Origin of the sequence: Rhizobium sp. 11_C7_N12_5, from assembly GCF_051811145.1 — a bacterium.
In the GTDB taxonomy this organism is placed as follows: domain Bacteria; phylum Pseudomonadota; class Alphaproteobacteria; order Rhizobiales; family Rhizobiaceae; genus Rhizobium; species Rhizobium lusitanum.
Map to the genome: position 1 here is coordinate 3000532 of NZ_JBPWPY010000001.1, position 57671 is coordinate 3058202.

52 protein-coding genes (2 of these 52 only partly in view) are annotated in these 57671 nt (G+C 61.4%); 12 read left to right on the top strand and 40 right to left on the bottom strand.

What is annotated here, in order from left to right; genetic code table 11:
• Positions 1-2625, top strand: the 3' portion of a protein-coding gene (locus tag AB8B29_RS14785; protein WP_113118699.1) for a translocation/assembly module TamB domain-containing protein. The gene continues 1566 nt to the left of window position 1, outside the view; only the last 2625 of its 4191 coding nucleotides appear in the window; its start codon lies off the left edge, out of view; the stop codon is at positions 2623-2625.
• A gap of 3 nt (positions 2626-2628) precedes the next feature.
• On the opposite strand, the gene AB8B29_RS14790 is transcribed toward AB8B29_RS14785, so the two are convergent.
• Positions 2629-3057 carry an Lrp/AsnC family transcriptional regulator gene (locus AB8B29_RS14790; protein ID WP_037196925.1) on the bottom strand — a complete coding sequence of 143 codons (429 nt, stop codon included), beginning with the start codon at positions 3055-3057 and terminating at the stop codon, positions 2629-2631.
• Positions 3058-3295: 238 nt separating this feature from the next.
• Between AB8B29_RS14790 and rocF the strand changes: the two genes are divergently transcribed.
• From rocF to AB8B29_RS14805, 3 genes are all read left to right on the top strand, one after another.
• On the top strand, positions 3296-4231 hold the full coding sequence (gene rocF, locus AB8B29_RS14795) for an arginase (protein WP_037196750.1): 936 nt from the start codon (positions 3296-3298) through the stop codon (positions 4229-4231).
• 183 nt (positions 4232-4414) lie between these two features.
• On the top strand, positions 4415-4891 hold the full coding sequence (locus AB8B29_RS14800; RefSeq protein WP_034481767.1) for a chemotaxis protein CheW: 477 nt from the start codon (positions 4415-4417) through the stop codon (positions 4889-4891).
• Between the two features lie 201 nt (positions 4892-5092).
• The gene (locus AB8B29_RS14805; protein WP_439006600.1) at positions 5093-5974 is read left to right on the top strand and encodes an alanine--tRNA ligase-related protein; all 882 of its coding nucleotides are present in this window, start codon (positions 5093-5095) and stop codon (positions 5972-5974) included.
• A 293-nt stretch (positions 5975-6267) separates the two neighbouring features.
• On the opposite strand, the gene AB8B29_RS14810 is transcribed toward AB8B29_RS14805, so the two are convergent.
• The 7 genes from AB8B29_RS14810 to AB8B29_RS14840 form a co-directional block, all read right to left on the bottom strand.
• Positions 6268-6534: a formate dehydrogenase subunit delta gene (locus AB8B29_RS14810; RefSeq protein ID WP_439006601.1), complete on the bottom strand. Its 267-nt coding sequence runs from the start codon at positions 6532-6534 to the stop codon at positions 6268-6270.
• Positions 6524-7351 carry a formate dehydrogenase accessory sulfurtransferase FdhD gene (gene fdhD / locus AB8B29_RS14815; RefSeq protein ID WP_037196756.1) on the bottom strand — a complete coding sequence of 276 codons (828 nt, stop codon included), beginning with the start codon at positions 7349-7351 and terminating at the stop codon, positions 6524-6526. Before fdhD ends, AB8B29_RS14810 begins: the two co-directional genes overlap by 11 nt.
• Before the next feature lie 178 nt (positions 7352-7529).
• A complete protein-coding gene (fdhF, locus tag AB8B29_RS14820) occupies positions 7530-10409 on the bottom strand; it encodes a formate dehydrogenase subunit alpha (RefSeq protein WP_113118701.1) in 2880 nt (959 codons plus the stop codon).
• Positions 10410-10414: 5 nt separating this feature from the next.
• On the bottom strand, positions 10415-11971 hold the full coding sequence (locus AB8B29_RS14825; RefSeq protein WP_037196758.1) for a formate dehydrogenase beta subunit: 1557 nt from the start codon (positions 11969-11971) through the stop codon (positions 10415-10417).
• Complete coding sequence (locus AB8B29_RS14830; protein ID WP_037196759.1) at positions 11968-12447, bottom strand: formate dehydrogenase subunit gamma; 480 nt, start codon at positions 12445-12447, stop codon at positions 11968-11970. The genes AB8B29_RS14825 and AB8B29_RS14830 overlap by 4 nt, the downstream gene beginning before the upstream one ends.
• A gap of 160 nt (positions 12448-12607) precedes the next feature.
• Positions 12608-13504, bottom strand: a complete 897-nt coding sequence (locus AB8B29_RS14835; protein WP_037196760.1) for a LysR family transcriptional regulator — start codon at positions 13502-13504, stop codon at positions 12608-12610.
• Between the two features lie 99 nt (positions 13505-13603).
• Entirely contained in the window at positions 13604-14569 is a 966-nt protein-coding gene (locus tag AB8B29_RS14840) for a quinone oxidoreductase family protein (protein WP_113118702.1), read from the bottom strand.
• 63 nt (positions 14570-14632) lie between these two features.
• On the opposite strand from AB8B29_RS14840, the gene AB8B29_RS14845 reads away from it, so the two are divergent.
• Entirely contained in the window at positions 14633-15118 is a 486-nt protein-coding gene (locus AB8B29_RS14845) for a MarR family winged helix-turn-helix transcriptional regulator (RefSeq protein WP_037196762.1), read from the top strand.
• A gap of 119 nt (positions 15119-15237) precedes the next feature.
• Here AB8B29_RS14845 and AB8B29_RS14850 read toward each other — a convergent pair whose 3' ends face one another.
• The 3 genes from AB8B29_RS14850 to AB8B29_RS14860 all read right to left on the bottom strand — a co-directional run bounded on the left by AB8B29_RS14850 (position 15238) and on the right by AB8B29_RS14860 (position 16880).
• On the bottom strand, positions 15238-15438 hold the full coding sequence (locus AB8B29_RS14850; protein ID WP_037196763.1) for a hypothetical protein: 201 nt from the start codon (positions 15436-15438) through the stop codon (positions 15238-15240).
• A 230-nt stretch (positions 15439-15668) separates the two neighbouring features.
• Positions 15669-16007: a metalloregulator ArsR/SmtB family transcription factor gene (locus AB8B29_RS14855; protein WP_113118703.1), complete on the bottom strand. Its 339-nt coding sequence runs from the start codon at positions 16005-16007 to the stop codon at positions 15669-15671.
• A 102-nt stretch (positions 16008-16109) separates the two neighbouring features.
• Complete coding sequence (locus AB8B29_RS14860; RefSeq protein ID WP_047637959.1) at positions 16110-16880, bottom strand: SDR family oxidoreductase; 771 nt, start codon at positions 16878-16880, stop codon at positions 16110-16112.
• 97 nt (positions 16881-16977) lie between these two features.
• Here AB8B29_RS14860 and AB8B29_RS14865 point away from each other — a divergent pair, with 97 nt between their 5' ends.
• Complete coding sequence (locus AB8B29_RS14865; protein ID WP_034511659.1) at positions 16978-17751, top strand: DeoR/GlpR family DNA-binding transcription regulator; 774 nt, start codon at positions 16978-16980, stop codon at positions 17749-17751.
• A 116-nt stretch (positions 17752-17867) separates the two neighbouring features.
• Entirely contained in the window at positions 17868-19379 is a 1512-nt protein-coding gene (glpD, locus tag AB8B29_RS14870; protein WP_047637958.1) for a glycerol-3-phosphate dehydrogenase, read from the top strand.
• Between the two features lie 10 nt (positions 19380-19389).
• Here glpD and soxR read toward each other — a convergent pair whose 3' ends face one another.
• On the bottom strand, positions 19390-19854 hold the full coding sequence (gene soxR / locus AB8B29_RS14875) for a redox-sensitive transcriptional activator SoxR (protein ID WP_113118704.1): 465 nt from the start codon (positions 19852-19854) through the stop codon (positions 19390-19392).
• Between the two features lie 74 nt (positions 19855-19928).
• Here soxR and AB8B29_RS14880 point away from each other — a divergent pair, with 74 nt between their 5' ends.
• Together AB8B29_RS14880 and AB8B29_RS14885 are read left to right on the top strand one after the other, a co-directional pair.
• Entirely contained in the window at positions 19929-20504 is a 576-nt protein-coding gene (locus tag AB8B29_RS14880) for an NADPH-dependent FMN reductase (protein ID WP_037196772.1), read from the top strand.
• 204 nt (positions 20505-20708) lie between these two features.
• The gene (locus AB8B29_RS14885) at positions 20709-21920 is read left to right on the top strand and encodes an acyltransferase family protein (RefSeq protein ID WP_047637831.1); all 1212 of its coding nucleotides are present in this window, start codon (positions 20709-20711) and stop codon (positions 21918-21920) included.
• Between the two features lie 37 nt (positions 21921-21957).
• Here AB8B29_RS14885 and AB8B29_RS14890 read toward each other — a convergent pair whose 3' ends face one another.
• The 3 genes from AB8B29_RS14890 to AB8B29_RS14900 all read right to left on the bottom strand — a co-directional run bounded on the left by AB8B29_RS14890 (position 21958) and on the right by AB8B29_RS14900 (position 25800).
• Positions 21958-23079, bottom strand: coding sequence for a mandelate racemase/muconate lactonizing enzyme family protein (locus AB8B29_RS14890; protein WP_113118705.1), 1122 nt, complete (start codon positions 23077-23079; stop codon positions 21958-21960).
• 74 nt (positions 23080-23153) lie between these two features.
• The gene (locus tag AB8B29_RS14895) at positions 23154-24653 is read right to left on the bottom strand and encodes an aldehyde dehydrogenase (protein ID WP_113118706.1); all 1500 of its coding nucleotides are present in this window, start codon (positions 24651-24653) and stop codon (positions 23154-23156) included.
• A gap of 1 nt (position 24654) precedes the next feature.
• Positions 24655-25800 (bottom strand): iron-containing alcohol dehydrogenase, encoded by a 1146-nt coding sequence (locus AB8B29_RS14900; RefSeq protein WP_047637957.1) that lies wholly within the window; start codon positions 25798-25800, stop codon positions 24655-24657.
• 116 nt (positions 25801-25916) lie between these two features.
• Between AB8B29_RS14900 and AB8B29_RS14905 the strand changes: the two genes are divergently transcribed.
• On the top strand, positions 25917-26822 hold the full coding sequence (locus AB8B29_RS14905) for a LysR substrate-binding domain-containing protein (protein WP_047637827.1): 906 nt from the start codon (positions 25917-25919) through the stop codon (positions 26820-26822).
• 339 nt (positions 26823-27161) lie between these two features.
• Here the strand turns inward: AB8B29_RS14905 and AB8B29_RS14910 are convergent, their stop codons facing one another.
• The 9 genes from AB8B29_RS14910 to AB8B29_RS14950 all read right to left on the bottom strand — a co-directional run bounded on the left by AB8B29_RS14910 (position 27162) and on the right by AB8B29_RS14950 (position 37262).
• Positions 27162-27569 (bottom strand): F0F1 ATP synthase subunit epsilon, encoded by a 408-nt coding sequence (locus AB8B29_RS14910; protein ID WP_034511671.1) that lies wholly within the window; start codon positions 27567-27569, stop codon positions 27162-27164.
• A 74-nt stretch (positions 27570-27643) separates the two neighbouring features.
• Positions 27644-29074 (bottom strand): F0F1 ATP synthase subunit beta, encoded by a 1431-nt coding sequence (atpD, locus tag AB8B29_RS14915; RefSeq protein ID WP_037196782.1) that lies wholly within the window; start codon positions 29072-29074, stop codon positions 27644-27646.
• 23 nt (positions 29075-29097) lie between these two features.
• Positions 29098-29982: a F0F1 ATP synthase subunit gamma gene (locus AB8B29_RS14920; RefSeq protein WP_037196784.1), complete on the bottom strand. Its 885-nt coding sequence runs from the start codon at positions 29980-29982 to the stop codon at positions 29098-29100.
• 29 nt (positions 29983-30011) lie between these two features.
• Positions 30012-31541: a F0F1 ATP synthase subunit alpha gene (gene atpA / locus AB8B29_RS14925; protein WP_037196785.1), complete on the bottom strand. Its 1530-nt coding sequence runs from the start codon at positions 31539-31541 to the stop codon at positions 30012-30014.
• Complete coding sequence (locus AB8B29_RS14930) at positions 31541-32107, bottom strand: F0F1 ATP synthase subunit delta (RefSeq protein WP_037196786.1); 567 nt, start codon at positions 32105-32107, stop codon at positions 31541-31543. Before AB8B29_RS14930 ends, atpA begins: the two co-directional genes overlap by 1 nt.
• A 261-nt stretch (positions 32108-32368) precedes the next feature.
• Positions 32369-32752: an AGROH133_08824 family phage infection protein gene (locus AB8B29_RS14935; protein ID WP_037196787.1), complete on the bottom strand. Its 384-nt coding sequence runs from the start codon at positions 32750-32752 to the stop codon at positions 32369-32371.
• A 112-nt stretch (positions 32753-32864) separates the two neighbouring features.
• Positions 32865-35096: a primosomal protein N' gene (locus AB8B29_RS14940; protein WP_037196788.1), complete on the bottom strand. Its 2232-nt coding sequence runs from the start codon at positions 35094-35096 to the stop codon at positions 32865-32867.
• Positions 35097-35153: 57 nt separating this feature from the next.
• Positions 35154-36290 (bottom strand): AAA family ATPase, encoded by a 1137-nt coding sequence (locus AB8B29_RS14945; RefSeq protein WP_037196789.1) that lies wholly within the window; start codon positions 36288-36290, stop codon positions 35154-35156.
• A gap of 24 nt (positions 36291-36314) precedes the next feature.
• Positions 36315-37262: a GNAT family N-acetyltransferase gene (locus tag AB8B29_RS14950; protein ID WP_037196790.1), complete on the bottom strand. Its 948-nt coding sequence runs from the start codon at positions 37260-37262 to the stop codon at positions 36315-36317.
• Between the two features lie 244 nt (positions 37263-37506).
• On the opposite strand from AB8B29_RS14950, the gene AB8B29_RS14955 reads away from it, so the two are divergent.
• Both AB8B29_RS14955 and AB8B29_RS14960 read left to right on the top strand, forming a co-directional pair.
• Complete coding sequence (locus AB8B29_RS14955) at positions 37507-38442, top strand: tyrosine recombinase XerC (RefSeq protein WP_037196791.1); 936 nt, start codon at positions 37507-37509, stop codon at positions 38440-38442.
• 130 nt (positions 38443-38572) lie between these two features.
• Positions 38573-39664, top strand: a complete 1092-nt coding sequence (locus AB8B29_RS14960) for a TraB/GumN family protein (protein ID WP_037196792.1) — start codon at positions 38573-38575, stop codon at positions 39662-39664.
• Here AB8B29_RS14960 and AB8B29_RS14965 read toward each other — a convergent pair.
• The 16 genes from AB8B29_RS14965 to AB8B29_RS15040 all read right to left on the bottom strand — a co-directional run.
• Positions 39642-40121 (bottom strand): DUF2867 domain-containing protein, encoded by a 480-nt coding sequence (locus tag AB8B29_RS14965; RefSeq protein WP_244655190.1) that lies wholly within the window; start codon positions 40119-40121, stop codon positions 39642-39644. The genes AB8B29_RS14960 and AB8B29_RS14965 overlap by 23 nt on opposite strands.
• Positions 40122-40254: 133 nt before the next feature.
• Positions 40255-43113, bottom strand: a complete 2859-nt coding sequence (locus AB8B29_RS14970; RefSeq protein ID WP_439006602.1) for a M16 family metallopeptidase — start codon at positions 43111-43113, stop codon at positions 40255-40257.
• 114 nt (positions 43114-43227) lie between these two features.
• Positions 43228-44634 carry a dihydrolipoyl dehydrogenase gene (gene lpdA / locus AB8B29_RS14975; RefSeq protein WP_037196795.1) on the bottom strand — a complete coding sequence of 469 codons (1407 nt, stop codon included), beginning with the start codon at positions 44632-44634 and terminating at the stop codon, positions 43228-43230.
• A gap of 28 nt (positions 44635-44662) precedes the next feature.
• A complete protein-coding gene (locus tag AB8B29_RS14980; RefSeq protein ID WP_037196796.1) occupies positions 44663-45301 on the bottom strand; it encodes a LysE family translocator in 639 nt (212 codons plus the stop codon).
• Positions 45302-45318: 17 nt separating this feature from the next.
• The gene (locus tag AB8B29_RS14985; protein ID WP_037196798.1) at positions 45319-46074 is read right to left on the bottom strand and encodes an SDR family oxidoreductase; all 756 of its coding nucleotides are present in this window, start codon (positions 46072-46074) and stop codon (positions 45319-45321) included.
• Positions 46071-46574, bottom strand: coding sequence for a hypothetical protein (locus AB8B29_RS14990; RefSeq protein WP_037196928.1), 504 nt, complete (start codon positions 46572-46574; stop codon positions 46071-46073). The genes AB8B29_RS14985 and AB8B29_RS14990 overlap by 4 nt, the downstream gene beginning before the upstream one ends.
• A gap of 20 nt (positions 46575-46594) precedes the next feature.
• Positions 46595-47344 (bottom strand): DUF4241 domain-containing protein, encoded by a 750-nt coding sequence (locus AB8B29_RS14995; protein WP_037196799.1) that lies wholly within the window; start codon positions 47342-47344, stop codon positions 46595-46597.
• Positions 47345-47358: 14 nt separating this feature from the next.
• Positions 47359-48588, bottom strand: a complete 1230-nt coding sequence (gene odhB / locus AB8B29_RS15000; protein ID WP_037196801.1) for a 2-oxoglutarate dehydrogenase complex dihydrolipoyllysine-residue succinyltransferase — start codon at positions 48586-48588, stop codon at positions 47359-47361.
• Between the two features lie 31 nt (positions 48589-48619).
• The gene (locus AB8B29_RS15005; protein WP_037196803.1) at positions 48620-48940 is read right to left on the bottom strand and encodes a YciI family protein; all 321 of its coding nucleotides are present in this window, start codon (positions 48938-48940) and stop codon (positions 48620-48622) included.
• 72 nt (positions 48941-49012) lie between these two features.
• Positions 49013-51997: a 2-oxoglutarate dehydrogenase E1 component gene (locus tag AB8B29_RS15010; protein WP_037196805.1), complete on the bottom strand. Its 2985-nt coding sequence runs from the start codon at positions 51995-51997 to the stop codon at positions 49013-49015.
• 176 nt (positions 51998-52173) lie between these two features.
• Positions 52174-53076 (bottom strand): succinate--CoA ligase subunit alpha, encoded by a 903-nt coding sequence (gene sucD / locus AB8B29_RS15015; protein ID WP_037196807.1) that lies wholly within the window; start codon positions 53074-53076, stop codon positions 52174-52176.
• Positions 53077-53088: 12 nt separating this feature from the next.
• The gene (locus AB8B29_RS15020) at positions 53089-53580 is read right to left on the bottom strand and encodes a DUF1579 family protein (protein WP_037196809.1); all 492 of its coding nucleotides are present in this window, start codon (positions 53578-53580) and stop codon (positions 53089-53091) included.
• A gap of 5 nt (positions 53581-53585) precedes the next feature.
• Positions 53586-54779 (bottom strand): ADP-forming succinate--CoA ligase subunit beta, encoded by a 1194-nt coding sequence (gene sucC / locus AB8B29_RS15025; protein WP_037196810.1) that lies wholly within the window; start codon positions 54777-54779, stop codon positions 53586-53588.
• A gap of 27 nt (positions 54780-54806) precedes the next feature.
• Positions 54807-55769 carry a malate dehydrogenase gene (gene mdh, locus AB8B29_RS15030; RefSeq protein ID WP_037196811.1) on the bottom strand — a complete coding sequence of 321 codons (963 nt, stop codon included), beginning with the start codon at positions 55767-55769 and terminating at the stop codon, positions 54807-54809.
• A 180-nt stretch (positions 55770-55949) separates the two neighbouring features.
• The gene (gene zapE / locus AB8B29_RS15035; RefSeq protein ID WP_037196812.1) at positions 55950-57113 is read right to left on the bottom strand and encodes a cell division protein ZapE; all 1164 of its coding nucleotides are present in this window, start codon (positions 57111-57113) and stop codon (positions 55950-55952) included.
• A 60-nt stretch (positions 57114-57173) separates the two neighbouring features.
• Positions 57174-57671, bottom strand: the 3' portion of a protein-coding gene (locus AB8B29_RS15040) for a protease inhibitor Inh/omp19 family protein (RefSeq protein ID WP_047554363.1). 24 nt of this gene lie beyond the right edge of the window; only the last 498 of its 522 coding nucleotides appear in the window; its start codon lies beyond the right edge, outside the window — the gene reads right to left on this strand; the stop codon is at positions 57174-57176.

A 57671-nucleotide genomic window follows, 5' to 3' on the forward strand; every position in this document is an offset into this window, starting at 1 on the left:
GGCACGGTGCCGACCAAGATGACACTCTCCAATCTGGCGGTGAAATCCAACGTTGCCGAGATCAGCGGCAATATCGCGCTCAACGACCAGTCGCTGACGTCGGATCTTTCCGGCAAGCTGCTTGATCTTTCCAAGCTCATCCCGAATGCCGAAGGTCAGGCCGACATCGGCCTCAAGGCCAAGGGGCCGCTCACCGCGCTCGGCATCGATGCGACGGTAAAGGCCGTCAACGTCAAGCTGGCCGGACGGCTTCTCGATACGCTCGATATCGACGTGACCGGGACCGCCGACCCCAAGGCTCCGCAGGCAAACATCCAGGCCAGCGGCGCAATCGACGGGAAGCCGATCCGCATCACCGCCGACGCCGTTTCCAAGGACGGCCGCACCAGCATTCCCTCGCTATCAGCTGAAATCGGCGCGAACAAACTGCAGGGCAAGCTGGATCTGTCGCCGAGTTTCGAACCATCAGGCGCGCTGACATTCGATCTGCCCGATCTCGGCCTGCTCGCGGCGCTCGCCGGGCAGAAGGCCGAGGGCGACCTCAAGGGCTCGCTCGATATAGCGAGCGCCAACGGCAAGATCGGACTGAAGGTGAACGCCAACGGCAACGGCATCCGCCGCGACGATCTCGTCATCAGCAAGCCGGCCGTGGCGCTCAGCGTCGACGACCTCAAGGCATTCTCCGCCAATGGCAGCATTCGTGCCGCTGCTGTTGCCTCCGGCTCCAACCGCATCGCCGACCTCGGGCTGACCTTCACCCAGCAAGGCAGCCGCACGGATTTCGATCTGAAGTCGACCTATGACAACGCGCCTCTGACCGCGAGCGGCAATGTCGAAACCGCCGGTGGCCAGACCACAATAAGCCTGGACACTTTCGCCGGCGCGCCGCGCACGATACCGGTAAAGCTCGCCTCGCCGACCAAGATCGTCGTCAAGGACGGTGCGGCCGCGCTGAACGGGCTGACGATCCAGACAGGCGGCGGCTCGGTCACCGTCGACGGCACAGCCGGTCAGGCCCTGAACATCAACGCCAAGATCGCCAACCTGCCGGCGAGCCTCGCCAATGTCTTCGCGCCGACGCTCTCAGCCGAAGGCGTCATATCCGGCACGGTGACGGTTACCGGCAAGGCCACATCGCCTGTCGTCGCCTTCCAGACCAATTGGTCGGGCGCGGCAACCAGCCAGACGAAATCCGCCGGCCTTGCGCCGCTCGGCATCAAGGCTGACGGTAAATTCGCCGACAATGTCGTCACGATCAACACCAACCTGACCGGCCAGAATGGCCTGGCACTCAATGGCGGCGGCACCATCGCCATCGCCGGCAGCAAGGCAATGGCGCTGAAATTTTCCGGCAATCTGCCGTTCGATGCCCTTGCCGGCCAGCTTGCCGCCCAAGGCATGGTCATGACCGGTACGGCAAGGATCGACATGCAGGTGGCAGGCACGACGGCAGCTCCCGCCGTCACCGGCACGATTTCCACCGACGGGGCCAAGCTCGTCGATGTCCGCCGAAACCTGACCCTCAACGGCCTCGCCGTGACCGTGACGCTCGACGGCAAGCAGGCCGTCATCTCGCGGCTGAGCGGCAATCTCGCCAGCGGCGGCAGCATATCGGGCACTGGTACGGTCGGCATCACCCCGGACGGCGGCTTCCCGGCCGACATTCAGGTGAAGTTCAACAACGCGACCTATGTCGACGGAACCCTGGTGGCAGCAACCATCAACGGCACGCTCGGCATCAAAGGTCCGATGCTGACAGCCCCTATGCTGACGGGCAATCTCAGGATCAACAAGGCGTCGATCACCATTCCAGAAAAGCTGCCCGCCTCGCTGTCCGAGATCAACATCAAGCACAAGAATGCTTCGGCTGCGGTCAATGCCCAGTTCAAGGACCAGAAGCCGGAAGCGCCGAGGAGCAAATCGACGACCCTCGGCATCGACCTGCAGCTGGAAGCGCCATCGCAGATTTTCGTGCGCGGCCGCGGCATCGATGCCGAACTCGGCGGCAACATCTCAGTCCGCGGCACCGCGTCAGAACCGGTCGTATCCGGCGGCTTCACCATGCGGCGCGGGCGCCTGACCATCCTCAGCCGCCGGCTGGATTTCACCGACACCAGCAAGATCACTTTCGGGGGAGACCTGATCCCGGCGCTCAACATGGAGGCCACGTCGTCGGTGAGCTCCACCACCATCACCGTCGATGTCACGGGTCTCGCCACCGATCCTCAGATCGGCTTCTCCTCCTCGCCTGCCCTGCCGCAGGACGAGGTGTTGGCGCAGCTGATCTTCGGCCAGTCCATGTCGAAACTATCGGCCATGCAGATCGCCCAGCTCGCCGATGCCGCAAGCCAGCTGGCCGGCGGTCGCTCCACGTCGCTGTTCGAAGGCCTGCGCAGCCATCTCGGCGTCGACGATCTGGACATCTCGACGGATGCGAACGGCCAGGCGCAGGTCGGAGCCGGCAAATATCTGAACAAGCGTACCTATATCGAGCTGCAGCAGGGCGCCGCCAACAAAACCAAGGCGATCATCAATCTCGATGTCGGGCGCGGTGTGAAGCTGCGCGGCGCCGCGGGCTCGGACGGCGCCGGCGAAGCCGGCATCGTCTACGAGCATGAGTATTAGGATCTAGAATCCGAGCTTGCTGGTCTTCAGCAAGATATTGGATTCCGTTGTGTTTATGCCATTGATCAGCCGTATCCGGCGCAGCGTCTCATCGAAGGAAGCGAGGTCGCGATCCTCGAGTTCGGCTATGAAATCCCATTTGCCGTTGGTGCTGTGCAGCGCCCTCACCTGCGGCAGGCCGCGAAGTTGGTCGGCGACCTTGTCCGCCAACTTGCCGAGCACCTCGATGAGCACGATGGCCCTGACGCCGGCGGCGCGGGTTTCGTGGCCGGTTCGGATGGTGAAGGCGGCGATGGTGCCGTTTTCCACCAGCCGCTCTATCCGCGCGGCGACAGTGGCGCGCGAAGCGCCGGTTGCCGCTGCCAGGGACGAAACGGAGATGCGCGCGTTGTTGCGCAGAGCACTGAGGAGGTCGCGGTCAAGGTCATCCATATGCTTATCATTCTGGTAAATCGCATTGATCAATCTGTCGAAAGCTAATCTATTTTCGACAATTTTCCATCTTTTTGCTGTCACGCAGACAATCGATAATGCGGCCCGACAGCCTCTTGAGCGGTTCAGCTCTTCACCGAATCTCTGAACCACTTTATCTCATTGTCTTCACGTAATTCCGGACGGAGGCCGCTACGCGCCTCTCCTGGAATTGCTCTAACCCCTCGGAGCGACGCCGATGAATACGCAATCCACACCCATTACATTGATCGGCGTTCCCCTTGAGGAAGGCTCCGGCCGCCGCGGCGCCGGCATGGGCCCGACGGCGCTCCGTATCGCCGGCATCGAAACGACGCTGATCGAACTCGGCCACCGCGTCACCGACAGCGGCGACCTGCGTCCCGCTCCCGCCGCCGACCTGCCGGAGCATCCGCATGCCCATAACCTGAAGATCGTCGGCGCCTTCACGCGCGCGCTCGAGGCCAAGGTCTATGATGTCGCATCGTCCGGAAGCTTCCCGCTGATCCTCGGCGGCGACCACAGCCTCTCCATGGGCAGCGTTTCCGGCATGGCGCGCCATGCGGCGGAGGTCGGTCGTCCCCTCTTCGTCCTCTGGCTGGACGCACATTCCGATTTCAATTCGCCCGCCACATCGCCATCGGGCAATATTCACGGCATGCCCGTCGCCTTCTTCTGCGGCGAGGCCGAAATAGCAGGCGTTCTGCCGGCAGGCAGGCCGCTGGTCGATCCGACGAAGGTTTTCCAGGTCGGCATCCGCTCCGTCGATCCGCACGAGCGCGAGGAAATCCGCGAGCATGGTGTCAACGTCTTCGACATGCGGTCGCTCGACGAACAGGGCGTGGCCGCCATCATACGCAAGGTGCTCGATACGGTCAGCGCCGCCAACGGCCTGTTGCATGTCAGCTTCGACGTCGATTTCATTGATCCTGAGATAGCGCCTGGCGTCGGAACGACCGTGCCGGGTGGCGCGACCTATCGCGAGGCCCATCTCATCATGGAAATGCTCTCCGACAGCAGCCTGGTTTCGTCGCTCGATCTGGTCGAACTCAATCCCTTTCTCGACGACCGTGGCAAGAGCGCCCGCGTCCTCGTGGAAATGGCGGCAAGCCTCTTCGGCCGGCGCATCTTCGATCGTCCGACAAGAGCGGCGTAGCCGCGCATTTTTCATGATCCCGAACCAACATAGTCGGGATCATGCCCGTTTCGGCGGACAGGCGCGTTTCATCCTCTTACTGTCGAAACCGCTTGTATAGGTTTAGGTTTAAGCAATGTTCTTGCTCTATCGTCACGCTAATACGCCGAATCTGGCGTCACGTTTCAAATGGGAAGAACGTTCATGGCCACGATCAATTCCACCAGCTTCAGCGGCGATACTCTGGAGATCATTGCCTTTCGCCTTCATGAGCAGGAGTTCTGCGTCAAGACCACCACGATCCGCGAAATCCGCGGCTGGGCGCCGTCCACGCCAATTCCGCACGCACCGGCCGATGTCATCGGCGTCATGAACCTGCGCGGCTCGGTCATCCCGATCATCGATCTTGCCTACAAGCTCGGCATGCAGAGCACGGTCGCCAACGAGCGCAGCGCCATCGTCGTCGCCGAAGTCCACAACATGGTCATCGGCATGCTGGTCGATCGCGTCTCCGACATCCTCACGATCGCCTCGAGCCAGGTGCAACCGGTTCCGGAAGTCACCGCATCCTTCGACCGCGCCTATTGCGAAGGCATCATCGCCACCGAGAACGGCATGATCTGCTTCCTGAACCTCGCCAAGATGTTCAAGGAAAGCGAAGCGGAAGAACTCGCCGCATAGTTCTAGCGGAACGTCCCTTTTTGAGAACCGTCACCTTCTCGGTGGCGGTTTTTATTTGGCATTGAGATAGCTCCACCATCGATTCTGGAGCGAGGGTAAAAATACAATCTAAACATCCGGCGAAGCGGATGCGCTACATACGCCTGCCAAATCGCTCTCCTTGCAATCCCGGCGAGGCTCCTCTATTTTTCGCTTGGGCACATGAACCAAAAGGAGGTTGCCTATGACATCGCGGGACGCCTGATACACGACTACCGTGACTACTGCCTTTCCAAAGGCATCGACTACGCATGCTTTCAATCCGTACGGCCGCACGACGATACCATGCTCTTCTGCAGCGCTGGCATGCAGCAGTACAAGCCGCTCTTCACCAATCATTCCCATGAGGGTACCCTCTCGAACAGTCAGGCTTGCCTGCGGATGGGAGATCTCGACGAGATTGGCGACGGCACACACTTCCTCCACTTCACAATGCTTGGGCTATTCTCCTTCCGGGAGATGACGCTGTCCGATGCCATCGAGTTCTGGCTTGAATTCCTCGCGCGAACCGGGGTGTTGCCGGACCATGTCACGATCCATCCGGACAGGATCGACGAATGGACGCCGCTCTATCGCGGTCGTATTCCCATCGTCGCGGATCCGGAATGCATGTGGAGCGACGGCAGCGTCAGCGGATACTGTACCGAGTTCTACAAGGACGGGATCGAGATCGGCAACATCGTCAATCCGCTCGGCACCTGTATCGACGCCGGTTTTGGAGCTGAACGCCTCGACATGCTTTCGAACGGGACCTCGCCGGAGAACGCTCTCGAGACGCTCTGCAGCACGGTTCTAAAGATCATCGAGAGCGGCTACCGTCCGGGGAGCAAGGAGCAGGGCTATGTGCTTCGCAAGCTCCTGCGCCGGGTCCACTCCCTCGGCGGCTCGCTGGACCACCCGTTCTTCCAGGAAGAGGTGGAGCGTCAAAACCGCCTCGTTCGGAAGTATGAGCGGCTCCGTCACAGCTATCCCGACAAGTCCATCGAATGGTGGTTCGACACCCATGGCATCGACCCGGAGACGATTTCGTCTTACGGAACCTGATGCAACGATTTGGGTGTCCCGCAAGTCGCATTGACGAACGGGACACCTAAAACCAGGAGCCTTGTCTCTGCGGACTCTTCCTTGGCAGCGGAACCGAACACCTACACGCTCCAGCCAGCCGCCCCAGATGGCGGCGGAGGAGCCGAGCAGCACGAAGAACAGCGTATAGATCCAGCCGAGATCGCCGACGCAACTCCTCCTCATTTCAAAGACCGGCACTTACACCTTAGCGGGAATCGTATTCGCGGACGGATTCTCACCTCTCCATCCCATTATCCTCGTCAACCTGTATGCTAAGCCGGTTTTACTTTTTCGGCCGGCGCCGGCCTGTGGATCAGCGGGGCCGCCTCCAGCACGAGAGGGCTAAACCCGCTATCGCCATGGTCGATGAGCTCGAAAAGCTGACGCCGCATGCGCGGCTCCCAGAATTTGTTGATATGCGTGGCGACACCGTTCACCGCTTCGCTTGCAGGCTGCGTCTTGAAGAAGGTCGCGATCTGGTTCGCCATATAGATGAGCTTCGTTTCGGTCTTGCCGTGAGGCTTGTCGTCAGGCGACATCGGCGATGCTCCCCGTAATAATGCGATGCGGATGGGTGAAAATCTCGAAGTCGTCGCCACGCACCAACGCCACAAGCGTCATGCCGGCCTCGTCGGCCGTGCGAATGGCGAGCGCCGTCGGCGCGGAAATAGCGACGAGCACTGAGCTGCCCAATATGGCAGCCTTCTGCACCATCTCGACGGATAGCCGGCTGGTGACGGCCACCACGCCGTCCGCTCCCTTGCGACCGGAGCGGATGACGGCACCGCAGAGCTTGTCCAGCGCATTGTGCCTGCCGACATCCTCGCGCACGGCAAGCAGTCCTTCTGCCGGGATATAGAACCCCGCTCCATGCACGGCCCGCGTCTCGCGGTGCAGCGGCTGGGCGTCATTGAGGAGAGCGATGGCGCGGACGATATCCTTTTGCGACAGTGACAGCGCAACCCCGGAAACATCCGGCACCTTGCGCACCGCCTGCTCGATCGATTCGATGCCGCAGAGACCACAGCCGACGGGACCCGCCATATGCCGCCGCCGGACACGCAACGCGTCGGCCACGTCATCGACCAGCGTGATCTGCACATCGATCCCTTGCTCGTCCTCGATAGGCTCAACGGCGGCGATCTGGTCGATATTCGTAATGATGCCCTCTGTCAGGCTGAATCCGACAGCAAAATCCTCGAGATCGGCGGGCGTTCCCATCATGACGGCATGCGAGGAGCCGCCATAGGAAAAGGCGATCGGTACCTCTTCGGGGACGATACGCAAACCCGAATTGATGACGCCGTTGCGGCGCGCGGTTTCGGGGACGGTGGTAGTGGGGGTGAATTTGGTCATTACCGGGTCTCCCCTTCTCCCCCTCGGGGAGAAGGTGGTGCGGAGCGCCGGATGAGGGGGGCAAGGAGCGACAGCTCCGCGCGCAAGCGAAGGGCAGTTCTAACCACGCGGAAACACCCCCTCATCCGCCCTGCGGGCACCTTCTCCCCGAGGGGAGAAGGGGAAAGCATATCCATCGTCACTCAGCAGCCTCCATTTTCCCGGCAATACGGCGAGACTGCCGGGCCTGCTCATCATAATCGACCTGCCACCGAGACGGGCCGTTGGACGGCGAGACCTGTACCGCCGTCACCTTGTATTCCGGGCAGTTCGTCGCCCAGTCGGAATAGTCCGTCGTGATGACATTCGCCTGCGTGTCCGGATGATGGAAGGTCGTGTAGACGACGCCCGGGGCGACGCGGTCGGTGATCAGCGCCCTGAGCGTCGTGTCGCCGGAGCGGCTCGTCAGCTTGATCCAGTCGCCGTCGCGAATGCCGCGCTGCTCGGCATCGTGCGGATGCATCTCCAGAAGGTCCTCTGCGTGCCAGACGACATTCTCCGTTCGCCGCGTCTGCGCGCCGACATTGTACTGGCTGAGAATGCGTCCGGTCGTCAGCAGCAGCGGGAAGCGCGGGCCGGTGCGTTCGTCGGTCGCGACATATTCCGTGCGGATGAACTTGCCCTTGCCGCGCACGAAGCCATCGACATGCATGATCGGCGAACCAAGCGGCGTCTTCTCATTGCAAGGCCACTGCACCGAGCCCATTTTTTCCAGATAGTCGTAGGAAACCATGGCGAAGCTCGGCGTGGTCGCAGCGATCTCGTCCATGATCTCGGACGGATGCGTGTAGCTCCAGCGCAGACCCATGGCCTGCGCCATCTTCTGCGTCACTTCCCAGTCGGCATAGCCGTTGCGCGGGCTCATGACCTTGCGCACGCGGTTGATGCGGCGCTCGGCATTGGTGAAGGTGCCGTCCTTTTCGAGGAAGGTCGAGCCGGGCAGGAAGACATGGGCGTAGTTGGCCGTCTCGTTCAGGAAGAGATCATGGACGACGACGCATTCCATCGCGGCAAGGCCGGCGGCGACATGCTTGGTATCCGGATCGGACTGCAGGATGTCCTCGCCCTGGATGTAGAGGCCCTTGAACGTGCCGTCGACGGCGGCATCGAGCATATTGGGGATGCGCAGACCCGGCTCTTTGTCGAGCTTCACGCCCCAGAGCTTCTCGAAGATATCGCGCGTCGCATCGTCGGAGACGTGGCGATAGCCCGGCAGCTCATGCGGGAAGGAGCCCATGTCGCAGGAGCCCTGCACATTGTTCTGGCCGCGCAGCGGGTTCACGCCGACGCCGGGCCGGCCGATATTGCCCGTCACCATGGCGAGATTGGCGATCGCCATGACGGTCGTCGAGCCCTGGCTGTGTTCGGTGACGCCGAGGCCGTAATAGATCGCGCCGTTGCCGCCCTTGGCAAAAAGGCGAGCGGCACCACGCACGAGATCGGCGGGAACGCCGGTGTATTTTTCCGTTTCCTCAGGGCTGTGCTGCGGCTCGGCGACGAAAGCAGCCCAATCCTCGAATTCGGACCAGTCGCAGCGTTCGCGGATGAATTTTTCGTCGAACAGGCCCTCGGTAACGATGACATGGGCGAGCGCCGTCAGCACGGCAACATTGGTGCCGGGCTGCAGCGGCAGGTGATAGCTCGCCTCGACATGCGGCGTGCGCACCAGATCGATGCGGCGCGGATCGATAACGATGAGCTTGGCACCCTGGCGCAGGCGCTTCTTCAGGCGCGAAGCGAAGACCGGATGACCGTCCGTCGGGTTGGCGCCGATGACGAGGACGACATCGGAATGCTCGACGCTGTCGAAATTCTGCGTGCCGGCAGAGGTGCCGAAGGCCTGACCCAGGCCATAGCCTGTTGGAGAGTGGCAGACACGGGCGCAGGTATCGACATTGTTGTTGCCGAAGCCGGCGCGCACCAGCTTCTGCACCAGGAAGGTCTCCTCATTGGTGCAGCGCGATGAGGTGATGCCGCCGACGGATTCGCGGCCATACTGATATTGAAGACGTTTGAACTCGGTGGCTATATGGGCAAAGGCTTCGTCCCAGGTGACTTCACGCCAGGGATCGCTGATCTTTTCGCGCACCATCGGGTTGAGGATGCGGTCCTTGTGGGTCGAATAGCCATAGGCGAAGCGGCCCTTGACGCAGGAGTGGCCGCGATTGGCCTGGCCGTCCTTCCACGGCACCATTCGCACCAGTTCCTCGCCGCGCATCTCCGCCTTGAACGAACAGCCGACGCCGCAATAGGCGCAGGTGGTGACGACCGAATGCTCCGGCTGGCCGATAGCAATCACCGATTTTTCGGTCAGCGTCGCCGTCGGGCAAGCCTGCACGCAAGCGCCGCAGGAGACACACTCGCTGTCGATGAAATGCTCATGCATGCCAGGCGAGACGCGCGAGCCGAAGCCGCGGCCCTCGATGGTCAGCGCGAAGGTGCCCTGCACCTCTTCGCAGGCACGCACACAGCGCGAGCAAACGATGCACTTCGAAGGATCATAGGTGAAATAAGGATTGGACTCGTCCTTCGGCATCCATTTCAGATTGATGTCGCCGCTGTTGCGCGCCTTGACGTGATTGTCGCCCTCATAGCCATAGCGTACATCGCGCAGGCCGACCGCACCGGCCATGTCCTGCAGCTCGCAATCGCCATTGGCGGCGCAGGTCAGACAGTCGAGCGGATGGTCGGAGATATAAAGCTCCATCACGCCACGGCGGATATCCTTCAGTCGATTGGTTTGCGTGTGCACCACCATGCCCGGAGAAACCGGCGTCGTGCAGGACGAAGGCGTACCATTGCGGCCTTCGATCTCGACGAGACAGAGGCGGCAGGAACCAAAGGCATCGACCATGTCGGTGGCGCAGAGCTTCGGCACCTTTATGCCGGCTTCCATCGAGGCGCGCATGATCGATGTACCCTCGGGCACGGTAATCGGACGGCCGTCAACGGTCAGCGTCACCATGGTTTCGGAGCGGGAGGCGGGTGTGCCGTAGTCGATTTCTGGAACGAGAGACATGGGTCTTACTCCGCCGCTTCAATCAAGGGAACCGGAGAGAAATCCTCCGGGAAATGGGTCATCGCGCTCATGACGGGATAGGGCGTGAAACCGCCGAGCGCGCAGAGCGAGCCGAACTTCATGGTGTTGCAGAGATCGGCGAGCAGAACCCTGTTCTTCTCGGGCTCGATGCCGCGGGCGATCTTGTCGGCTGTTTCGACGCCGCGGGTCGAGCCGATGCGGCAGGGGGTGCACTTGCCGCAGCTTTCGACCGCGCAGAACTCCATGGCAAAGCGCGCCTGTTTCAGCATATCGGCGGTATCATCGAAGACGACGATGCCGGCGTGACCGATGAGGCCGTCCTTGGCGGCGAAGGATTCGTAGTCGAAGGGCGTATCGAACAAAGCGCGCGGGAAGTAGGCGCCGAGTGGTCCACCCACCTGCACGGCCTTCACAGGTCGCCCGGTCGCGGTGCCGCCACCGATCCTGTCGACGATATCGCCGAGCGAGAGGCCGAAGGCCGTCTCGTAGAGGCCGCCATGTTTGACGTTGCCGGCAATCTGCAGCGGGATCGTGCCGCGCGAACGGCCCATGCCGAAATCGCGGTAGAAGGCCGCACCCTTGTCCATGATGACGGGTACGGAGGCGAGCGAAATGACGTTGTTGATGACCGTGGGGCAGTTGAACAGGCCCTTATGGGCTGGTAGCGGCGGCTTGGCGCGCACGATGCCGCGCTTGCCCTCGAGGCTGTTGAGCAGCGCCGTCTCCTCGCCGCAGACATAGGCACCAGCGCCGGTACGGATCTCCATATCGAAAGCCTTACCCGAGCCGAGAACCGAAGCCCCGAGAATGCCGGCTTTCCGCGCGATTTCGACCGCTTCGGTCATCGCGGCGATCGCATGCGGATATTCCGAACGCGTATAGACGAAGCCCTTGGTCGCGCCGGTCGCCAGGCCAGCGATCGCCATGCCCTCGATCAGCACGAAGGGATCGCCCTCCATGATCATCCGGTCGGCGAATGTGCCGCTGTCGCCCTCGTCGGCATTGCAGACGATATATTTGCGGTCGCCCGGCGCATCGAGCACGGTCTTCCATTTGATGCCGGTCGGGAAACCCGCCCCGCCACGGCCGCGCAGGCCGGAGTCCGTGACGTCCTTGACGATGTCGGCCGCTGCCATGCCGATGGCGCGGCGTAGACCCCTAAGGCCGCCATGGGCCTCATAATCTTCCAGTGAAAGGGGATCGGTAATACCGCAGCGGGCAAAGGTCAGACGGGTCTGCTCTTTCAGGAATGGGAGGTTTTCGACCTCCCCAAGACAGAGCGGATGCTCGCCGCCTTCGGCGAGCCCGGCATCGAATAGTGCGGGAACATCCCTGGCCTTCACCGGCCCATAGCCGATGCGCTTGCCGCCGATCTCGACTTCGACCAAAGGCTCCAGCCAGAACATGCCGCGCGAGCCGTTACGCACAATCCGCGCGTCGAGGCCGCGTTTGGCGACTTCCTGCGCAATGGCCTCGGCGACCTTTTCAGCCCCGAGCGAGAGGGCGGCGGCGTCGCGCGGAACATAGATGGTCAAGGTCACTGGCGCGCCTCCTTCACGAGGTCTTCGGCGCTCTCGTCGTCAAGCCGCCCATAAAGCTCGCCATCCAGCATTGCCGCCGGCGCGCAGGCGCAAAGCCCGAGACAGTAGACCGGCTCGAGCGTGACATCGCCATCCAACGTGGTCTGATGAAAATCGATGCCCAGCAGCTGCTTGATGCGTTCGGCAAGAGCATCGCCGCCCATCGACTGACAGGCCTCGGCACGACAGAGTTTCAGGACATGGCGGCCGGCGGGATGGTCGCGATAATCGTGATAGAAGGTCACGACGCCATGGACTTCGGCGCGCGAAAGGTTGAGTGCCCTAGCAATCAGTGGCAGCGTGTCTTGCGGCACGTAGCCGAACTCTTCCTGAATCCCATGCAGGATCGGCAAAAGCGGCCCTTCCATCGACTTCATGGTGTCGATGATAACGCCGGCACGGGTCGCGATATCGCCCGCGCCCAAATTCAAACTCATAAGCATCCTCCTGCGCATAACCCCGAAAACCGCTGGCGATTTTCGGAAATGCTTATGCGGCATTTCCTCCGTGGGTGCGCGATCGACGCACGCTGGGACAAAAGTCGCAGGGAGGAGGCCAAGGATCAATAAGGCAGTCCCGTCGTTCGATAGAAGATTTCTATCGATCCTTATCGCCTTCCGCGAGCAATCTCGCCTCATGCAACAGGGCCGAGACGAGCGGTGTGAAAGGCTCGCGATGCGTGGCGACCAGGCCGACGAGATGTTCGGCATCCGGCTCTGTGATCGGGATCTTGCGGATATCGGCCGGAAAGCCGAAGGAATCGGCGATATTCTTCGGCATGATGCTCGCCCAACGTCCGGTCTGGACATGAGAAAAAAGCACGATCATCGAATTGGATTCGAGCGTCGGCTTCGCCACGGTGCCGGCCTCCGCCAGATGCCGGTTGATGATGCGGCGGTTCTGCATGTCGGCCGTCAATAGACAAAGCCGAAGGTCGCCGACTTCCTTCCAGGTCACGCTCTCACGCTCGGAAAGGGGGCTGCCCGCCGCGGTGATCAGGTGATAGCGCTCGGCATAGAGCGGTACGCTGGTGACGCGGCCAAGCGGCTCGTTCTCCAGATAGGTGATGCCGGCATCGATCTCGAGATTTTCGAGCAGGCTCAGAACCTGCAGCGAGTTGCGCGATGTGATGGAGAAGGTGACATCGGGGTGCCGCTCCTGGAAAGGTGTGGTGATCTTCGACACCATGGCAAGCGCCGTCGGAATGGCGGCAATCCGGATATGGCCGGCAAGGCCCTTGCGCGCCGCCCGCATCTCCTCGCGCATGGTTCGGCTGTCGCCGACGATGCGCCTTGCCCATTCCAGCACGCGCTGCCCCTCCGGCGTCAGCCCCTGAAAGCGCGAGCCGCGACTGACGAGCATGACGCCTAGCTGATCCTCCAGCTGCCGGATCGCCGCGGACAAGGTCGGCTGGGTCACGCCGCATTCCTCGGCGGCGCGGCCAAAATGCTTCTGGTTGGCAAGCGCGATGAAGAATTCCAGCTTGTCGATCATTCAACTCTCCCGAATGAGACAGTTAAATGGGCTGGGCCGTCAGCGCAACATTGGAAAAAGGAGTGCGGCATAGGCCGGATCACCGCACCCCACTGGCAATCACGCGCCGCCGTCGATTTCGAAGACGGTGCGCCGATTGCTGTCATCAAGAGGCCAGGCATTTTCGACGTCGGAAAGTGGAACGGTTTTGAAGGCAATCTTGAAGTTTCCCGGCACAGTTGCCCGGAGCAGCTCGGCGGTCGCGTTGATGATGCGGTCGAGAGCGATGCTTCCTATGCCGCTGCCCATCAGCGTGATGGCCGACGACCGCAGCACGGCGCTTGGCAGGCTTATCTCCGCACCGCTGATCGAGCCGACCTGCACATAGCGGATCGGTACCGCATCCTTGCCGGCCTTGGCTGCCGCGATGAGAAGGCTTTGCGCACTTTCACCCCACAAATAGTCGATGACGATATCCACGCCGGACGCGAACTGCTCCTTGAATGCATCTTCCAGAACCGATTTATCCTGGACGAGCGGAATCGTTACATCAGCGCCAAGCCCTTCCAGATCCTTGAGACTGTCGGCATTCCGGCCTGTCGCGATGACTTTGCTCGCGCCGAGATATCTAGCGATCTGAACAGCCAGCCGACCCGAGGTCCCGGTTGCGCCGTTGATCAAAACGGTCTCTCCGGATCTGAGCTTTGCCCGCTCTTGATAGGCCGCCCATGACGACATTCCCGGATTTGCGATAGCCGCCGCCGTGACATCATCGAGCTCCTCGGGCAGTTCAATGCACTGGGCGGATCGCACCGCGGCAAGCTCAGCCATGCTGCCATAAGGTGCGTTCGGCAGAACGAAATAAACCCGCCGACCGTCGTCAAGCCGTCCCACACCATCGATCCCCACGATGAAGGGAAATTGATTGCCGGAACTATAATGCTTTCCCGACGCCCGGCTCTTCACGACCTGGCTGATTGCGGCGGCCCTGACGGAGACAAGCTTTTCATCAGCGGATGAGACAGGCGCCTTGAAATCACCAAAGACAGGGACTCGTCCCGCGTCCAGTACGATTGCAGCTTTCATCGCATATTTTCCTTTTTGATCATCCATGTTATGTGCATAATGCACGCATAAAGGAGACGAGCGATGGCGTCAAGAAATAATGTGCAAAATACACATATACAGCAGCAATTCCGGAAACTCCACGCAGCAGTGCTGGATATCGTCAGCGTGATAAACCGACCGCAGCGCGACGAAGTGCTCATCAAGGAGGCCGGAATTCCGCTCGAGCGGGCGCTTTTTCCCCTGCTGGTCTCAATCGAGCGCTTCGGTCCGATCGGTGTCGTCGATCTGGCGGATCGCATCGGCCGCGACTACACGACCGTCAGTCGCCAGGTCGCGAAGCTTGAGAGCCTCGGTCTCGTTGCGCGGCAGGCCGGTGCTGCGGACCGCCGTGTGCGTGAGGCTGTTATTGCACCAAAGGGAAAACTGATGACGGACGCGGTGGACGCCGCCCGTGACAGGATCGGCAGTGCGATCCTTGGAGCTTGGGATATCAACGACATCGACGAGCTTGTCAGGCTCATGCGAAAATTTGCCGATGCGTTGAACGAGGATCCCCCAACTGCGTAGGGGCGACAGACCGGTGGGTGCAAGTTCAGGTAGTCGAGAGACTATTTCGTCCAGATCCTGGCCGGCTCGCAATCGCTACCGCAGTCATTTCGCTTGCGGCAGTGCCTCTCCGGAAACTCTTAGTAACCCATCTCGCTACCGGCAGATAAACCTTCAATGAGCGCTATGGCGCCTTGTTCGCCAGAAACTGCATTTCTTGCGCGGGCCGTTTTTTCCAGAAGCTTCGCAAATTCGCTCAACGACACGCGATCGGCACGAAGCATTTGCCGGATCACCGGGTCCCGCAAAACTTCCGACATCGTCATTTCACCATTCTGCACGGACTACTCTCCTTCAATGCCATGAAGGCGTATTAGCGCTCCCGCATAACACTGTCGTGTCGTGCAGTTGACGATACGATGATGAATTGAAGGCCAAAACGAGGCTTGGAATGTTTCCGAGCTTCTTGTCGCCGTTCACCTCGGCCTATAGGGCAAAAAATTCGCCGCACCCTACGTTCCGGGGAAAGCGGCGGCATTCCGTCGTCAGCCGACACGCCCGACAGAGACGATCAACAATCGCTCTGACAGAAGGCCTCCTGCAGCCAATTGACCACAGTGCAGATTTCCGAACGGGCGACGGCATAGTGAATGAGCCGCCCCTCACGGCGCGTATCGACCAGCTTTTCCAGCCGCAGCCGCGCCAGATGCTGGGAAACCACCGCCTGCGGCAAGTTAAGAAGTACTTCGAGTTCCATCACGGTTTTTTCGCGCTTGGCGAGCATGAACAGAATCACCAGCCTCGTCTCATGCGAGAGCGCTTTCAGCAAGACGCTCGCACTGCGCGCCTTCCCTGTCATTTCCTCGATATTATGCTCTGCGGCACCGCCTTGCGGTGGAGACGACGACATATCACACAGCCTCTAGTGAGAACTAACATAGGGATATGCTTATAATATTATGAATCCGCAAGTTGATTCAAAAAACACGGAGACCAAAAAAGGTCCGATTTCTCAGCAGATAAGCTGCCCGCCATTGATCTCGATCACCTGCCCGGTGATGTACCCGGAGAGCGTCGGTGCGGCGAGGAAAAGATAGGCGGGGGCACAATCTTCCGGTGTACCCAAACGCTGAAGCGGAATCGACCGGCGCGTCTGCTCCAGTTTCTCCCTTGAGGAGTAACGCTCATGGAAATCGGTTGATATCGTGCCGGGCGAGACGCAATTTACCCGGATGCCGTCGGGCGCCAGCTCTCGCGCCAAGGCCTTCGAATAGGTGGCGACGAAAGCCTTCGATGCGGAATAGATGGCAGAGCCGGGGCTGCCGCCGGTCAGAGCGGAAATCGATACGGTGTTGACGATCGCGGCTTGCCCTGCGGCCCTGAGCAGCGGCAACAATCCTCTCGTCACCTCCATGACAGCGGTCTGATTGAGGTGGACGATTCTTTCATATTGCTCGTCCGTCACTTCGCCTGCGGGAAAGCGGCCGACCATGGTGCCGGCATTGTTGACCAGCACATCGACGCGATCGAATCGCTCGCTGGCGGCGCTGACGAAATCCCGCGTGCCGTTGCCGGCGGCGAAATCGCCTGAGATCAGAAAGGCGCGGCGGTCGGTTTCCGCCTCCATCAGGAAATCGGGCAAGTCGCGCGCGGAGCCGCGCCCGATATGGACGAGAACATGGGCGCCGCAATCGAGAAACTGCCTGGCCACTTCCAGCCCTATGCCGCGACCGGCGCCGGTGACCACGACGTTGCGATTTTCGAACAGCTTCGGATGAAACACGACGACCTCCCCAGTCACACAATCCGCGCGTCGGTAATTGCGGAATTTTCACTTTATCATATGATGACAAAAAAACGAAAGAAAGGGAGCGAAGATCATGTTTCTATCCGGACGCCAGACGGAGATACTCGACATCGCCAAGGCGGAGGGGCGCGTGCAGGTGGAGGAACTGGCGCTGCGCTTTTCGGTGACGCCGCAAACCATCCGCAAGGACCTCAACGATCTCTGCGACGGTCGCGTGCTGTCACGCGTGCATGGCGGCGCGATCTTTCCCGGTGGAACCGAGAATGTGAAATATGAGGCGCGCCGCTCGATCGCCGCGCCGGAAAAACAGGCGATCGGCCGCGCAGCCGCCGGCCTCATCCCGAACAACAGCTCGCTTTTCATCAATATCGGCACGACGACGGAAGCCGTCGGGGAGGCCCTGCTCGGCCATCACGAGCTGATGGTCATCACCAATAACATCAATGTTGCCAATAAGTTGCGGATATTCCCATCCATCGAGGTCGTCATTGCCGGCGGCGTCGTGCGCGGTTCCGATGGCGGGATCGTCGGCGAGGCAGCCGTCGACTTCATTAAGCAGTTCAAGGTCGATTACGCCGTCATCGGCGCCTCGGCTATCGATGGTGATGGCGCGCTTCTGGATTTCGATTTCCGCGAAGTGAAAGTGGCGCAGGCGATCATCGCCAATGCCCGGCATGTCATTCTCGTGGCCGACAGCACCAAGTTCGAACGTACCGCCCCGGTGCGCATCGGGCATCTATCACAAGTGCACACTTTCGTTACCGACGAATGTCGCGTCGAATCCGTGCGGACGACCGCGGCGGAGCATGACGTTCGCCTCGTGGAAACCTCCCGCCGACAGATCTGACCGGCTCGCTTTCTGTCAAAAAACGTTCGTTTGACATTCGTATCTATTTCGTTTTAGATGGATTGATTTTCGAATTTCCATCTTCACGAGATGGGCTGACCTTTGCGGAGGGGCGGGTGAGCGAACAGATCTACGACATTTTCGTTATTGGCGGCGGCATCAATGGTTGCGGTATCGCCCGCGACGCGACCGGACGCGGCTATAAGGTCGCCCTCGCCGAAATGAATGATTTCGCCTCCGGCACATCGTCCGGCGCCACCAAGCTCATCCATGGCGGGCTGCGTTATCTCGAGCACTACGAATTCCGTCTCGTGCGCGAATCCCTGATGGAGCGCGAAGTGCTTTGGGCTATGGCGCCGCACATCATCTGGCCGATGCGCTTCGTCCTGCCCTATCACAAAGGCGGCATCCGTCCGGCCTGGCTCATTCGCCTCGGCCTTTTCCTCTACGATCATCTCGGCGGCCGAAAGCTGCTGCCGCCGACGGCGACGCTCGATATGAAGACCGACCCGGCCGGCAAACCGCTGAAGGCGCTCTTCACCAAGGCCTTCGAATATTCCGACGGCTGGGTGGATGATGCCCGAATGGTGGTGCTGAACGCCCGCGACGCTGCAGACCGTGGCGCCACGATCATGCCGCGAACGAAGGTGATTTCCGCCCGCCGTGAAGACGCGGTCTGGACAATCGAAACGGAAAACACGATCACCGGCGAGAAGCGTTTGTTCCGGTCGCGCCTGCTGGTCAATGCCGCCGGCCCCTGGGTCGATCACGTTCTGTCCGACGCCTTCGGCAAGAACCAGGTGCACAATGTTCGCCTGGTTCAGGGCAGCCACATCATCGTGCGCAAGAAGTTCTCCGATCCCCGCGCCTATTTTTTCCAGAACCCGGACAATCGCATCATCTTTGCCATTCCTTACGAACAGGACTTCACCCTGATCGGCACCACGGATCGCGACTACAAGGACGACCCGAAGGATGTGAAGATCAGCGACGAGGAAACCACTTATCTGTGCAATGCCGCGAGCGAATATTTCAAGGAGCCGGTACGAGCAGAGGATATCGTCTGGACCTATTCGGCCGTGCGCCCGCTTTACGACGACGGCGCCTCGAAGGCGCAGGAGGCGACGCGCGATTACGTGCTGAAGGTCGAAGGCGAGGAAGGTCAGGCACCATTGCTCAACGTCTTCGGCGGCAAGCTCACCACTTATCGCCGTCTGAGCGAACATGCGCTGGAGAAGATCGGCGAAGCCATCGGCCTCAAGGGCACGCCATGGACGGCCAAGAGCTCGCTGCCGGGCGGCGACTTCCCGGCCCGCGGCTATGATGCAGAAGTCGCCAAGCTGAAGTCACGCTATCCCTTCCTTGCCGATCAGCATGCGCGCCGGCTGGTGCGCCGTTACGGCACCCGCGCCAGCATGATCCTCGCCGGCGCAAAGACGATCGCCGATCTCGGCCGCTGCTTCGGAAGCGATCTCTACGAGGCGGAGGTGCGTTATCTGATGGAACATGAATGGGCCTATACGGCTGCTGATATTCTCTGGCGCCGCTCCAAGAAAGGCCTTTACCTTTCGAAGGAAGAAGCCGTGGCGCTTGACGGTTACATCGCCGAGAGCCGAGTCCACGCATAAAGCTCTCGCCTCAATCTTCGGGGTCGAGCAAGCGCGGCCCCGCCCCCTCTTCGGAAAGCCTGTCCCAGGGATTTCGCAGCGGACAGCTTTCCAGCGAGAGGCAGCCGCAACCGATGCAGCCGTCGAGCTGATCGCGCAGGCCTTGCAGGCGCCTGATCCGTGCATCGAGATCACTCTTCCATAGTTCAGAAAGCGCTTTCCAATCGGCCGCCGTCGGCGTGCGCCCCTGCGGCAGTGCCTTGAGCGCCGCCTGAACGTCGGCAAGGGGAATGCCGACCCGCTGCGCCACCTTGATGACGGCGACCCTGCGCAGCACCTCGCGGGGATAACGGCGCTGGTTGCCACGGCTGCGATGGCTGTCGATCAGCCCCTTCGCCTCGTAGAAATGCAGCGCCGAAACCGCCACGCCGCTCCGCGCCGCCACCTCGCCGACCGTCAGCAGCCTGGAAAATTGATTGGGCTCGATTTTTTCCATGATACGCTATTGACCTAAACTTTACTTGAGGTCTTATAACCCGAGCTCCAAACCGCGTAAAGCAGGAGCAAGGCATGACAGAATCAACCCGGCTGGCGATCGTTTATGGCAGCACGCGTCCGGGCCGCCTATGTGACCGGGTGGTCAATTGGGTCGCCCGGGAACTGGTGCACTACCCCCTCATTGAGATCGACATCATCGATCCCCTCGAATTCGATTTACCGTCCCAACATGAGCGCGAGCACGCTGGAGTCGCCGCGCTTTCCGCCCGGCTTTCGCGGGCGGACGCCTTCATTGTCGTGACGCCCGAATACAATCACAGTTTCACGGCCTCGTTGAAATTCGTGCTCGATCTCGTCTACGAGCCATGGCACGGCAAACCCGTCGCCTTCGTTTCCTATGGCGGCATCTCCGGCGGCCTGCGCGCCGTCGAGCAGTTGCGGCTGGTCTTTGCCGAACTGCATGCCGTGACCGTGCGCGACACCGTGAGCTTCGCCAACCCCTGGGGCAGGTTTGCCGAGGACGGCTCGCTCGAAAATCCGATCGAGGCGCGTCAATCGCTGGTTCGATTGATCGCGCGGCTGAACTGGTGGAATGCCGCCCTGAAACCTGCCCGCGTCACCCGCCCCTATCGCTCGGTCGCTGCCTGATCATCACGCGCAATATCCGAATCCGGTCTTTCGTTTCTGGCAGGTGCGAAAGGCTGGTTTGACGTCCGGGCCCTCCTCCACCACGGACCCGGACGTCTATCACTCGCCGGAGCGAGACACAGTTGGCGCATAATCGCGACGATACTTGCCGATACCGCATCGATGGCTTAACCCACTACGGAGAAGATTTCGGCGGGGAGGCTGATGGATAAAACCGCGCGCCTGGGAGGAGCGGATTTCATGCGCGCCGTCGCATGTCTGATGGTCCTCGTTCACCATCTCGTGCTTCGAATGAATTTCTACAAGATCCCTCCGAGCCTGGATCTGACCTTCATATTGGCTCGTTTCGGCAATCACGGCGTCTCGGTCTTCTTCGTGCTTAGCGGCTTTCTTCTCGCACGTCCCTTCTGGCTGGCTCTGGATAAAGCCCAGCCGCTGCCGTCGCTGAAGATTTACGCGATGCGCCGAGCCGCGCGCATCCTTCCGGGCTTCTGGGTCGCCCTGACGGTCGGCTTCGTGATCAGCTTCACGATCTATGGCTTTCCGCTCGATGCGGAGCTCGTCAGCCGCTATGTCGCCGGCTTTTTCCTGATGAGCCAATGGCATTGGCGCACCTTTTTCCCGGTACAGGGCGACGGGCCATTGTGGTCGATCCCCTTCGAGACGACCTGCTATGTCCTGTTGCCGATTGGCTTCCTGCTGCTGTTCAATGAGAAGCTCAGAGCGCGCTCCGCTCTCGTCAGTCGCCTACTATGGATCGGCACCATCGCGGCCGCTCTGATCGGCCATTGGCTGATAGTTACCTATCTTCCAACGGACAGCGCCGGGCGGGGATGGCAATATGGCTTTCAGGGCGGCGCCAAGGAATGGATGCCGCGCTACAACCCCATCGGCTTCTTCGCAATATTTGCGATCGGCGCACTGGCGGCCGGAATCCAGACCATCGTCCACGCCCGCCGTTCGACAATATACGATGTCATAGGCGCGCTTGCGATCATCATGGGCGCATGGCAGCTACCGCAGTCGATCGGCGGTCCAGGAGAAGGCTATGCCTGGCTCGGCATTCCCTATCAATTCCCGCTGCTTCCGCTGGCGGTCGCCATCGCTCTTTGCACTCTGCCGCAATCGCTGTTGCTGGCAAAGGTGCTCGACAACCGCCTAAGCCGCTATGTCGCCACCGTCTCCTTCGGTGTTTACATCTGGCAGGATATCGTCCTGACGCTGATGCCACAGCTCCTCCCCTCGTCCTTCGGCTCAGGCTCGGACGACGTGCTGGGCGGTTGGATAGTCTCAAGCCTGATCGCAACCGCCATCATCTTCGCCATCGGCACGCTAAGCTATATGCTGCTGGAACGCCCCGTCATCGATTGGGCACGGACACGAGAAAACAGAGCCACCCGACCCGCCACTGCGTGACGGGTCGGGGAGAATATCATCGCGGAACGGAAGCGCCTCAGACGCGCGTCGCCTTCAGACGCTCCTCATCGAGAACGATGCCGAGACCCGGCGCTTCCCCGAGATCCAGCCAGCCCGCTTCGTGCTTCAACGGCGATGCCATCGGATAGTCGCGGCGCGCCTCGCTCCATTCCGGATTGTCATAGGGATATTCGAGCCAGGCGACATCGCCGACCCCTGCGCTCAAATGCGCATTGGCGAGAACGCCGATACCGTTCGTCCAGGAATGCGGGGTGAACTGCACGCCCGCCTCGCGCGCCTGATAGACGAGCCGCCGGCAACCGGTAATGCCGCCAACGAGCGCCACATCGGGCTGCACGACATCGAAGGCGCGCTCCTCGATAATGTCTCGGAACTCATAAAGCTCCCGCGTCATCTCGCCGCCGGCGATGCGCAGCGACGTCGCCTGCTTCAGCTCCTTCATGCCCTTGCGGTCGGACCGATGCAGCGGCTCTTCCATCCAGTAGACGCCGAGACGTTCCAGTTCTCTCGCCACCGACAACGCATCCTTGAACGTCCAGGAGAGCGTCGTATCCCAGGGCATGCGCCAGCCCTGATTGCAATCGACCATGAGCTCCAGCCTGTCGCCGACGCGGGCGCGGATCGCCTCCAGCGCCTTGACGTCTTCGCGCCAGCCGCCACGGCCGCCTGCCGACGAGGAGAAGCGCACCTTCATCGCCGGAAAGCCTTCCTCGATATAGCGCTCGGCCTGATCGGCCATTGCAGACGGTTCGCGCAGCACGCCGGAGGATGCATAGAGCCGCACGCGGCTGGCGCGGCCGCCCAGCATGCGCCAGACAGGCTCGCCGGTGACCTTGCCGGAAAGATCCCACAGCGCCAGATCCATCGGCCAGCAGCGGCCATAATGGAAGTTGATATGCGACAGCACTTCGTAGTGACGCTCGAGATGCCGGGGATCCTGCCCTATGAACAGATCCTCATGGCCCTCGAAGCCCTTCATGAGATCGCCGGAGCCGATGCCTTCGCGGCCCTCGTCATCCCTGACGCGCACGATGGTCGCATCGAAGTGCCGGCGCGGGCGGCCGTCCCAACTCGCCTTGAACGCCGGATCGAGTGGCAGGCGATGATTGGTAATCTCAATGGAAACGATCTTGCTCATGGTGGCGTCCCTCTTCCCAAGCATGATCCCGAAACGCCCGAAGCCGCTTTCGAGACCATGTTGATTTTTATGTCTTAGCCGAATTGCTGCCAGATGGTCTTGTAGTCGCAATATTTGTCGATCGCATGCACCGAGCGGTCGCGCCCAAAACCAGACTGCTTGAAGCCGCCGAAAGGTGTGGCGAAGTTCGACATGTCATAGGTGTTGATCCATACTGTGCCAGCATGGATCGCTTCGGAAAGGCGATGCGCCCGATCCATATCCTTGGTGAAGACGGCGCCGGCGAGCCCGTAGATCGTATCGTTGGCGATCCCCAGCGCTTCCTCTTCCGTATCGAAGGGAATGGCGGCAAGCACAGGCCCGAAGATCTCCTGCCGCGCCAGGCTCATGTCGTTGGTCATGTCGACGAAGACGCCCGGCGAGACATAGTATCCGCCGGTCTCGCTCAGAACACGCTCGGCTCCGAAGGCCCGGCGCGCGCCTTCCTTCTCCCCGGCCGCAATCATCGCCAGCACCTTGTTCATGTGCTCTTCCTCGATCAGCGCGCCGATCTGGGCGCCGGGATCGAGCGGGTGCTTCAGCGCGATATCCGAGCGCGTCACCGCCTCGATCTTCTCGATCAACTTGTCCTGCACCGAGCGCTGCACGATCAGCCGCGTCGAGGCATGGCAGGTCTCGCCGGAATTGTAGAAGCAACCCCAGGCCGCAGCGACCGCCGCCGCATCGAGATCGGCATCCTCGAAGACGACGAGCGGCGACTTGCCGCCGAGCTCCAGCGCCACGCGCTTGACGTTCGATTGCGCCGCATAACCCATGATCAGCTTGCCGACCTCGGTCGAGCCGGTGAACGCGATCATGTCGACATCCATGTGCAGCGCCAGCGGCTTGCCCGTCTCCTCGCCATAACCGGTCACGACGTTGAGGACGCCGGCAGGCAGGCCCGCCTCGAAGCCAAGTTCGGCCAGGCGGATCGCCGAAAGCGAGGATTGCTCGGCCGGCTTCAGCACCACGGAATTCCCGGCAGCGATAGACGGCCCGAGCTTCCAGGCATCGATGATCATCGGATAGTTCCAGGGCGTGATCGCGCCGACCACGCCAATCGGCACCTTGCGCACCAGTGCGCGGGCATTCGGGCCTGTCGGGGCGATCTCGTCATACATCTTGTCGATCATCTCGCCGTAGAACTGGATACCGTCGGCGCAGAGGCGCACGTCGACACCAAGCGACGCCATGACCGGCTTGCCGACGTCAAGCGTCTCCAGCATGGCAAGCTCATCGCCATGGGCACGGATCAGCTCGGCCCATTTCAGCATGATCCTCTTCTTTTCCAGCGGCTCCTTCTTGCGCCAGACACCACTTTCGAAGGCGGCGCGGGCGGAAGTGACGGCGGCGCCGATATCGGCGGCATTGCCGCGCGCCAATTGCGCGCCGGGCTTGCCGTCCATCGGGCGGATGCGGGTGAAGGTCTCGCCGGAAGAGGAAGCGCGAAAGGCGCCGTCAATGAAGTGGCGTCCCTCGAGCTTCAGGCCGGAGAGAACATTTTCCCAATAGTCGCGTGTGTATTCCTTGGTCATCTCAGATTCCTTTCGGCAGCGCCATGACGGCGGCCGCAAAATGATCGATGTCGGCATCCGTCACATCGCGGATGGTCGAGCGCCGCATGGGCTGGTTTTCCGGCGCGCGCATCTCGCGGGCAAGATCGATGGCATCGAACGGCTTAAAGGCTGATGGCAGCGACCGCGTGATCCCGCAACGATCCATCCAGTCGGAGACGAAGGCCGGCAGTTCGGCGGCATTGGCCACGCCGCAAGCCTTTGCCGCCGCATTCAGTTCTGGCGTTTCGGCTTCGACCAGCCAGCCAAGCGTCGCCTCGAAGCCGAGCGCGGTCGCAAGACCATGATGGACCGGCGCCAGGCCCGCCAGAGCATGGCTGACATTGTGGGCGATCGCCGTGCCGCAATTGTCGATGGCGATGCCGGCAAAACAGGAACCGAGCAGCACATCGCCACGGGCGGCGATGTCATCCGGCTGCTTGACCGCCGTCTCCAACGCGCCTGTTATCAGCCGCAGCGCCTGATGCGCATAGAATTGGGCGCCGCGATGGGTGTTGCGGTTCGTCGCCGCCTCGAAAGCATGGATGAAGGCATCAATGCCGCACCACGCCGTCAGGTTGGCCGGCAGCGTCTTCGTCAGCGCCGGATCGAGGATGACGAGATCCGCCTTCGTCTCCGGACCCCAGATCCAGAGCTTCTTGCCTTCCGGCCCGGCAAAGATGTTCGTTGCCGAGGTCTCCGAACCCGTGCCGGCCGTGGTGGGCACCATGATCTTCTTCAGCGGGTTCTTCGGCAGCGGGTTGGCGGCCAGTGCGTAGTGCATCGGGTCCTTGCCGGAGGCTGCGCAGCAAGCGACGATCTTGGCGATATCCAGCGCCGAGCCGCCGCCGATGCCGATCACCATATCCGCGCCCTCGGCGACCTGAATGGCGGCCTGCAGATGCGCGAGTTTCGGCTCGCCGGAAAAGTCCGAGAAGACCTGCGTCTTTACACCGGCTTCCGCGAGCTCAGCGCCGATCTTGCCGGCAAGGCCCGACTGCGCCAGGAAAGCGTCGATGACAAGCAGAACGGCTCCGACGCCATCGAAGGATTTGACTGCTGCGGGAAGGTCGGACAGGGCGCCGTCGCCGAAACGAATGTCTGGGATGGCGGAAATGGAAAAGGACACGAGGGATCCCCTGATAAATGCGGCTGATATGACGTCGTGATCCTGCATCACAATCTCAGATCTTCAAATCCGGGCAATTATCAGGAATATTGATGATCTGAAGTTATGGAGAGCCCATGCTCGAGAAAATACCCCTGGAAGCCTTCCGCGTCTTCGACGCCGCCGCCCGCGCGATGAATTTCTCCCGCGCCGGCCGAGAGCTGAACATCACCCAGGCCGCCGTCAGTCGCCGCATCAAGGGACTGGAGGACCACCTCGGCGCGACGCTGTTTACCCGGCGCGGCCGGAACCTGGCACTGACGCCGGAAGGCGAACGGCTGTTCCAGCGTGTACGCGCCACGCTGGAATATCTGGAAGAGAGCCTGGAGCCCTTCCGGGCCGGCACGGGCGAGATTATCTCGATTGCTGCAAGCGGCTCCATCTCGCATCTCTGGCTCGGACAACGACTGAGGGATTTCGGCAAGGAAAGCCCTGGGATCTCCGTGCGCCTGCTGACGACAGACGTCCATTCCGAACTCGCATCGGAGAACAACGATCTCATCATCATCTATTCCACCGGCGAGCATCCGCGCTGGAGCCTGACGCCGCTGATGAAAGAGGTGCTGGTGCCCATCGCATCACCAGACTACCTGGCAATTCGCGGATTGAACCCGCAGGCATTGACTTCGGTTGATATTGCCGCGCTTGATCTTATCGATTACGAGCGTGCCAACGCCCACTGGATCAGCCTACGTCAATGGTTCGGCCGTATCGGCGACCCCTTGAAAGGCAAGCTGCGGAGACCGCGCCTTTCCTTTTCGACCTATATCATGGCTGTGGAGGCGGCGCTTAGGGGCGAAGGCATAGCGCTTGGCAGTCTCGGCCTTGTCGAAGAGTATCTGCAATCCGGTGCGCTCGTCACCGTCGGTACCGACCGTGTCGAGAGCGGCTTCGGATACTATCTCGGCGCACCACGCTTCCGTTCGCTGTCTCCGGAAGCGTTGCAGTTGCACCGGTTCCTGCTGCGCGGACAACAGGCCTGATGCGATTTCGGGAGGAATATCCCCGCTGCTTCCGCCGTGAGAAGTCGGAGATTTAAAGGGGTTGCGATCACTCACCACCTGCCCTCGTGGTTCGAGGGCGCTTACGCGCCACCTCATCATGAGGGCTAACCCGTTATGCCAGACCTCATACTCGACAAACCTCACGCCATTGGAACTAGCTTATGCTACGGCGCCCGCTCCATTCTCACCCTGAGGTGCGGAGGCTCCTGAGCTTGTCGAAGGGGGCGAAGCCTCGAAGGGCGAGCATGGCCCACGCCCTCTGACAAAAAAAGCGGCCCAGAGGACCGCTTTCATCTCAACTATTGCATCCGGATCACATCAATCCTGCGGGATCGAGCCGCGCAGATGCGAGAGTTCCATGATGAAATGCTCAAGGCGCGATTTGTGCTCGTGATGCTCGGCATCTTCAAGCTCGGCCTTGGCAGCATTGATGCGGCGCTCCAGCTCGTCGCGGCTCATGTCCTCGACCGTAACGGCGGATTCGGCCAGCAGCGTGCAGCCCGTCGGCAGGATGTCGGCGAAACCGCCGAACACGACGTAATCCTGCTTCTTGCCCGAGGCCAGATGCACCTTGACGACACCTGGCTTGATGGTGGTCATGGTCGGCGCGTGATGCGCCATGACAGTCATCTCGCCTTCCGAGGCGGGGATGACGACATCGATAACCTGCTCCGACAGGAGCAGGCGCTCCGGAGAAACCAGTTCGAAATTGAAATTGTCAGCCATGACCCGTCACTTCTCGATTGTCTCATTCGCAAGGCAAGGGCGCGCGGGCAATGCCGCGCGCCGATGGATTGGCCTTAGGCAGCCAGCTTCTTGGCCTTTTCGATCGCTTCTTCGATCGAGCCGACCATGTAGAAAGCGGCTTCCGGCAGGTGGTCGTATTCGCCGTTGACCAGGCCCTTGAAGCCCTTGATCGTGTCTTCGAGCGCAACGAGCTTGCCCGGCGCACCGGTGAAGGCTTCGGCGACGAAGAACGGCTGCGACAGGAAGCGCTCGATCTTGCGGGCGCGGGCAACGGCCAGCTTGTCTTCTTCGGACAGTTCGTCCATGCCGAGGATGGCGATGATGTCCTGGAGAGCCTTGTAACGCTGCAGGGTCGACTGGACCTTACGAGCGATTTCATAGTGCTCTTCGCCGACGACCATCGGGTCGAGCATGCGCGAGGTGGAGTCGAGCGGGTCGACAGCCGGGTAGATGCCCTTTTCAGCGATCGAACGAGACAGAACCGTCGTCGCGTCCAAGTGGGCGAACGAGGTTGCCGGCGCCGGGTCGGTCAAGTCGTCGGCCGGAACGTAGATGGCCTGAACCGAGGTGATCGAGCCCTTGGTCGTCGTGGTGATGCGTTCCTGCATCTGACCCATGTCAGTGGCGAGCGTCGGCTGATAGCCCACGGCCGAAGGAATACGGCCGAGCAGAGCCGACACTTCCGAGCCTGCCTGGGTGAAGCGGAAGATGTTGTCGACGAAGAACAGAACGTCCTGACCTTCATCGCGGAAGTTCTCGGCAACCGTCAGGCCGGTCAGAGCGACGCGGGCGCGGGCGCCCGGCGGTTCGTTCATCTGGCCGTAAACCAGGGCAGCCTTGGAGCCTTCGCCGCCGCCGTGCTTGTTGACGCCGGATTCAATCATTTCGTGGTAAAGGTCGTTGCCTTCGCGGGTACGTTCACCCACGCCTGCGAACACCGAGTAACCACCGTGCGCCTTGGCGACGTTGTTGATCAGTTCCATGATAAGAACGGTCTTGCCGACGCCTGCGCCGCCGAACAGGCCGATCTTGCCGCCCTTTGCGTAAGGTGCGAGCAGGTCAACGACCTTGATGCCGGTGACCAGGATCTGGCCTTCGGTCGACTGCTCGACGTAAGACGGCGCGTCCTGGTGGATGGAGCGCTTATGGGCCGTGACCAGCGGGCCGGCTTCGTCGACTGGCTCGCCGATGACGTTCATGATACGACCGAGCGTTTCATGACCGACCGGAACCGAGATCGGCGCACCGGTATCCGAAACGATCTGGCCGCGAACCAGACCTTCGGTGGAGTCCATGGCGATCGTGCGGACCGAGTTTTCGCCGAGGTGCTGCGCGACTTCCAGAACAAGGCGGTTGCCGTTGTTGCTGGTTTCGAGAGCATTCAGGATCTTCGGCAGATCGCCATCGAAATGAACGTCAACGACGGCGCCGATAACCTGCGTAACCTTGCCGACCGAAACTGCGGCCTGAGCTGCGTCAGCCATAATCTTACCCTCTTTTCCTAGCCTCAGAGCGCTTCCGCGCCCGAAATGATTTCAATCAATTCCTTGGTGATCTGCGCCTGACGCTGACGGTTGTAGCTCAGTGTCAGCTTGTTGATCATCTCACCAGCATTGCGCGTCGCATTGTCCATCGCACTCATCTTGGCGCCCATCTCGCCGGCAACGTTCTCAAGGAGCGCGCGGAAGACCTGGACGGAGAGGTTGCGCGGGATCAGATCCTCGAGGATCGAAGCCGCATCCGGCTCGTATTCATAAACTGCGCCCTTGTGGGCAGCATCTTCTTCGACGGCGGCGGGAGCCGAAGCCGGGATGAGCTGCAGCCCGGTCGGCACCTGGCTGATCACCGATTTGAACTCGGAGTAGAACAGCGTGCAGACATCGAACTCGCCGGCTTCAAACATCTCGATGATGCGCTTGCCGATGGCATCCGCATTCTCGTAGCCGATGCGTTTGACGTCGCGCAGTTCCTTGCGCTCGACGATCAGGGAAGAATACTCACGACGCAGGATGTCGTAACCCTTCTTGCCAACCGTGAAGATCTTCACGGTCTTGCCTTCGGAAAGCAGCTTGCGAATGTGATCGCGGGCAAAGCGCGCGATCTGCGAATTGAAACCACCGCAAAGGCCGCGTTCAGCCGTGCAGACCACGAGCAGATGCACATCGCTCTTGCCGGTGCCGGTCATCAGCAGAGGCGCGCCGTCAGCTTCGCTGACAGCAGCCGTGATGTTGGCAAGAACGGCGCCCATGCGCTGCGAATACGGCCGCGCGGCCTCCGCCGCCTCCTGGGCACGCCGAAGCTTCGCCGCGGCGACCATTTTCATCGCCTTGGTGATCTTCTGCGTCGCCTTGACGGAGGCGATCCGGTTTTTCAGATCCTTAAGTGAAGGCATCCGGTATCCGTCCTAGAAGTGAGGTCCGATCAGGCGAAAGACTTGGCGTAGCTGTCGAGAGCAGCCGTAAGCTTGCCCTTGGTCGCGTCGCTGATAGCCTTTTCGGTCCGGATCGTATCGAGGATCTCCTTGCCTTCCGAACGGAGGTAGGACAGCAGACCCTGCTCGAACTTGCCGACCTGCGGAACCGCGACCTTGTCGAGGTAGCCGTTGACGCCGGCAAAGATCACCGCAACCTGCTCTTCCGTCTTCAGCGGCGAGAACTGCGGCTGCTTCAGGAGTTCGGTCAGGCGGGCACCGCGGTTCAGCAGACGCTGCGTTGCGGCATCGAGGTCCGAGCCGAACTGAGCGAAGGCGGCCATTTCGCGATACTGCGAGAGTTCGCCCTTGATCGAGCCGGCAACCTGCTTCATCGCCTTGATCTGCGCGGACGAACCGACGCGCGAAACCGACAGACCGACGTTAACGGCCGGACGAATGCCCTGATAGAACAGGTCGGTTTCAAGGAAGATCTGGCCGTCGGTGATCGAGATCACGTTGGTCGGAATGAAGGCCGAAACGTCGTTGCCCTGCGTTTCGATGACAGGCAGAGCGGTCAGCGAACCGGCGCCCAATTCATCGTTCATCTTGGCAGCGCGCTCAAGAAGGCGCGAATGCAGGTAGAAAACGTCGCCCGGATAGGCTTCGCGGCCCGGCGGGCGGCGCAGCAGCAGCGACATCTGGCGGTAGGAAACGGCCTGCTTCGATAGGTCGTCGTAACCGATCAGCGCATGCATGCCGTTGTCGCGGAAATATTCGCCCATGGCGCAACCGGCGAACGGAGCCAGGAACTGCATCGGAGCCGGATCGGACGCCGTGGCGGCGACGATGATCGAATACTTCAGCGCGCCGCGCTCTTCGAGCACCTTGACGAACTGAGCAACGGTCGAACGCTTCTGGCCGACGGCGACGTAGACGCAGTACAACTTTTCGCTGTCCGGGCCGGCATCGTGGATGGCCTTCTGGTTCAGGATCGTGTCGAGAAGAATGGCGGTCTTGCCGGTCTGACGGTCACCGATGACGAGCTCGCGCTGGCCGCGCCCCACTGGGATCAGCGCATCGATGGCCTTGAGGCCGGTCGACATCGGCTCATGAACCGACTTGCGCGGAATAATGCCCGGAGCTTTCACGTCGACGCGCGAACGGCGGGTCGCATTGATCGGGCCTTTGCCGTCGATCGGATTGCCGAGCGCGTCGACGACGCGGCCAAGCAGTTCCGGACCGACCGGAACGTCGACGATCGCGCCGGTGCGCTTGACGGTGTCGCCTTCCTTGATGTCGCGGTCGGAGCCGAAGATGACCACACCGACGTTGTCGGCTTCAAGGTTCAGCGCCATGCCGCGGATGCCACCCGGGAATTCGACCATTTCGCCGGCCTGGACGTTATCCAGACCGTAGACGCGGGCGATACCGTCACCGACGGAAAGAACCTGGCCGACTTCGGAGACTTCAGCTTCCTTGCCGAAATTTTTGATCTGATCTTTCAGAATTGCGGAAATTTCCGCGGCGCGGATATCCATCAGCCGACCTCTTTCAATGCAAGCTTAAGGGTGGAGAGTTTGGTGCGAAGGGACGTATCGATCTGACGCGAACCAACCTTGACGATCAGGCCGCCGAGGATCGACGGATCGACCGTGACGGCAATCGCCACGTCCTTGCCGGTGACGCCCTTCAGCGCCGCCTTCAATTCATCTTCCTGCGCTTGGGTAAGCGCATGCGCCGAGGTGACCTCGGCGGAAATCTCGCCGCGATGCTGGGCGGCGATGATACGGAAAGCCTTGATCATGCCCGGCAGCGCAAAAAGGCGCCGGTTCTTGGCCACAAGCTTCAGAAAATTGGTAACGAAGGCGCCGAAGCCAGCTTTAGTCGCCAGCACCTCAATCGCGCCGACCTGCTCCTCAGACGAAAAGACCGGACTGAGGACGAAGCGCTTCAGATCGGCGCTGTCATCGAGCATGGCTTGGAACCGATCAAGATCGGCGGTCACTGTCGGTACTGCGCCCTCCTCAAGGGCCAATTCGAACAATGACGAGGCATATCGTTCTGCAACACCAGAAATATGCTGGGATGTGTCTGCCACGGGCACAAATTTCCCTGATTTCAACCCAAGAACTCGGCTTCCGGGTGACGGAAGCCATATATCCTTGAATTCGTTTTGATTTCCCCCAGAAATCAGCAGGAGTACGTTCCTACCTCATCCGAAATTCGGGGTTCGTCTAACATAGGATATTGAGACTCGCAACACGCGTATCCACGGAATACGCCATTCGGGTGAAATTATGATGGCAAAAATCGAAAAGCGTGGGGATAGCGCAGGCAAATAAGGCCACGCCGAGCCTATTTCAGTTCAAATATAGCCCATTCCGTAGAGAAGCGGTAGAGCGGCCAGAATCGCCTGCACAACCAGAAGGAGAAGATTCAAGAATACACTTCCACGATCCGACATGATCGAAAGGATACGGCCGAACGCCGCAACGCCGAAGGAGGCGCCAAGCGCCAGATAGATCATAGGCTGAGCCAGCAGAATCGCAACCAGCCCGAAGCCGGCAAGGAAGCCGCCCGCCGACCGCGCCTCGGCATAGGCTTCGGATCGCCCCTCGCGCACCTGCAATCGAAGGAAGCGATAAGTGTAGCCCGGCGCGAACATCATGACGAGACCGATCAGCGCCGTAGACGCCGCCGAGCAAAAGGCAAGCTGCTCGCCGAATTCGGTCGGAAAATAGAATTCCATCGGTCGCCCCTAAAAGATCGATCGGTGCGCAAATCACCTGAATGAGACGGCCGACTTATGGCATGATCCGGCGGAGCAGGGAAAGGCATGCCGCCATATCAGCCGGGTCAAATCACAGAAAGCTCTGTGGATCGATATCGAGCTGCACCTGCACCGAGCCACGCTCCCTGGGCGATTGCGCCAGCATGGCCCGGAGGAACCCCTGCATGTCGGAATTGCGCCGGCCGTGCACGAGCAGCCGGAACCGGTGGCGGCCGCGCACCAGGGCAAGCGGCGCTTCGGCCGGCCCGAGTACGGAAATACCCTGCACCTGCGGCGCGGCATTGCGCATGCTGCGGGCATGGGTCTCCGCCTCCTGGCGGGTTTCGGCCGAAACGATGATCGAGGCGAGCCGGCCGAAGGGCGGCAGCACCGCCCTCTCGCGCTCGGAAATCTCGCGCTCATAGAAGGCGCCGGCATCGCCTGAGACGATCGCCTGCATGACGGGGTGCTGCGGCTGGTAGGTCTGCAGCAATCCGTGGCTCTTCAGCCCGGTTCTGCCGGCGCGTCCCGTCACCTGAGACAAAAGCTGGAATGTCCGCTCGGCGGCGCGCGGATCGCCATTGGCAAGGCCAAGATCGGCGTCGACAATGCCGACCAGCGTCATCAGCGGAAAATTGTGGCCCTTGGCGACCAACTGCGTGCCGATGACGATATCCGCCTCGCCCTTGGCGATGGCTTCGAGCTCCAATCTCAGCCGCTTGACGCCGCCCATGATATCGGAGGAGAGCATGATCGTCCGCGCTTCGGGGAAATGACGCTCCACTTCCTCGGCAATGCGCTCGACGCCGGGCCCGCAGGCAACGAGGTGGTCGAGCGTGCCGCATTCGGGGCAAGCTTCCGGCGTGCACTCGGCATAGCCGCATTGATGGCACTGGATCTGGCCGCGAAACCGGTGCTCCACCAGCCAGCTTGAACATTGCGGGCACTGGAAACGATGGCCGCAAACGCGGCAAAGCGTCAGCGGCGCATAGCCGCGCCTGTTGAGGAACAGCAACGCCTGCTCGCCCTTGGCAACCGTCTTGCCGATGGCGCGGAGCAAGACAGGCGAGAGGAAGCCGCCGCGTTCCGGCGCGTGGCGGCGCATGTCGACCAGATGCAGGTCGGGAAGAGCGGCATCGCCGAAGCGGGTCGGCAGGTGAATGGTGGTGTAGCGCCCGCTCTGTCCGTTGACCTGGCTTTCGACCGAGGGCGTGGCGGAAACCAGCACGACGGGAAAATCGCCGATGCGGCCGCGCACGACGGCCATGTCGCGCGCATTGTAATAAACGCGATCCTCCTGCTTATAGGCCGGATCGTGCTCCTCGTCGACGATGATCAGGCCGAGGTCCTCGAAGGGCAGGAACAGCGCCGAGCGCGCCCCGGCCACGACCCTGACCTCGCCCGTCACCGCCTGCCGCCAGACCTTCTCGCGCATACGCGGCGCGAGATCCGAATGCCATTCCGCCGGCTTGGCGCCGAAGCGATCCTGGAAGCGCTCCAAGAAACTTGCCGTCAGCGCGATCTCGGGCAGCAGGATCAACACCTGCTTGCCGCGCCTCAGCGTTTCGGCGATCGCCTCGAAATAGACCTCCGTCTTGCCGGAGCCGGTAACGCCGTCGATCAGCGAGACGGAGAACTCGCCCTTGCGCACATCGACCAATATCTCGTCGGCCGCCTCCTTCTGCGGCCCCTCCAGCCGCGAGCCGATATAATCCGGATCGGGCCGGGCGACGACGGGTGGCGGCGGCAGGAAGATGGTTTCGAAAATGCCTTGCGAGATCAACCCATCGACGACGCTTGTGGAAACGCCGGCCGCATGCGCCAGGCCAATGCGCGTCCATGACAGCCCGTCGGCGGCAGTCTCCATGACCTTGGCGCGCGCCGGCGTCAGCCGCTCCGGCTGCCCGCCGATGAAGCGCAACCCCTCGATCATCGGCTCGGGATCGAAGGCGGCCGGCGCGCGCAAGGCCATGCGCGCCACCAGCCCCGGCGGCGACAGCGTATAGGTGGCAACCCAATCGATGAAATCGCGCATATGCTTGCCGAGCGGCGGACAATCGAACACAAGCGTAATGGGCCGAAGCTTCTTCGGATCGACGCCGCCATCCTCGTCGCCATCCCAGACGACGCCGATGACCTGCCTCGGCCCGAGCGGCACCTGCACGACAGAACCCGGCTCGACCGCCATCCCCTCAGGCACCGCATAGGAATAGGCCTTCGGCGCCGGCAACGGCACCAAAACCGGAACCGTGCGGCTCATCACAAGTTTCGCGGGCGCAGCCTCGAAAAGCGCACCGAACAGATCGGAAGAATCTTTATTCATTGCGCCAGACCATGCCCCGGACGAGCACAAAAGAAAACCCGGATTGCCGGATTGCCACTATTCGTCTTCATCATCGATCACACCGGTCAGCCGCATGCCTTCGATCCAGGTGGCACCGTCTTCGCGGATCACCCGGCGCGGCCGCACGCCGCAACGCTCGCGCACGGCAGCGGCCAGAACCTCCGAGTGGGTGACGATCCAGATCTGGCTGGTCTTGACCGCTTGCGCGATCATCTCGGCAAGCGGCACCAGCATGTCGGGATGCAGGCTCGCCTCCGGCTCGTTGAGCGCGATCAGCGGCGGCAGGCGGTAGGACATCAGCGCAGCCGCCAGGCCGAGGAAACGGATCTGGCCGTCGGACAATTCGCGCGGCTGGAAGACGCGATTTGGGAATTCGGGCAGCATCAGGCCGAAATCCGCCGTCTCCTGCGGTTCCGGCACGACAAGACGCGCCCCACCAAGGGCGGCGGCAATGACGCGATCGAGTTCGACGGTATCTTCGCGCGTGTGGACAAGCGTGGCAAAGACGGCGGCGATATTGGCGCCGTCCTCGTCCAGCATGGGAGATGTCACCGCAAGGCATGGCGCACGCAGCGGCGAGCCGCGATCGGTGCGAAAGCCATGATAGAACCGCCAGGCATCGACGGCCCGTCGGAAGGTGCCGACCTCCGGATAGTAGCCGGCATCGCCAAGCAGGGCGATCGCCGTTTCCGAGGTCAGCGCCTGCTCGGGATGCGCCTGCATGCGGCCATTCTCGCCACGAACGGAAATGCCCGGTCCGTCGCGCTTCATCATCGTTACCGACCGCCGGCCCGTTTCGATCGATAATTCCTCGGCCTTGACTTGCGGCTCCAATGGAAAGCCGGCAGAGGCAAGCGGCGGCCGCATGCCGGCCTCGATCCAATAGCGGAAAGTCGCTGCCCGCTCCATGTCGAGCAGCTCGACATCGAAGCGGATGCGAGCGGACTCATGCGAGCGCCGCTTGCCCGACCACATGGCTGAGAACATGCCGCCCTCGCTGGAAATCTCATGCGCCAGCCGCCCACGGACCGCCGCCTGTACGAGCTGCAGCGAACGATAGAGATTGGATTTGCCGACGCCATTCTCGCCGATGAACAGGTTGACATCGGCGAGATCCATTCGGATCGAACGCAAAGAGCGGTAATTCTGGGCGAACATCGAGCGAAGTTGCATGCCCCGGTCTAGCCGATTCCCGATTTAAAGAGAATGCTCGGCCAAGGCCTCGTCCTGCTGCCTGGGCGAAACGAGCGGCGAGAACCTCGCATTGCCGTCAGCCGCAAGATCGACGACCGTGTGCTTCTCCAGCGCTTTCGTCACCTCGTTGACGTCGCCGTCCAGATGCTCGACAGGAATGAGATTGCCGACGAGGAAGTCGAACTGGTCGCCGCGCTTGTTCAGAAGCTCGTGAAAGACAGTCATATCGCGCAGCTCGGTCGACCATCTGGCGAGCCAGTAGAACAGGCCGGAATTGCGCGCCGTCAGGTGCACCGGCAGGATCGGCAGATTGTATTTGCGCGCCAGACCCACGGCGGATGTCTTCCACGGACGCTCGTTCAGCTTGCCGTCCGCCCAATAGGCGATGCGGCCGGACGGAAAAAGCACGGTGACCTTGCCGTCGGCGACGGCACGATTGGTCAGCTGCAGCGTCTCGCGCGTCTTCGGCTTGCTCTTGTGCTCCTCTCGCCATTCCACCGGAATGATCATCTCGGCGAAACGCGGATTGACGCGGACGGCATCGCGATTGGCAAAGATCATCATGTCCGGCCGGCGCGATTTCAGGAGATCGAAAACGGCGACGCCGTCGGCAATGCCGGTGGGATGATTGCTGACGAGAATGAACCCGCCGGATGCCGGGATGCGATCGGCGTGGGTGACGTCGATGTCGAGCTGGAGCAGATCGCTCATATATTCGAAGCATTGAAAGCCGGACAACTTGGCGACATCATTGGCGAATTCGATCGCCTTGTTGTAACGCAGCAGCGTGTAGAGAAAGGGGCGCATGACCGGCCAGAGCGGATTGCGAACGATCTTTTCGCCACGTTCGGCGATCAGCATATCGACAATATGTCCCGGCTGACCCTGCGACACCAAAGCGATCGCTTCTGCAATCTGTCCCAATGCAGTTATCGAACCGCGGCGTGCCATGAAGTATCCTGAATGGTTGGGGTATATTCTATTGCAACCGAATATGATCGAAGCATGACAAGCGCCTCGCATATAGCCGCCAAATCATCGGAGATTTAGGAACGGGCCCATATGCAGATTTTTGGAGTGCCGTTGCTCCCGCAGCACATCGGAAATGCAAGCAGTGCAACGGGAAAGTTAGTGATTCCATAACCTTCCCTAATTCAAAGTGGCAGAAGGAATTTGAATTTCAAGGGGTTTTCCACTGAACGAATTGTTGATCATTGCCGACTCAAGGTTGATGGCGGAGCGTAGCCGCTGGCTCGACGCGCTCGGTCAGGAGCGGCGGCTCTCGGCCCACACACTGAATGCCTATGAGCGCGACACGCGGCAATTCCTCACCTTTCTCACCGGCCATCTCGGCGGCCCGGCAACGATCGCGGATATCCACGCGCTGCGCCCCGCCGATTTTCGCGGTTTTCTCGCCGCGCGCCGAAAAGAAGGGGCCGGCGCCCGTTCGCTCGGGCGCAATCTTGCCGGCCTTCGTTCGCTGCTGCGCTATCTCGAAAAGAAAGGCTTGGTGAATGCCGCAGGCGCGGCGGCCGTGCGCTCGCCGAAACAGCCGAAATCGCTTCCCAAGCCGCTTTCCGATACGCAGGCCATCACGGTGGTCAGCGATGAGGCACAGTTGCATGAGGAGCCATGGATCGCTGCGCGCGATGCGGCCGTGCTGACCCTGCTGTACGGCTGCGGCCTGCGCATTTCCGAAGCGCTGGATCTGAAGCCGCAGGATATGCCGCCGGGCGCGACTGCGCTGCGCATCACCGGCAAGGGCAACAAAACGCGGCTGGTGCCGCTACTATCAATCGTCGTCGAGGCGGTCGATCACTATCGCGCGCTCTGCCCCTATCATCTCGACGCGGACGGCCCCCTCTTTCGCGGCGCGCGCGGCGGCAAGCTGCAGCCGGGCATCATCCAGCACGGCATGCAGAAACTGCGCAGCGCCTTCGGCTTGCCCGATACCGCCACGCCGCATGCCTTGCGCCACTCCTTCGCGACGCATCTGCTGGCGGGCGGAGGGGACCTGCGCACCATCCAGGAATTGCTCGGCCATGCCAGCCTGTCGACGACGCAGGTCTATACCGGCGTCGATTCCTCGCGGCTTCTGGAAGTCTACGATCGCGCCCATCCGCGAGCGTAAGAAAAGATTAACCCCTTGCGTTAAGGGAATATGCGTTTCGCAAGGATAGAGCAGAAACATGTTTCGACATGCCTCCCGAAAGCCGCTTTCGAGCTTTAGAAGTCATGTCCTCTGCCAGCGGAAGGTTTAGATGATTTCTGCCCTCGGATCCAGGACGATGCGGTCACCGACGCCGGCGATCGGTGGCATGCTCCTTTGGCTCGCCACGGCCTTTCCGCTGATGCTGGCGATCATATTGATCGCAACCATGCTGACGCTGCAACCGGCGCACGCCGATGAGACGGTGTCCGACAGCTGCGGCGGCAAGGATCTGATGGCGGAGCTGCAGAAAAGCGATCCTGCCAAATATGCCTCCATCATCGCGGCAGGCGATAAAGTGGAAAACGGCAAGGGCATCTTCTGGAAGATCGAGAAATCAGGCCTGAAGCCTTCCTGGCTGCTCGGCACCATGCATGTCTCGGATTCGCGCGTGCTCACCATGCCGAAGGGCGCGCCGGAGGCAGTAGCGGCCGCCGATACGATCGTCGTCGAATCCGACGAAATTCTCGATGACAAGAGGGCAGCCGCGGCCCTCTTCGCCAATCCGTCGCTGACGATGCTCACCGACGGCTCGACCATCAGCCAGCATCTGTCGCCCGAGGATAACGCCAAGCTCGAAGCGGGACTGAAGGCGCGCGGCATTGCGCTTGCCGCTGTCTCCCGCATGCAACCCTGGCTGATTTCGAGCTCTTTCGAGATGACCGGCTGCGAAATCCACCGCAAGACCGCCGGCGCGAAATTCCTCGATCAGAAGCTGGCAAGCGACGCCGCCGCCGAGGGCAAGCAGGTCAAGGGCCTGGAGACGCTGGCCGAGCAGGCCAAGGCCATGAGCGATCTGCCGATCGCGCTGCATCTGAAGTCGCTGATCCAGACGCTCGAACTCGGCGACAAGATCAACGACGTCAACGAAACGATGACCGATCTCTATCGTGCCGGCAATATCGGCGCGATGATCCCGATGCTGAAGGTAATCGAGCCGGACCAGAACATCTCCGACGACGACACGGCGGCCTTCGAGCAGCGCATCATCCTCGATCGCAACAAGGTGATGGCCGAACGCTCCGCACCGATCCTCGACAAGGGCAACGCCTTCATCGCCGTCGGTGCGCTGCATCTGGCCGGCGACCAGGGCCTGGTAGCGCTGCTGCGCAAGCAAGGCTTCACGGTAACGGCAGTAAACTGACCGCGCTCATCCGTCTGCCGAAATTGGCGAGCATTGTTATGACGATCAGCCGGTGGAATGGTGTAATCAGCGCTATATAGATCCGCCCGAGCCATATCTTTCGCCTGACCAGTGTCGTCGCATCGACCAGCCGACGCCCCTGGTCGTCGTGCCGCACGTCGATGACCACACGAAAATCGAGGTGGCGATCGTCGAACCCCAGAACGACTTGATTGTCCGACTTGCTGACGACCGGAAAGAACCCGATCGTTTCCAGCTCATCCGCCACCAGGCTACGGCTGGATCTCAATCCGAACAGACCAGTCACGGCGTCGCGCAGCCGCACCAATAGCCGCACCCACAGCGGAAACCGGCCAAGCATGGCATGCGCAGCCGTAATTGCCGTAAAATCCGATCTCGCGACCCGCAGCTCATAGCAATCCGCCCAATCCGCACCCGGCAGCGCGGGATGCGGCATATACGGTATCACCATCCGAGGCCTTGCAGACATCGTCTCGCCCGTTGCGTCCATACCAGCAAGCTATCACACTCAGCACATCAACCTGAACAGACAAATGCCGGCTGCGACGATTGTGCAGGTGGACGGACGGCTAGCGCACAGCCGATCCGTTAGCCGGCAATATTTTCATACGCCAGGACGTCTCCGGCTTCAGATAGGCTGTCGCAATTGCACGGACATCCTGCGCTGTTATGGACTGGTAGCCGTTGATGCTGCCGCGAATCCGCTCGAGACGCCGGGCATCCGTCTGGGCACCATGCAAGCTCTCCAGCCAATAGCCGTTGGTCTGCTGCGAACGCTTTATCTCCTCCACGATCGGAGCCTTGGCGCGCGTGAGTTCGTCCGGTGAAACGTCCCTATCCCGCAAATCGGCGCTGATCTTGTCCACCAGATCGAAGAAATGATCCACCTTCGCCGGAACTGTCTCGACGTAGACATAGGCAAAGCCATAGCCCGGGATCGATCTGGACAGGTCGACGTCGCCCTGTGGGCTGTAAGTCGCGCCCTCGGCAATGCGGAACTGATCGATCAGACGATTCCGGAAGATCGCTCCTGTAACATTGGCGGCAACGGCGCGCGGCAAATCGGAGAGAAAATCGCCGATCGGCATGGCAACAAGCGCGCCGGCATTGTCGCTTCGCCCGTCCTGAAGCCGCACGACCGGTTCCGGCGTCGGTGCCGGAAAAAGCGCGCTACTGTCGGTCCGCTCCTGCGCATCGGGCCGGGCCGGCAGCGCACCGAAGGTCTGTGCGGTCATGCGGATCGCATCATCCACCTGAACATCGCCGGCGATGATGACTTCGATCTGCCCCTTGGAAAGGAACGGCCGCAAGAGTGCCTCGAAATCTTCCGGCTTGGTGTTGAGCAACTGTGTCCGGTCCGGAAAAGTCCAGCGCGGATCATTAGAATGCAAAAGCCCGGGAAGATCGCGGCCGACCACGGTCCCTGGCGTTGCCTGAAGCTGCGTCAGACTGTTCAGATAGGCCTGTTGCACCCGCTTGAAGACATCAGGACGGTAGGCTGGATCGGAGACATAGGCCGTCAGAAGCTGCAATTGCGTCGCCAGATCGCTCGGCCGCGTCGCCCCCTCGAACCTGAAGGAGCCATCCTGGATGGAAAAGTCGCTGCCGACGACGTTGCTGGCGAACGCCTTCTGCAAGTCATCGTAGCTGATTGCTTTGAGGCCGGACAGCGGCACCGCCGGCGCCGCCCATATTGGCAGCGAGCGGTCATGCGGCAGATCGAGCCGGCCGCGACCGATATTCGCACGAACCAGGACTTCGTCGGCGCGGAGCTTTGTCGGCTTGACGGTCAGGCGGACGCCGTTGGCAAAGCGTACCATCGTCACGCCGAGATCATCGACGACTCGCTGTTCGACGACGGCTCCGGCCTTCCCGAAATCGGTATACGCCCAGACGGCCGCTGTCGTATGCTCCGGCGCAGTAACCGGCACGGCGCGCGAGTCCGCATAGGCCTTTTCAACAGCCGCGACACCGCCCTCGGGCATTTGCGGGATCTGCAGTACCAGTTGCGGACCGTTGCCCGCAAAGGCAGCCTGGAGACTCTGGTTGACCTCGGCCGCTGTCAAGCCTTTCATCGCAGCATCGAAGAGCGAGAGGTCTTCCTCCGGCGAGGTGAAGACCACGCCTTCGCCGACACTCCAGGCCAAAGATCCGGCAATGTCCGGGCTCGTGCGCGTTGCAGCGCCGCCCGCAGCCGCCTGCAGTGTCGACCGGTATTCGGCAATTTCGCGATCGATCTCGTTTTGCGCAGCACCGAACTCGGCAATGCGGCGCTGCTCCTGATCGATGGCGGCAAGCGCCGCCTGCCACTTGTCGGGATCGCTATCGGCGGCAATCATCGTGACGTGCGCGGACTTCAACAGATCCTGAGCACCGGCCTGCGCGCTGACGAAGGGCGGGTTGGGCTGTTGCGCCAGAACGGAGATGCGCCGGTTGAGAACAGCCAGCCCTATCCCATCGATCAACTGCTGACGACGCTTGGCAACCGTGTCCTGCGAACCATCATAGGGACGCGTCCAGGCGATCTGCACGCGGGTGGCGCCACCCGGCACGACCACGGTTCCAACGCGCTCCCCGTGTTTTTCAAGAACGCCCAGATCGGGCTCCGCCGGCGCCGGTGTATTTGACATCCAATTGCTGAAGTGGCTGCGGATGTCGGCTTCGAGGGCCGCCGCATCGATATCGCCGACCACGATCAGCGTGGCGCGTTCCGGCCGATAATTGGTGCGATAATAGTCCCGCACCAGATCGACCGGTGCGTTGCTGATGATGTCAGTCTTGCCGATAGGCGGACGCAGCAGCACGCGCTGGCCGGGCAGCAGCAGGTTCATGAAGCCGGTTCCGCCCCGATATTGCGGCGTATCGCGCAGCTTCTCCTCCGAGAGGATGACACCGCGCTCGCGGTCGAAGGCGCCGGCATCCAGCGTGAGTTCGCTCGCCGTCTCACGCACCAGCATCAGGCCGGTGGAAACCGTCTCGGCATCGGCCTCAGGCAGATCGAGCGCATAGACGGTTTCGTTGTAGCTGGTCGAAGCGTTCGTATCCGCGCCGAAGGCCAGGCCGAGGCGCTGGAGGATTCGGGTCATCTCGCCTTCGGGAACGTGGGTCGAACCCTTGAACGCCATATGTTCGAGAAAATGCGCGAGCCCCTGCTGATCGTCTTTTTCCTGGAGCGAACCGGTGCCGATGCGAAACCGGATCGCCACCTGCCCTGCGGGCGTCGCATTATGCATGATGGCGAAACGCATACCGTTGGGCAGCGTGCCGAAACGGAGATCGGGCTCCGCCGGCAGATCGCTGGCGGCCTGCGGCCAACCGACATCAGGCGTTTCGGCATGAGCCGGGAGCACACCGGTCGCTAGGACCGTGAAGGCGACAACAATGAACAGTTGTAGGGATGCGGCAATAGCTGGGATTTGGCGTGACATGCTTGCTTCGGTGATTGGGGGAGCTTCGATGATGCGATGCACGAGAGGCCCCGTTCATCGCATCATCGCATGTGCATTGCAATCCCAGTATTCGACCGAGCTTAAACGCCGTTCTTACATGTGGATCGGCTTGAAGAAGGTCGCAAGCGCTGCCTCCTTCACGGCTTCCGACATGGTCGGATGCGCATGGCAGGTGCGGCCGAGATCTTCCGACGACCCACCGAATTCCATCAGCACGGTAATCTCGTGGATCATCTCACCGGCGCCGAAGCCGACGATATGGCCGCCCAGAACCCGGTCCGTTTCCTTGTCGGCCAGGATCTTGACGAAACCATCGGTCGCCAGCATGGCGCGGGCTCGGCCGTTGGCGGAGAACGGGAACTTGCCGACCTTGTAGGCGATGCCCGCGGCCTTCAGCTCTTCCTCGGTCTTACCGACGGAGGCGACTTCCGGCTGGGTGTAGACGACGCTCGGGATGACGTCGTAGTTCACATGGCCCGCCTGGCCGGCGAGGATCTCGGCGAGCGCCACGCCCTCGTCTTCCGCCTTGTGCGCCAGCATCGGGCCCTTCACCACGTCGCCGATGGCATAGATGCCGGCAACGTTGGTCTTGAAGTGGCCGTCGATCTCGACGCGGCCGCGATTGTCGAGCACGACGCCGGCCTCTTCCAGGCCAAGGCCTGCCGTATAGGGCTTGCGGCCAGTCGCGACCAGCACGACATCGGCGTCGAGCACGACCTTGTCGCCGCCCTTGACCGGCTCGAAGGTAACCTTCGCGCCACCGCCGGACTTCTCGACGCCGACCACCTTGGCGCCGAGATGGAATTCCACGCCCTGCTTGGCCAGCATGCGCTGGAACTGCTTGGAGACTTCGCCGTCCATGCCGCCGAGGATGGTGTCGAGATATTCGACGACGGTAACCTTGGCGCCGAGGCGCGACCACACCGAGCCGAGCTCGAGGCCGATGACGCCGCCGCCGACGACGATCATCTTGCCCGGCACCTTGTCGAGCGCGATGCCGCCGGTGGAGGAGATGATGATCTTCTCATCGATTTCGAGCGGCACGCCCGGAATGCCGGCAACGTCGGAGCCGGTGGCGATGACGATGTTCTTGCCCTCGATCTCCGTCACCTTGCCGTCGTCGGCCGTCACGGCAACCTTGCCGGCGGAAACGATCTTGCCGGTGCCCTGGAAGGCATCGATCTTGTTCTTCTTGAAAAGGAAGGCGACGCCATCGACATTCGACTTCACCGTCGCGTCCTTGTGGGCCATCATCTTGCCAAGGTTCAGCGTCGGCGCTGCAACCTCGACGCCGAGCGCGTCCATGCCATGGCCGGCCTGATGGAACACTTCTGAAGCGTGCAGCAGCGCCTTGGAGGGAATGCAGCCGATGTTGAGGCAGGTACCGCCAAAGGTCACTCGCTTTTCGACGACCGCCACCTTCAGGCCGAGCTGCGCCGCCTTGACTGCGCAGACATAGCCGCCGGGGCCGGTTCCGATAATGATCACATCGTAGGACATGGTTTAATTTCCTTGTTTTCTATCTCTGTTAGTCGGCCGCCCGCGCCAAGGCGAGGCGGATGCCGAAGCCGACGAGCGCCGCTCCGGTGATGCGGTTGAACCATTTGCCTGACGCGATGAAGCGATCGCGAACCGGCTTGACGGTGAAAAAGGTGGAGACGCCGGCAAACCAGGCGACCAGAGCCGCCGCCATGCCGATGCCGTAGCTGAACTGGATCAGCGCCGGCGTGTCGTGATGCACGAGCGTCGAAAACAGCGACAGGAAAAACAGCACCGGCTTCGGGTTGAGCGCATTGGTGATGAAGCCCGTCGCCAGGCAGCGCCAGGCGGAGACCGGCTTGCGGTCGGCATCGGTGATCTCGATTTCCGCCACCTTGAAGCCCGGATCGCGGAACGACTTGAGGCCGAGATAGACGAGATAGAGAACGCCGGCCCATTTGATCATGCTGAACAGGACAAGCGATTGCGAGACGATCAGGCCGAGGCCGAGGATGGTGTAGCTGATGTGGAAGAGCAGCGAGAAGCCCATGCCGAGCCCGGTCATCATGGCGGCGCGGCGGCCATGCACGATGCTCTGTCGCAGGATGACGGCAAAATCGGCGCCGGGAATGACGATGAAGATTGAGAACACCGCCATCAGGCCGAGGAATTCGAGAATATATTGCATGAAAGCCACCCTTCCGCTTAACGGCCACCGCTCACGTCGAGCAAGGCACCCGTTATATAGGATGCGTGAGGCCCCAGGAGATAGAGGATGGAGTCGGCCACCTCGTCGGCCGTTCCGGCACGCTTCATCGGCAATTGCGGAGCGATGTCGCGAGCCCGGTCCGGCAGGCCGGCGGCGGCGTGGATATCCGTATCGATGATGCCGGGCCGGACGGCGTTGACGCGGATGCCTTCGGCCGCCACCTCGCGCGCCAGACCGACCGTGAAGGTATCGATCGCCCCCTTGGAAGCGGCATAATCGACATATTGCCCGCCGCCGCCGAGCGTGGCGGCCAGAGAAGAAACGTTGACGATCACGCCGCCCTTGCCGCCGTGCCGAGTCGACATGCGGCGCACCGCTTCCGCCGCGACGAGCATCGAGCCGGTGACATTGACGCGGAACATGCGGTCGATCCGCTCAGGCGTCATTTCGTCGAGGCGCTGGATCACACCAACGATGCCGGCATTGTTGACGAGGCCATCGAGGTGGCCGAAATGCGCGTCGATCGTGGCAAAGATGGATTTGATGTCCTCGGGCTTGCCGACATCGCCGGCGATTGCGATCGCCTCGCCCCCGGCCTCGCGGATCGTCGCCACCACAGCCTCGGCCGCCTCCTTGTTGGACGCGTAGTTGACCGCCACCGCCCAGCCATGCTGAGCAGCGGCCACTGAAACAGCCGCGCCGATGCCGCGGCTGCCGCCGGTTACGAGAAGAACGGGTGCACTCTCGCTCATTGATAGCATCCTTTCAGGCTGAGGACGTCCCAGGGCGCAACGGTTGCCTTGCCCTCGCCCCAAAGAGAAGACTTCTGGATCGAGGGTCCGAGCGCCGGCAGGAAAAGCCGTTCCGCCGCACTCTCGCCCTCGGTCGGAAGCGCGCTGATATGGCCCTTCAGGTCCGAGGCATAGACCATGCCCTGCCAGACGGTGCAGGCCCTCAGATCGGCCCCGGTCACATCACCTTCCGGGCACTCGAACATGATCCTGCCATCGGCGCGCTTTTGATCGTCGGTGCGCGTGACAACGCCATCGGCCACGACATTGGTGTTGCGCACGGCAAGCTTGAACTTGTTGCTGACGGATGATTCCGACCCCATGGGCTCGAAGCGCAGCTCATAGGCGTCATCCATATCGCCGTAGACGGCCTTTTCCTGCACGCATTCGCCCGCGAGAGCCAGTGCCGGATTAACAGCAAAGGCCATTATCGCCCAGCGCACCGGAGCCAGCCGCGTCATCATGCGGTTAGTCAACATCGTCATTCCCCTCCCGGTTCGCGCCGGCCATCGGCGTTCTCCGTCACGCCGAAGTCGGTGAACAGAACCAGCGGCCGCCCGCCGGCATCGAGGCCCCAGAAGACCGGATAGAAGCCATCGCCCCAGCCGCTCCAGAAGATGGCGACATTACCACGCTCGCCGGCCACCGGCCGGTGCATGGCATATTTGTCCTTGTTCGCCTCGAGTTCGGGCGCCAGGACATCATCATAGTAGTTGATATCCGAGGACGACTTCGCGGCCCGGACCTGCTTTTCCCGCTCCTGAATGAGAGCATAGGTATCGGCATCCATATAGCAGCCGAGGCCAGCATCCACCGGATAGCCGAAGAACTCCTCACCCTTCAACGCATTGATATCCTGGCCCGGAATGAGCGCCAGCTCCCAGCGCACCGGCTTGCCCTCGGCAAACCGAATGCTGCCGGCGGCGATGCGGCCGAAGGCTTCATAGAGCGTCACTGGATAATCGCCCGGAGGCACGGTCCTGACCAGCGCCGGACGGCCCGGTCCGACCAGCGGATCGCTGGCAACGATGCGGCCGGACGTCAGTTCGACATTGCCGATGCGAAGGACGGTGATCGATCGTGCAGCAAGACCGGCGTCGCTGAGCGACGCCAGATCGAGGTTGCTGCTAAGCTTGGAAACGTCGAACTCATCCGCGCCGGCGGATGATGGCACCCATGCGGCGACGGCGCACAACAATCCGCGCAGCGTCCGCATGGGCCATGTCGACATGATCCAACGCTCCCTTAGAGATCGAGAACCAGGCGTTCCGGATCTTCCAGGCTTTCCTTGACGCGCACGAGGAAGGTCACGGCTTCCTTGCCGTCGACCATGCGGTGATCGTAGGAGAGCGCCAGATACATCATCGGACGGATGACAACCTGACCGCCGATGGCGACCGGACGCTCCTGGATCTTGTGCATGCCGAGAATGCCCGACTGCGGCGCGTTCAGGATCGGCGAGGACATCAGCGAACCATAGACGCCGCCGTTGGTGATGGTGAAGGTGCCGCCCTGCATGTCAGCCATCGACAGCGTGCCGTCACGGGCAGCTTTTGCCAGACGGCCAAGCTCCTTCTCGACCTCGGCGATCGACATCTGGTCGGCATCGCGAATGACAGGAACGACGAGGCCCTTGTCGGTACCGACAGCCATGCCGACGTGGCAGTAGTTCTTGTAGATGATGTCGGTGCCGTCGATCTCGGCGTTGACGGCCGGCAGTTCTTTCAGGGCGTGCGTGACGGCCTTGGTGAAGAAGCCCATGAAGCCGAGCTTCACGCCATGCTTCTTCTCGAAGATGTCCTTGTACTTGTTGCGCAGGTCCATGACCGCCTTCATGTCCACCTCATTGTAGGTGGTGAGCATGGCGGCGGTGTTCTGCGCATCCTTGAGGCGGCGGGCGATCGTCTGGCGCAGGCGGGTCATCTTGACGCGCTCTTCGCGGCTGACGTCCTCGACGGCGGTCGGCGCGCGCGCGGCGACCGGAGCAGCCGGCGCGGCGGCAGGCGCCGAGGAAGCCTTGGCGATGGCGGCGATGGCATCGCCCTTCAGGACCTGACCGCGCTTGCCGCTGCCATCGACCTGATCGGCGGAGATATTGTTCTCGGCGAGCAGCTTGGCGGCGGCCGGAGCCGGCGGCATGGCGGAAGCCGAAGCGGAAACGGTTGCTGCAGCAACCGGCGCGGCAGCGGCAGGAGCAGCCGGAGCGGCAGCCTGGGCCGGAGCGGCGGCGGCACCGTTGCCGGCACTGATCTGGCCGAGCAGCGCGCCGAGGCCTACGGTCTCCCCGGCCTGGGCAACGATTTCGGACAGCGTGCCAGCCGCAGGTGCTGGAACTTCGATCGTCACCTTATCGGTTTCAAGCTCGAGAATCGGCTCATCGGCCTTGATGGCATCGCCGACCTTCTTGAACCAGGTGCCGACGGTCGCCTCGCTGACGGACTCGCCGAGGGTAGGAACGCGGATTTCAGTGGCCATTGTTCAGATCCTGATTTTTCGTCGTTATACGTTAAGTAGATGATCCGGCAGCAGATGGCCGGAGAATGATCGATGGCATCGGCGAGATTTCGGTGCGGAAGCCGAGTCCTGCAAGAAGGACGGGATCAGCATCGCAGAGCGCCTTCGCGGTGTCGGCATCTTCTGTCTCGATGATCGCCATGCCAAAGGCACCGGCGGCAGCGAAGACCGGGCCGACGACAATGGCCACCCCGGTTTGCGCATGCCCGTGCCAATAGGCGGCATGTTGCTGCATGGCCGCCATCTCCTCCCCAGTGGCGTCATGTGGAAAGCTGGGACGCGGCGGCACGAGTTTCATATGAAAATAAGCCATCGTCCCACCTCCCTATCCTCTTTGCTCGATGACCTTGTCAGAAAACCGCTTCGCACTTTTCTGGATCATGCTTCAACCGCCAAGCGCATCCTCAAGGAACGCCGCAAGCTGCGTCAGATGCTTGGACATCAGGCCCGTCGCCGGAGAGGCGGCGGCCGGACGGCCGGTGTAGCGAACGCGCTGGTACTTGGCATCGATATGGGCGAGCACCCATTCCAGATAGGGATCGATGAAGGACCACGCGCCCATGTTCTTCGGCTCTTCCTGGCACCAGACCATCTCCGCATTGCGGAAGCGGCTGAGCTCATTGATGAGCGCCTTGGCCGGGAACGGGTAGAGCTGTTCGATGCGCAGCAGGTAGATATCGTCGATGCCGCGCTTCTCACGCTCTTCCAGAAGATCGTAATAGACCTTGCCTGAGCAGATGACGACGCGACGGATCTTGTTGTCCTTCTGCAGTTTGATCGGGCCGTCCTTGATCACTTCCGCATCGTCCCAGAGCAGACGGTGGAAGGAGGTTTCCCCCGCCATTTCCGCCAGGCTCGACACGGCGCGCTTATGGCGCAGCAACGACTTCGGCGTCATCAGGATCAGCGGCTTGCGGAAGTCACGCTTCAACTGACGGCGCAGGATATGGAAGTAGTTTGCCGGCGTTGTGACGTTGGCGACCTGCATGTTGTCTTCAGCGCATAGCTGCAGATAGCGCTCGAGGCGGGCCGACGAATGTTCCGGACCCTGACCCTCATAGCCATGCGGCAGCAGGCAGACGAGGCCGGACATGCGCAGCCATTTGCGTTCGCCCGACGAGATGAACTGGTCGAAAACGACCTGCGCGCCGTTGGCGAAGTCGCCGAACTGGGCTTCCCAGAGCGTCAATGCGTTCGGGCGGGCCAGTGAATAGCCGTATTCGAAACCGAGAACAGCCTCTTCCGAAAGCATCGAGTTGATGACTTCATAGCGGGCCTGGGTCGGCGACAGATTGGCGAGCGGGATGTAGCGCTCTTCGGTTTCCTGATCGTAGAGAACCGAATGACGCTGCGAAAATGTGCCGCGTTCGCAATCCTGGCCGGACAGACGAATCTTGTGGCCCTCGACAACAAGCGAGCCGAAAGCGAGCGCTTCCGCCATTGCCCAATCGATGCCTTCGCCTGTTTGCACCATGTTGGCGCGGTTTTCCATGAAGCGTTGAATGGTGCGGTGCGCGTGGAAGCCGGCCGGAATTTCCGACAGCTTGCGGCCGATCTCCTTCAGCGTCTTCATCGGCACGGCGGTCTTGCCGCGGCGCTGCTCGTCGGCATTGTCAGCCGCATGCAGGCCCGACCATTCACCGTCCAGCCAGTCGGCCTTGTTCGGCTTGTAGTGCTGGCCGGCCTCGAACTCCTGCTCGAGATGGGCGCGCCAATCAGCCTTCATCTTTTCGACTTCGCCCTCGGTCAGCACACCTTCGGCGACCAGCCGCTCGGAATAGAGCTGCAGAACCGTCTTGTGGGCGCGGATGACCTTGTACATCTTCGGCTGCGTGAAGGACGGCTCATCGCCTTCATTGTGGCCGTAGCGGCGGTAGCAGAACAGGTCGAGGACGACAGGCTTGTGGAACTTCATGCGGAATTCGGTGGCGATCTTGGCCGCATAGACAACGGCTTCCGGATCGTCGCCGTTGACATGGAAGATCGGCGCTTCGATCATCTTTGCGACGTCGGACGGATAGGGCGACGAGCGCGAGAAGGCCGGATTGGTGGTGAAACCGATCTGGTTGTTGATGATGACGTGCATCGTGCCGGCAACGCGATGACCGCGCAGGCCGGACAGGCCGAGAATTTCGGCAACCACGCCCTGGCCGGCGAAAGCCGCGTCACCGTGGATCAGCAGCGGCACGACCTTGGCACGCTCGGACAGCGGAATGATGTCGCCATCCCATTGGGTGGCGCCCATATCCTGCTTGGCGCGGGCCTTGCCCATGACGACCGGATTGACGATTTCCAGATGCGACGGATTGGCCGTCAGCGAAACGTGCACCTTGGCGCCATCGAAATCGCGGTCGGAGGACGCGCCCAGATGGTACTTGACGTCACCGGAGCCTTCGACTTCATCCGGCGCGTAGGAGCCGCCCTTGAACTCGTGGAAAATCGCCCGGTGCGGTTTGCCCATGACCTGAGAAAGCACGTTCAGGCGGCCGCGATGGGCCATGCCGAACAGAGCCTCCCTGAGGCCGAGCTGACTGCCGCTCTTCAGGATCTGCTCCAGCGCCGGGATCAGCGATTCGCCGCCGTCGAGGCCGAAGCGCTTCGTGCCCTTGAACTTGACGTCGAGAAACTGCTCGTAGCCTTCGGCTTCGATCACCTTCTGCAGGATCGCCTTCTTGCGCTCGGGATTGAAAGCAATACCCTTATCGACGCCCTCGATGCGCTCCTGGATCCAGGCCTTCTCTTCCGGATTGGAGATGTGCATGAATTCGACGCCGAGCGTCGAGCAGTAGGTGCGCTCGAGGATCTCGATCATCTCGCGAATGGTCGCATATTCGAGGCCAAGCACGTTATCGATGAAGATCTTGCGATCGAGGTCGGCCTCGGTAAAGCCGTAGGCTTCCGGCGACAACTCCTTGTAGTCCTCGACCGCAGCGGCGATGCCGAGCGGATCGAGCTTGGCGTGCAGGTGACCGCGCATGCGGTAGGCGCGGATCATCATGATGGCGCGGACGGAATCGCGCGTCGCCTGCAGGACGTCGGCGGTATCGGCCGGCGCGCCGGCGGTTTCCGCCTTGGCCTTGATCTTGGTCTCGATAACCTTCTCGACAATGCCCCAATCGCCGTCGAGCGCGGAAACCAGGTCGCCCTTTGCCGGGATCGGCCAGTTCTTGCGCTGCCACGAGGCGCCCTTGGCCGCCCTCTTCACGTCGTCAGGACTGTCTTCCAGCGCCTTGAAGAATGACCGCCACTCGTCGGAAACCGACGATGCGTCGTCCTCGTAGCGCGCATAAAGCTGCTCGATATAGGCAGCATTCGCGCCATCCAGGAACGAGGTGATCTGAAATTGCTCGTTGGCTTCTTGCCTTGCCATGGTGATATGCGGACAGCCTCGTCCGCCTCCCGACTTGTTTGCATTGCCGGCTTATGGACATCCGGCGACCGTATTTCGTCCACGGCCCATTGGGCCGCACATTTGCTTCTAAAAATTGGAAGGCCGGACGGGATATGCGGCTGCCGCTCCCCGTCCGGGTCTTGCTATAGGTAAGATCAGCCCTTCAGGACTTCCACCAGCGTCTTGCCGAGACGCGCCGGCGACGGCGACACGCGGATGCCCGCCGCTTCCATCGCTGCGATCTTGTCTTCCGCGCCGCCCTTGCCGCCGGAGATCACGGCGCCAGCATGGCCCATGGTGCGGCCGGGAGGTGCCGTGCGGCCGGCGATGAAGCCGACCATCGGCTTCTTGCGGCCCTTCTTGGCTTCGTCCTTGAGGAACTGTGCCGCGTCTTCTTCCGCCGAACCGCCGATTTCGCCGATCATGATGATCGACTTGGTTTCGTCGTCGGCGAGGAACATTTCCAGGATGTCGATGAATTCCGTGCCCTTGACCGGATCGCCGCCGATGCCGACGGCCGTCGTCTGGCCGAGACCTTCATTGGTGGTCTGGAACACGGCTTCATAGGTCAGCGTACCCGAACGCGAGAGAACGCCGACCGAGCCCTTCTTGAAGATGGATCCCGGCATGATGCCGATCTTGCATTCGTTCGGGGTGAGCACGCCGGGGCAATTCGGTCCGATCAGGCGCGACTTCGACTTGAGAAGGCGAGCCTTGACCTTGACCATGTCGGCGACCGGAATGCCTTCCGTGATGCAGACGATGAGCGGCACCTCGGCTTCGATCGCTTCGAGGATCGCGGCTGCGGCACCCGCCGGTGGCACGTAGATGACCGAAGCGTTGGCGCCGGTCGCTTCCTTGCCTTCGGCGACCGACTTGAAGATCGGCAGCTTTTCGCCGTCCTTGCCGGTCCAGGTTTCGCCACCCTTGGAGGGGTGGATACCGCCGACCATTTTCGTGCCGTGATAGGCAAGCGCCTGCTCGGTGTGGAAGGTGCCGGTCTTGCCGGTCAGGCCCTGAACCAGAACCTTGGTGTCTTTGTTGATGAGAATAGACATGCGAGGCCTTTGCTACGAGAGGTTGGAAGACGCGGAGGCAACGCGACGATAGACACCGCTGACGACCTCCTGCCATGTATCGCTGCCGGCGGGCGAGAAAGTGACGCCCATTCGGTAGCAGTCTTCATTTTCGAACTGGAATAGAGTGCGCTGCGCACCGCGCGGCGAGACTTTCGTCAGGACAAGCCTATCCTCGGCCCACTCGCCGGAGGCCGGCGAGGCGGGCGCGAAGCCCACGCTGTCGAACTGATATAGCTTGTAAGCCTGATCCGCACCGTCGAAGCCGAGAATGTTCCGGGATTCGAAAGAGGTATCGCCGTCCCGCGTCTGCACGTAGCGCTGCTCGACGAAGAACCCGCCGAACAGACACTCGGCCGTGAGCCGCGCGGTTGCCGTGCCTTCCTTCGTCCAGGCCGAAGCCGCGACACGCTCTTCCCCTTCCCACGTGCCGGCAAAGGCACCGAGGCGAAGATGAGCAGCCGTTGGAGCGAAGGAGGCAGCCATCCCGATCAGCCCTTGACTGCCTTGACGATCTTCTGGGCGGCATCGTCCAGGTCATCGGCGGAGATGACGTTGAGACCGGATTCGTTGATGATCTTCTTGCCGAGCTCGACATTGGTGCCTTCGAGGCGCACGACGAGCGGAACCTTCAGACCGACTTCCTTGACGGCTGCGAGCACGCCTTCGGCAATGACGTCGCACTTCATGATGCCGCCGAAGATGTTGACCAGAATGCCCTGGACGGCCGGATCGGCAGTGATGATCTTGAAGGCGGCCGTAACCTTTTCCTTGCTGGCGCCGCCGCCGACATCGAGGAAGTTCGCCGGCTCTGCGCCGTAAAGCTTGATGATGTCCATGGTCGCCATTGCGAGACCGGCGCCGTTGACCATGCAGCCGATGTTGCCATCGAGAGCGACATAGGCGAGGTCGTATTCGTGGGCCTGGATTTCCTTCTCGTCTTCTTCAGACGTGTCGCGCAGCGCGCGGATGTCTTCATGACGGAAGAGCGCGTTGCCATCGAAGGAGACCTTGGCGTCGAGGACGCGCAGGCGGCCGTTGGTCATGACGATCAGCGGGTTGACTTCCAGCAGCGCCATGTCCTTTTCGACGAAGGCCTTGTAGAGGATCGGGAACAGCTTGGCACCGTCCTCGCGGGCAGCCCCTTCGAGCTTCAGCGCGTCGGAAATGGCAGCCGAATTGTCAGCAGTGACGCCCGTCGACGGATCGATGGCAACGGTGATGATCTTTTCCGGCGTATCGTGCGCGACGGTCTCGATGTCCATGCCGCCTTCCGTCGATACGACGAAAGCGACCTGACCGACCGAGCGGTCAACCAGGATCGAGAGATAGAGTTCGCGATCGATATCGGCGCCGTCTTCGATGTAGAGACGGTTGACCTGCTTGCCGGCCGGGCCGGTCTGCTTGGTTACCAGCGTGTGGCCGAGCATTTCCTTGGAATTGGCAACGACGTCCTCGACAGACTTGGCAAGGCGAACGCCGCCCTTGGCGTCCGGGCCGAGTTCCTTGAACTTGCCCTTGCCGCGGCCGCCGGCATGGATCTGGCTCTTGACGACGTAAAGCGGGCCTGGAAGCTGCTTGGCGGCAGCGGCGGCTTCGTCGGCGGAGAAGATTGCAACGCCGTCCGCGACGGGTGCGCCATAGCTCTTCAGCAGAGCCTTGGCCTGATATTCATGAATGTTCATGGACTTATCCCTGTTATAGCGCGGAAATTACTTCAGCGACGGCGCGATGGCGATGCAGGCTTCGCAAAGGCCGGCGACGGACGCGACCGACTTGTCGAAGGCTTCCTTCTCGGCCTTGTTCAGGTCGATCTCGATGATACGCTCGACGCCGCCGGCGCCGATGACGGTGGGAACGCCGACATACATGTCCTTGACGCCATACTGACCATTGAGATGGGCAGCGCTGGGCAGGACGCGCTTCTTGTCCTTGAGGTAGGATTCGGCCATTGCGATGGCGGAGGCGGCCGGAGCGTAATAGGCCGAGCCGGTCTTCAGCAGACCGACGATCTCGGCGCCGCCGTCACGGGTGCGCTGGATGATTTCTTCCAGGCGCTCAGCGGTGAGCCAGCCCATGGTGACGAGGTCCGTCAGCGGAATGCCGGCAACGGTGGAGTAGCGGGCAAGCGGAACCATCGAATCGCCATGGCCGCCGAGAACGAAAGCGGTGACGTCTTCGACCGATACGTTGAATTCCTTGGCGAGGAAAAGGCGGAAGCGCGAGCTGTCGAGCACGCCGGCCATGCCGACGACCTTGTTGGCCGGCAGGCCGGAAAACTTCTGCAGCGCCCAGACCATGGCGTCGAGCGGATTGGTGATGCAGATCACGAAGGCATTCGGGGCATACTTCTTGATGCCGGCGCCGACCTGCTCCATGACCTTGAGGTTGATGCCGAGAAGATCGTCGCGGCTCATGCCCGGCTTACGGGCGACACCGGCGGTGACGATGCAGACGTCAGCACCTTCGATCGCGGAGTAGTCGCTGGCGCCGGTCAGGTTGGCGTCGAAGCCTTCGACCGGCGAAGACTGGGCGATGTCGAGACCCTTGCCCTGGGGAATGCCGTCCGCGATGTCGAACAGGACGATGTCGCCCAGTTCCTTCAAGCCGGCGAGATGCGCCAGCGTGCCACCAATCATGCCAGAACCAATAAGTGCGATCTTGTTGCGCGCCATTTCGGTGTATCCTTTGCGATCAAAATCCGTGGCGGGACGCCGAGCGAGGCATCCACAATAGCCGCCAATCGCATAGACCCAAAGGTGCAAATTGGCAATTGATTATTTTGAGAGCAGCAATTTCAATCGGTTAGATCGTAAAATTCTTACGTAAACGTAAGTCACTCTGTCACCGAATTGTTACTCGGCCGCGCGTTTTGCCCGAGTCTGCGCCAGATAGTCTGCGCTGCGCATCTCGAAAAGCCGGGATGTCGTGCGGTCGAATTCGAAGCCTTCGGTCCCGCGCCTTTCCACCAGAAGATCCTCCGGCATCGCAGCCGCGGAAACATAAAGCCGGATGGCATGATCGTAGAGCGTATCGATCAGAATGATAAAACGTTTCGTCTGATTGCGCTTTTCCGGCCCGAGCTTCGGCACGCGATCGAGGAAGATCGTGTCGAAGCGCTCCGCTATGGCGAGGAAATCTGCGGGGCCGAGCGGCGCCTCGCAAAGATCGGCGAAGGAGAAGCGCGCCATGCGATCGACTGCCAGCGGCACATGGATGGAGCGCCCCTTCCTGGGGATCTCCGTGGGCTGCGCCTTGCGTCCATGCAGCGCCTGCATCCAGGATGCATCCATCGCCATATCGGTGCGGTCATCGATCGGGGTCAGATAAACAGGCTGGCTGTTCAGCTTCTCCATGCGGTAGTCGGTCGGCGAATCCAGTGTCACGACATCGACATGGCGCTTCAAGAGATCGATGAAGGGCAGAAACAGGCCACGATTGAGCCCATCGCGATAGAGATTGTCCGGTTCGACGTTCGATGTGGCGATCAGCACGCATCCGAGCGAGAACAGCTCGGAAAACAGCCGCGACAGGATCATCGCATCGGCGATGTCGGTGACGGTGAATTCATCGAAGCAGAGCAGTTCGGCCTCGGCGTAGAGATCTGCGGCAACCGGCGGTATGGGGTCTGCCTGCTTGGTCTCGCCGTTCTTGAACTTCAGCCGCTGCGCCGCGATGCGATTGTGCACATCGGTCATGAACTCGAAAAAATGCGCGCGGCGCTTCTTCTGGCAGGGCGCCATGGCGAAGAACATATCCATCAACATCGTCTTGCCGCGCCCGACGCTGCCGTGGATATAGAGCCCCTTGACGGTCTCGACCGACTTCTTGCGCGTGGCAAACATCCAGCCGAGCGCGCTCGACTTGCTGGCGGGCCGCTTCCGCTTCAGATCGGCAAGCACCCGATCCAGCAGTTTCGCCACATTCATCTGCGCCGAATCCACCTGAAGCGATCCGGAGACCGTCAGCGCCTTCAGCTGCTCGCAGACGCTGTGGGAATAGTCGGGCATGGGCTGCATGGGGAAATACCCGCCTGTGCAAAAGGGAACACGCCCGAGGCGCGGCCCTATCGGAGAAGCTTATCGGCTGAGGCTGAGAGGCTGACCGGAAGCGGTCGAGCCATCAAAGCGCGCGTCGGCCGTCTTGTAGAGCGTTCCGATCGTGCTGCCATCGCGGTTCTTCAAGAGAACCTGCTTGCCGGAGACTTCCCAGGATCCCATTGCGGTGAGCTCGCCCGAGCAGCCACGCGTGCCGCCACGCGAGCCGCTGCCGAGGTTGGTGAGCGTCAGGAACATGTCGCAGCTCGATCCGCCGTTGCTGACCTTCCAGCTGCCGACCATCGATTCCTTGGTGACGTCCATGGCGGAAGCAGCCATCGCCTGCTGTTGCTGCGGGTTGCCACCGCTCGGCGCGTTCGTCGGCGCTGCCGGAAACTGCGAACCATTGGCGCCGTTCACAGGGGGAAGCTGACTTGACTGAACGGAGGGGACAGGCTGTGCCTGCAATGGCGGGGCCGAATAATTATCGTTGTATGCTGTGCGCTGGCAACCGGCAAGCGACAGACCTATCGCAGCAGC

Excerpts from the sequence above, each read along its gene's own strand:
- AB8B29_RS14790 (WP_037196925.1), bottom strand. The coding sequence starts at position 3,057 with ATGGATGACCTTGACCGCGACCTCCTCAGTGCTCTGCGCAACAACGCG.
- rocF (WP_037196750.1), top strand. The coding sequence starts at position 3,296 with ATGAATACGCAATCCACACCCATTACATTGATCGGCGTTCCCCTTGAG.
- AB8B29_RS14800 (WP_034481767.1), top strand. The coding sequence starts at position 4,415 with ATGGCCACGATCAATTCCACCAGCTTCAGCGGCGATACTCTGGAGATC.
- AB8B29_RS14805 (WP_439006600.1), top strand. The coding sequence starts at position 5,093 with ATGAACCAAAAGGAGGTTGCCTATGACATCGCGGGACGCCTGATACAC.
- AB8B29_RS14810 (WP_439006601.1), bottom strand. The coding sequence starts at position 6,534 with ATGTCGCCTGACGACAAGCCTCACGGCAAGACCGAAACGAAGCTCATC.
- fdhD (WP_037196756.1), bottom strand. The coding sequence starts at position 7,351 with ATGACCAAATTCACCCCCACTACCACCGTCCCCGAAACCGCGCGCCGC.
- fdhF (WP_113118701.1), bottom strand. The coding sequence starts at position 10,409 with ATGTCTCTCGTTCCAGAAATCGACTACGGCACACCCGCCTCCCGCTCC.
- AB8B29_RS14830 (WP_037196759.1), bottom strand. The coding sequence starts at position 12,447 with ATGAGTTTGAATTTGGGCGCGGGCGATATCGCGACCCGTGCCGGCGTT.
- AB8B29_RS14835 (WP_037196760.1), bottom strand. The coding sequence starts at position 13,504 with ATGATCGACAAGCTGGAATTCTTCATCGCGCTTGCCAACCAGAAGCAT.
- AB8B29_RS14840 (WP_113118702.1), bottom strand. The coding sequence starts at position 14,569 with ATGAAAGCTGCAATCGTACTGGACGCGGGACGAGTCCCTGTCTTTGGT.
- AB8B29_RS14845 (WP_037196762.1), top strand. The coding sequence starts at position 14,633 with ATGGCGTCAAGAAATAATGTGCAAAATACACATATACAGCAGCAATTC.
- AB8B29_RS14855 (WP_113118703.1), bottom strand. The coding sequence starts at position 16,007 with ATGTCGTCGTCTCCACCGCAAGGCGGTGCCGCAGAGCATAATATCGAG.
- AB8B29_RS14865 (WP_034511659.1), top strand. The coding sequence starts at position 16,978 with ATGTTTCTATCCGGACGCCAGACGGAGATACTCGACATCGCCAAGGCG.
- soxR (WP_113118704.1), bottom strand. The coding sequence starts at position 19,854 with ATGGAAAAAATCGAGCCCAATCAATTTTCCAGGCTGCTGACGGTCGGC.
- AB8B29_RS14880 (WP_037196772.1), top strand. The coding sequence starts at position 19,929 with ATGACAGAATCAACCCGGCTGGCGATCGTTTATGGCAGCACGCGTCCG.
- AB8B29_RS14885 (WP_047637831.1), top strand. The coding sequence starts at position 20,709 with ATGGATAAAACCGCGCGCCTGGGAGGAGCGGATTTCATGCGCGCCGTC.
- AB8B29_RS14890 (WP_113118705.1), bottom strand. The coding sequence starts at position 23,079 with ATGAGCAAGATCGTTTCCATTGAGATTACCAATCATCGCCTGCCACTC.
- AB8B29_RS14895 (WP_113118706.1), bottom strand. The coding sequence starts at position 24,653 with ATGACCAAGGAATACACACGCGACTATTGGGAAAATGTTCTCTCCGGC.
- AB8B29_RS14905 (WP_047637827.1), top strand. The coding sequence starts at position 25,917 with ATGCTCGAGAAAATACCCCTGGAAGCCTTCCGCGTCTTCGACGCCGCC.
- AB8B29_RS14910 (WP_034511671.1), bottom strand. The coding sequence starts at position 27,569 with ATGGCTGACAATTTCAATTTCGAACTGGTTTCTCCGGAGCGCCTGCTC.
- atpD (WP_037196782.1), bottom strand. The coding sequence starts at position 29,074 with ATGGCTGACGCAGCTCAGGCCGCAGTTTCGGTCGGCAAGGTTACGCAG.
- AB8B29_RS14920 (WP_037196784.1), bottom strand. The coding sequence starts at position 29,982 with ATGCCTTCACTTAAGGATCTGAAAAACCGGATCGCCTCCGTCAAGGCG.
- atpA (WP_037196785.1), bottom strand. The coding sequence starts at position 31,541 with ATGGATATCCGCGCCGCGGAAATTTCCGCAATTCTGAAAGATCAGATC.
- AB8B29_RS14935 (WP_037196787.1), bottom strand. The coding sequence starts at position 32,752 with ATGGAATTCTATTTTCCGACCGAATTCGGCGAGCAGCTTGCCTTTTGC.
- AB8B29_RS14940 (WP_037196788.1), bottom strand. The coding sequence starts at position 35,096 with ATGAATAAAGATTCTTCCGATCTGTTCGGTGCGCTTTTCGAGGCTGCG.
- AB8B29_RS14945 (WP_037196789.1), bottom strand. The coding sequence starts at position 36,290 with ATGCAACTTCGCTCGATGTTCGCCCAGAATTACCGCTCTTTGCGTTCG.
- AB8B29_RS14950 (WP_037196790.1), bottom strand. The coding sequence starts at position 37,262 with ATGGCACGCCGCGGTTCGATAACTGCATTGGGACAGATTGCAGAAGCG.
- AB8B29_RS14960 (WP_037196792.1), top strand. The coding sequence starts at position 38,573 with ATGATTTCTGCCCTCGGATCCAGGACGATGCGGTCACCGACGCCGGCG.
- AB8B29_RS14965 (WP_244655190.1), bottom strand. The coding sequence starts at position 40,121 with ATGCCGCATCCCGCGCTGCCGGGTGCGGATTGGGCGGATTGCTATGAG.
- AB8B29_RS14970 (WP_439006602.1), bottom strand. The coding sequence starts at position 43,113 with ATGTCACGCCAAATCCCAGCTATTGCCGCATCCCTACAACTGTTCATT.
- lpdA (WP_037196795.1), bottom strand. The coding sequence starts at position 44,634 with ATGTCCTACGATGTGATCATTATCGGAACCGGCCCCGGCGGCTATGTC.
- AB8B29_RS14980 (WP_037196796.1), bottom strand. The coding sequence starts at position 45,301 with ATGCAATATATTCTCGAATTCCTCGGCCTGATGGCGGTGTTCTCAATC.
- AB8B29_RS14985 (WP_037196798.1), bottom strand. The coding sequence starts at position 46,074 with ATGAGCGAGAGTGCACCCGTTCTTCTCGTAACCGGCGGCAGCCGCGGC.
- AB8B29_RS14990 (WP_037196928.1), bottom strand. The coding sequence starts at position 46,574 with ATGACGCGGCTGGCTCCGGTGCGCTGGGCGATAATGGCCTTTGCTGTT.
- AB8B29_RS14995 (WP_037196799.1), bottom strand. The coding sequence starts at position 47,344 with ATGTCGACATGGCCCATGCGGACGCTGCGCGGATTGTTGTGCGCCGTC.
- odhB (WP_037196801.1), bottom strand. The coding sequence starts at position 48,588 with ATGGCCACTGAAATCCGCGTTCCTACCCTCGGCGAGTCCGTCAGCGAG.
- AB8B29_RS15005 (WP_037196803.1), bottom strand. The coding sequence starts at position 48,940 with ATGGCTTATTTTCATATGAAACTCGTGCCGCCGCGTCCCAGCTTTCCA.
- AB8B29_RS15010 (WP_037196805.1), bottom strand. The coding sequence starts at position 51,997 with ATGGCAAGGCAAGAAGCCAACGAGCAATTTCAGATCACCTCGTTCCTG.
- sucD (WP_037196807.1), bottom strand. The coding sequence starts at position 53,076 with ATGTCTATTCTCATCAACAAAGACACCAAGGTTCTGGTTCAGGGCCTG.
- AB8B29_RS15020 (WP_037196809.1), bottom strand. The coding sequence starts at position 53,580 with ATGGCTGCCTCCTTCGCTCCAACGGCTGCTCATCTTCGCCTCGGTGCC.
- sucC (WP_037196810.1), bottom strand. The coding sequence starts at position 54,779 with ATGAACATTCATGAATATCAGGCCAAGGCTCTGCTGAAGAGCTATGGC.
- mdh (WP_037196811.1), bottom strand. The coding sequence starts at position 55,769 with ATGGCGCGCAACAAGATCGCACTTATTGGTTCTGGCATGATTGGTGGC.
- zapE (WP_037196812.1), bottom strand. The coding sequence starts at position 57,113 with ATGCAGCCCATGCCCGACTATTCCCACAGCGTCTGCGAGCAGCTGAAG.